Origin of the sequence: Dolichospermum sp. FACHB-1250 (genome assembly GCF_014696335.1) — a bacterium.
In the GTDB taxonomy this organism is placed as follows: Bacteria; Cyanobacteriota; Cyanobacteriia; order Cyanobacteriales; family Nostocaceae; genus Dolichospermum; species Dolichospermum planctonicum.
Window position 1 is genome coordinate 57,672 of the sequence record NZ_JACJPZ010000009.1, and the last position, 42,182, is coordinate 99,853.

The 42,182-nt window shown below is 37.5% G+C and carries 37 protein-coding genes (1 of these 37 only partly in view); 17 read left to right on the forward strand and 20 right to left on the reverse strand.

The annotated features are described in order from the left end of the window. A protein-coding gene (locus H6F39_RS04955; protein WP_190372509.1) for a histidine kinase crosses the window boundary here: on the reverse strand, positions 1–160 show its 5' portion. The gene continues 1,046 nt to the left of window position 1, outside the view; the window shows 160 of its 1,206 coding nt (coding positions 1–160); its start codon is at positions 158–160; the stop codon falls past the left edge of the window. 285 nt (positions 161–445) lie between these two features. On the opposite strand from H6F39_RS04955, the gene H6F39_RS04960 reads away from it, so the two are divergent. Beyond that, positions 446–1,738: an S-layer homology domain-containing protein gene (locus tag H6F39_RS04960; RefSeq protein WP_137907331.1), complete on the forward strand. Its 1,293-nt coding sequence runs from the start codon at positions 446–448 to the stop codon at positions 1,736–1,738. Positions 1,739–1,800: 62 nt separating this feature from the next. Here H6F39_RS04960 and phnE read toward each other — a convergent pair whose 3' ends face one another. From phnE to H6F39_RS04975, 3 genes are all read right to left on the reverse strand, one after another. Next, a complete protein-coding gene (gene phnE / locus H6F39_RS04965; RefSeq protein ID WP_137907332.1) occupies positions 1,801–2,598 on the reverse strand; it encodes a phosphonate ABC transporter, permease protein PhnE in 798 nt (265 codons plus the stop codon). Between the two features lie 177 nt (positions 2,599–2,775). Further along, entirely contained in the window at positions 2,776–3,489 is a 714-nt protein-coding gene (locus H6F39_RS04970; protein ID WP_370539366.1) for a phosphonate ABC transporter ATP-binding protein, read from the reverse strand. Positions 3,490–3,676: 187 nt separating this feature from the next. Continuing rightward, entirely contained in the window at positions 3,677–4,651 is a 975-nt protein-coding gene (locus H6F39_RS04975) for a phosphate/phosphite/phosphonate ABC transporter substrate-binding protein (protein ID WP_137907334.1), read from the reverse strand. A 401-nt stretch (positions 4,652–5,052) separates the two neighbouring features. Between H6F39_RS04975 and H6F39_RS04980 the strand changes: the two genes are divergently transcribed. Further along, entirely contained in the window at positions 5,053–6,480 is a 1,428-nt protein-coding gene (locus tag H6F39_RS04980; protein WP_137907369.1) for a hypothetical protein, read from the forward strand. Between the two features lie 217 nt (positions 6,481–6,697). Here H6F39_RS04980 and H6F39_RS04985 read toward each other — a convergent pair whose 3' ends face one another. From H6F39_RS04985 to H6F39_RS05050, 14 genes are all read right to left on the reverse strand, one after another. Further along, positions 6,698–7,354, reverse strand: coding sequence for a heterocyst differentiation related protein (locus H6F39_RS04985; RefSeq protein ID WP_137907335.1), 657 nt, complete (start codon positions 7,352–7,354; stop codon positions 6,698–6,700). 224 nt (positions 7,355–7,578) lie between these two features. Beyond that, positions 7,579–8,382: a tryptophan synthase subunit alpha gene (gene trpA, locus H6F39_RS04990; protein ID WP_137907336.1), complete on the reverse strand. Its 804-nt coding sequence runs from the start codon at positions 8,380–8,382 to the stop codon at positions 7,579–7,581. 95 nt (positions 8,383–8,477) lie between these two features. Then, positions 8,478–8,789 carry a DUF3007 family protein gene (locus H6F39_RS04995; protein WP_137907337.1) on the reverse strand — a complete coding sequence of 104 codons (312 nt, stop codon included), beginning with the start codon at positions 8,787–8,789 and terminating at the stop codon, positions 8,478–8,480. Between the two features lie 27 nt (positions 8,790–8,816). Then, positions 8,817–9,026, reverse strand: a complete 210-nt coding sequence (gene ndhL, locus H6F39_RS05000; protein WP_137907338.1) for an NAD(P)H-quinone oxidoreductase subunit L — start codon at positions 9,024–9,026, stop codon at positions 8,817–8,819. A 794-nt stretch (positions 9,027–9,820) separates the two neighbouring features. Further along, positions 9,821–10,813, reverse strand: coding sequence for a tRNA lysidine(34) synthetase TilS (gene tilS / locus H6F39_RS05005; protein WP_190396321.1), 993 nt, complete (start codon positions 10,811–10,813; stop codon positions 9,821–9,823). A 72-nt stretch (positions 10,814–10,885) separates the two neighbouring features. Then, positions 10,886–11,941: a serine/threonine-protein kinase gene (locus H6F39_RS05010; protein ID WP_137907340.1), complete on the reverse strand. Its 1,056-nt coding sequence runs from the start codon at positions 11,939–11,941 to the stop codon at positions 10,886–10,888. A gap of 1 nt (position 11,942) precedes the next feature. After that, positions 11,943–13,415 carry an ABC transporter substrate-binding protein gene (locus H6F39_RS05015; protein WP_190396322.1) on the reverse strand — a complete coding sequence of 491 codons (1,473 nt, stop codon included), beginning with the start codon at positions 13,413–13,415 and terminating at the stop codon, positions 11,943–11,945. A 13-nt stretch (positions 13,416–13,428) separates the two neighbouring features. Then, positions 13,429–14,745, reverse strand: coding sequence for an NB-ARC domain-containing protein (locus H6F39_RS05020; protein ID WP_137907342.1), 1,317 nt, complete (start codon positions 14,743–14,745; stop codon positions 13,429–13,431). Between the two features lie 386 nt (positions 14,746–15,131). After that, positions 15,132–15,770 (reverse strand): dihydroxyacetone kinase subunit DhaL, encoded by a 639-nt coding sequence (gene dhaL, locus H6F39_RS05025; protein ID WP_137907344.1) that lies wholly within the window; start codon positions 15,768–15,770, stop codon positions 15,132–15,134. A 1-nt stretch (position 15,771) separates the two neighbouring features. Then, positions 15,772–16,842, reverse strand: coding sequence for a dihydroxyacetone kinase subunit DhaK (dhaK, locus tag H6F39_RS05030; RefSeq protein ID WP_137907345.1), 1,071 nt, complete (start codon positions 16,840–16,842; stop codon positions 15,772–15,774). A gap of 71 nt (positions 16,843–16,913) precedes the next feature. Beyond that, complete coding sequence (gene lpxD, locus H6F39_RS05035) at positions 16,914–17,960, reverse strand: UDP-3-O-(3-hydroxymyristoyl)glucosamine N-acyltransferase (RefSeq protein ID WP_190372505.1); 1,047 nt, start codon at positions 17,958–17,960, stop codon at positions 16,914–16,916. 63 nt (positions 17,961–18,023) lie between these two features. Next, positions 18,024–19,265 (reverse strand): NAD(P)/FAD-dependent oxidoreductase, encoded by a 1,242-nt coding sequence (locus tag H6F39_RS05040; RefSeq protein WP_137907370.1) that lies wholly within the window; start codon positions 19,263–19,265, stop codon positions 18,024–18,026. 72 nt (positions 19,266–19,337) lie between these two features. After that, complete coding sequence (gene rd / locus H6F39_RS05045; protein WP_137907347.1) at positions 19,338–19,502, reverse strand: rubredoxin; 165 nt, start codon at positions 19,500–19,502, stop codon at positions 19,338–19,340. A gap of 9 nt (positions 19,503–19,511) precedes the next feature. Beyond that, positions 19,512–19,706 carry a hypothetical protein gene (locus H6F39_RS05050; RefSeq protein ID WP_028090074.1) on the reverse strand — a complete coding sequence of 65 codons (195 nt, stop codon included), beginning with the start codon at positions 19,704–19,706 and terminating at the stop codon, positions 19,512–19,514. 201 nt (positions 19,707–19,907) lie between these two features. Here H6F39_RS05050 and H6F39_RS05055 point away from each other — a divergent pair, with 201 nt between their 5' ends. Both H6F39_RS05055 and H6F39_RS05060 read left to right on the forward strand, forming a co-directional pair. Further along, positions 19,908–20,474 (forward strand): SRPBCC family protein, encoded by a 567-nt coding sequence (locus H6F39_RS05055; protein WP_190372504.1) that lies wholly within the window; start codon positions 19,908–19,910, stop codon positions 20,472–20,474. A 5-nt stretch (positions 20,475–20,479) separates the two neighbouring features. After that, entirely contained in the window at positions 20,480–21,055 is a 576-nt protein-coding gene (locus H6F39_RS05060; RefSeq protein ID WP_190396323.1) for a DUF924 family protein, read from the forward strand. Between the two features lie 95 nt (positions 21,056–21,150). Here H6F39_RS05060 and clpB read toward each other — a convergent pair whose 3' ends face one another. Further along, positions 21,151–23,769: an ATP-dependent chaperone ClpB gene (gene clpB, locus H6F39_RS05065; protein WP_190396324.1), complete on the reverse strand. Its 2,619-nt coding sequence runs from the start codon at positions 23,767–23,769 to the stop codon at positions 21,151–21,153. Positions 23,770–24,034: 265 nt separating this feature from the next. Beyond that, positions 24,035–25,672: a serine/threonine-protein kinase gene (locus H6F39_RS05070; RefSeq protein WP_242028611.1), complete on the reverse strand. Its 1,638-nt coding sequence runs from the start codon at positions 25,670–25,672 to the stop codon at positions 24,035–24,037. Between the two features lie 281 nt (positions 25,673–25,953). Here H6F39_RS05070 and H6F39_RS05075 point away from each other — a divergent pair, with 281 nt between their 5' ends. From H6F39_RS05075 to H6F39_RS05135, 13 genes are all read left to right on the forward strand, one after another. Further along, a complete protein-coding gene (locus H6F39_RS05075) occupies positions 25,954–26,496 on the forward strand; it encodes a COP23 domain-containing protein (RefSeq protein WP_137907352.1) in 543 nt (180 codons plus the stop codon). Between the two features lie 153 nt (positions 26,497–26,649). After that, positions 26,650–29,454, forward strand: a complete 2,805-nt coding sequence (locus tag H6F39_RS05080) for a tetratricopeptide repeat protein (RefSeq protein ID WP_190396325.1) — start codon at positions 26,650–26,652, stop codon at positions 29,452–29,454. 1,024 nt (positions 29,455–30,478) lie between these two features. Next, positions 30,479–31,018 (forward strand): hypothetical protein, encoded by a 540-nt coding sequence (locus H6F39_RS05085; RefSeq protein WP_190372500.1) that lies wholly within the window; start codon positions 30,479–30,481, stop codon positions 31,016–31,018. Positions 31,019–31,468: 450 nt separating this feature from the next. Next, entirely contained in the window at positions 31,469–32,122 is a 654-nt protein-coding gene (locus H6F39_RS05090; protein ID WP_190396326.1) for a DUF3386 domain-containing protein, read from the forward strand. Positions 32,123–32,208: 86 nt separating this feature from the next. Further along, positions 32,209–32,439, forward strand: a complete 231-nt coding sequence (locus tag H6F39_RS05095) for a NifU family protein (RefSeq protein ID WP_028084912.1) — start codon at positions 32,209–32,211, stop codon at positions 32,437–32,439. 130 nt (positions 32,440–32,569) lie between these two features. Continuing rightward, the gene (locus H6F39_RS05100) at positions 32,570–34,804 is read left to right on the forward strand and encodes a glycoside hydrolase (protein WP_137907356.1); all 2,235 of its coding nucleotides are present in this window, start codon (positions 32,570–32,572) and stop codon (positions 34,802–34,804) included. 252 nt (positions 34,805–35,056) lie between these two features. Continuing rightward, a complete protein-coding gene (gene hemB / locus H6F39_RS05105) occupies positions 35,057–36,043 on the forward strand; it encodes a porphobilinogen synthase (RefSeq protein WP_137907357.1) in 987 nt (328 codons plus the stop codon). A 199-nt stretch (positions 36,044–36,242) separates the two neighbouring features. Beyond that, the gene (locus H6F39_RS05110) at positions 36,243–37,289 is read left to right on the forward strand and encodes a GTP-binding protein (protein WP_190396327.1); all 1,047 of its coding nucleotides are present in this window, start codon (positions 36,243–36,245) and stop codon (positions 37,287–37,289) included. Positions 37,290–37,416: 127 nt separating this feature from the next. Then, a complete protein-coding gene (gene folE / locus H6F39_RS05115) occupies positions 37,417–38,064 on the forward strand; it encodes a GTP cyclohydrolase I FolE (protein ID WP_137907359.1) in 648 nt (215 codons plus the stop codon). Between the two features lie 149 nt (positions 38,065–38,213). Then, positions 38,214–38,588 carry a phosphoribosyl-AMP cyclohydrolase gene (hisI, locus tag H6F39_RS05120; protein WP_242028612.1) on the forward strand — a complete coding sequence of 125 codons (375 nt, stop codon included), beginning with the start codon at positions 38,214–38,216 and terminating at the stop codon, positions 38,586–38,588. Positions 38,589–38,608: 20 nt separating this feature from the next. Next, positions 38,609–39,382, forward strand: a complete 774-nt coding sequence (locus tag H6F39_RS05125) for a GTP-binding protein (RefSeq protein WP_190396328.1) — start codon at positions 38,609–38,611, stop codon at positions 39,380–39,382. Further along, positions 39,379–40,188 (forward strand): metallophosphoesterase, encoded by an 810-nt coding sequence (locus H6F39_RS05130; RefSeq protein WP_137907361.1) that lies wholly within the window; start codon positions 39,379–39,381, stop codon positions 40,186–40,188. Before H6F39_RS05125 ends, H6F39_RS05130 begins: the two co-directional genes overlap by 4 nt. Positions 40,189–40,232: 44 nt before the next feature. Continuing rightward, on the forward strand, positions 40,233–40,961 hold the full coding sequence (locus H6F39_RS05135) for a metallophosphatase (RefSeq protein ID WP_190396329.1): 729 nt from the start codon (positions 40,233–40,235) through the stop codon (positions 40,959–40,961). Positions 40,962–42,182 lie beyond the last annotated feature (1,221 nt).

Below are 42,182 nucleotides of genomic sequence, written 5' to 3' on the forward strand. Positions count from 1 at the left end.
CAAAACTATACACAGCCTCTAATTCTTTTAAGTAAGCGCGAATTCGCTGTACTTGTTGTCGAGACTTAGGTCGTCCATCAACAAACAGCAACAATTGGAGTGGAGCCTCAGAATAGTTAGGCTGATCCTGGGAAACTTGCATGACATCTTGTTTCAGCACTGGTAACAACCTGGCGACGCTTTACAGAAAATAAAATGGACTAACTAACGTTGGTCGATGGCCGTTGTTTTTTCCAATTTAATATCTATTTTAGATTTTTCCTACTGTAGTCCGATTTAGGTTTTTGACATCAGACGAATTTTTGCGGAATTTTGCCGACTTTTACCTGGATTTTTACACCTATTAGCCCGAATTTGCCACTAGATGCCCATCAAATCGAATTTGTCTTTTACCTGTTGTTAAAAATGCTAGGGTAGAAGGTGAAAATCAATTTGTGATTTCTTTGTGTTTTTCCGTAACTACCCTGCTGCTTTCTTGAGTTTAGCTGTTTTACTATCTTCCTTAACAGCTTGTACCAACAGTCCATCTGCCAAAAACCTGGAACAATCATTGGCTGCTGATCCTCGGCTGCAAAATACTCCTGTTCCCTTTGCTAAACCGACTAGTCAGCAAGTAACACCAGACCCAAACACATCAACAATTAAGTTACCGGCTGATTTTCCCCCAGATCTTCCGATTTATCCCAATGCTGAATTAAAAGAAGTTACACCAGCTAATTCTGAAAATAAAATCTCAATTCGTTGGCAAAGTGCTGATCCTAGTAATTTAATTACCAGTTTTTATCGTCAACAATTTCAGGCTCAAAATTGGCTTGTCCAACAGCCGGAAGACGATGTGCAGGGTACTTTTACAGCCCGACGTAATGATTTACTCATTACTGTGACAATTCAGCCACAAACCCAAACAGCGACGAAATTATTAATTGAATATTCGTCTCATTCCCAAACTACAGCTACTAATCCAGTCACCTCCCCAGATCATCCCCAATTTATTGGTCCGCTATTGCCTAAAACCAATAATACCAAAATAGTCACCCAACCAACTAACAAATCGGAAACTTTAGCCACCCCAGAATTTATTGATCTACAGAAAGCACCCCCGGAATGGCGATCGCATATACAAGATTTAGCATTATTAGGCGTATTTTCTATCGAACCCAAAACCACTCAAGAATTTCTACCTAATAAAATTATCACCCGTCGAGAATATGCTCGCTGGTTGGTTAATGCCAATAATACCATGTATTCTAATAATCCAGCCAAACAAATTCGGTTAGCATCCCCTAGCACTCAACCAGCTTTTAGGGATATACTGCCTCAAGATGCTGATTTTCCCTTGATTCAGGGATTAGCAGAAACGGGTTTAATTAATAGTACTTTATCAGGAGATGCAACAGCGGTTTTATTTCGCCCTGACGCGCCTTTAACGCGAGAACAATTACTATTATGGAAAGTTCCTTTAGATACCCGTCAAGCCTTACCTGGTGCTAATTTAGAAGCTGTTAAACAAACTTGGGGATTTCAAGATGCAGGTAATATAGAACCAAAAGCATTGAAAGCCATTTTAGCTGATTTCCAAAATGCTGAACAATCAAATATTCGCCGCGTTTTTGGCTATACAACTTTATTTCAACCGAAAAAACCCGTAACTCGTGCAGAAGCAGGTGCAGCTTTATGGTATTTCGGTACTCAAGGTGAGGGAATTTCAGCGACAGAGGCCTTGAAGTTGAAAAACTAAACCAGTCAGGACTTTCCAGAAATCAGATTTTGTGTGTTTTTTCCTGGGTTTGACAATTCTCGTTACTGCATTGATTCTAAATAACGCCTTAATTTACTACTAAACCAATCAATAACTGTCACTACTAGCAATAGCACTAACATCATAGTTGTCGCTTTAGTATATTCAAATCCATCTATATAGCTTTTCAATTGAAAGCCTATCCCCCCAGCGCCAACCACTCCTAAAACCGAAGCCGCACGGATATTATATTCAAACATCCATAAAGTATAACCTAGTCCTAGCGGTAATATTTGCGGTAATATACCATATTGAGCAATTTGCATTCTTGATGCACCAATAACTTGTAAAGACTCTAAAGAACGATGATCTACTGATTCTATAGCTTGTTGATAAAATTTGGCCAGATATCCAATAGTATATATTGATAATGCTAATGTTCCCGCAGGTGCGCCTAAACCAGTAGCAGCGACAAAGATTAAACCTAAGATAATTGAGGGTACAGAACGAACAGCATTTTGGAGTAAATTTGCTATCCATCTTAACCATAAAGGAGCGATATTATTAGCACTAGCCATAGCAATTGGTAATGATAAAATTGCGCCTATAGTTGTTCCCCATACAGACATTTGTACAGTTTCAATTAATCCTTGAACAGCGATATCTAAAACTTGCCAATTTGGAGGAAATAGCCGAGAAATAAAATCCGTAATAAAAGGCCAACTATCTTTTAATAAGTGAAAATCAACCTTTAATCCTTGTAAAGACCAGATATAAACTTCAATCATCAACAAGAAAATAACTAAAGGAACAAACCAAGGATAACGATGAAGAATTTGTAACTTAGCAAAGGGTTTCATTTTTTTAAACAAAGTAAAATTTTCTATTTTGAATTTTTCGTAAGCATTCAGCCGCAAATATTAAGTAGATACATAAGGTGCGTTACGCTGGTGCTAACACACCCTACTGCTGACAATTTATCAAACTCTTTCTCTTTGGATATTTGCGTCTTAGCGTGAGATCAGGTTATACTTTTTTCAAGAAAATTGAGCTTGTAAATTTTCACATTTACCATCATAAACTACTTCACCTTTATCTAAAATAATAGCTCTTTGAGCGTATTCTGTAGCTAAAGTTAAATCATGTAAAACGGTAATAATAGTTAAACCTTGTTGATGTAATTCGGATAAAGTTGTCATTACTTGTTGTGAAGCTATTATATCTAAACCTGTAGTAGGTTCATCAGCTAAAAGTATTTGGGGAGACTGCATTAATGCGCGAGCAATTGCTACTTTTTGTTGTTGTCCACCACTCAATTTACTGGTTTTTTGATATATGTGTTCTTTTAAGCCTAATTGTGTTAATAATTCTAAGGCTAATTTACGATCGCTTTGAGGAAATCCCAATAAAGTTTGTCGGTTTTTTCTAACTCCTAATCTTCCACATAAGACATTATCAATAGCTGGTAATTGTCGAATTAATCCCCCTCCTTGAAATAACATTCCCACATCTCGACGAATTTGTGGTAATTTTTGTTGAGAGCAAGAAACACCATTGATTTTAATTTCTCCTTTGATTAAAGGTACTAAACCCACGAAAGATTTTAACAATGTTGATTTACCCGCACCATTCAATCCTAATAAAGCCACAAATTCACCTTGATTAATTTTGCAGTTAATTTTATTTAAAATTGGACGTTTTAGAGATGAAATATAATCTGTCTCTAAATTGGAACATTCAATGCAATTCACGTTACTTCTGGATAAATTTAATGAGTGGGAATTGGTCTTTTTTACTTGATAAATAGTCATAAATAACCTAATTACAAAATTTCGTAATCAAAGGACTAATGGAAAACCAAAGATTTTTAACCTGCGTAAGCAGGTTTTGTCTGTGTAACGGCGTTTTCTAATCGCTTGTGTATTTATTCTCTCCTATTTATGGTTCTATTCCTGTATTTTTTAATGCTTCTCGCACTGGTAGCAGATGACGATTATGATCAATTCTTACCAATTCTGTGGAATTATATAAACCAGTTAATAATTGATTATTTTCTGATTTATTTAACTTTACAAAAGCATTAATCAAATTTTCTCTGACTACAACTGGTACATCATCATCAATCGCAATTCCATGAGCAGGAACACCAGATATTTTGTGTAATACTCTAATTTTATCTCTATTTTCCGCTGCTAAATAAGGAGGAAAAAGAGCATATTCTGATACTACAGCCACATCAGCTTGACCTCTAACTACAGCATCTAAAGCTTTACTATAATTCCCACCATAACTAACTTTACCAAAAAAACTATCTAAACGGTCACGATTAGGAACAAAACCCTGTTTTACTAGTTCACTAACTGGAAAAATAAATCCAGAACCAGAGGTAGGAGAAGTGAAAGCCATGGTTTTTCCTCTTAGTTGTTCTAGGGTTGCTTTCCCGGAATTTTTACTTTTTAATTCACTATTTTTAGGAACAACAAAAATAGAATTATAAGTGTATCTTCCAGAGTAATTTTTGCGAACTTCAGCCAAATATAACCGAGAATTTGCTAATTGTTCTGCTTTTAACGCGGAACGACTGCTTAAAAATGCTACATCAGCCCTATTTGCTCTTAAAGCCTCTACTGCGGCTGTTTCATCACCTACTTGCGCTTTGACAGATATTCCTAATTCTTTTGATAAAAATTTGGCCACACTATTAGCTTTATTTTGCAAGTCAGTAGAATCAGAACGGCTAGGAAAAATTATAGTTATATCTTGCATTTTTTGAGCAATTAAGCCTGTTTTTGCTTGTTTTGTGGGATATTGAGCGATCGCAATTGGCAAAAACCCTGAACTAGTCCAAGCCATTCCCATTAACGCTAATAACCCTCCAGAAAGGCTATACAGACTTTTTTTACACACTTTCATCTTTCTACTCCATTAAGAATTATTTTCAATATTTTTGCAAATTTATTGCAACTAATTTCCTAAAGAGACTTTATCTTTTTTAGAAATAAAAGTCAATAAGGTGAAGATTTTTTTCACATTTAGGATGCTTTGTCAATAATTAATATCTATTGTAGATAGATTATATTTAATTAAATATATCTTAATCAAGATGATCTAAAACTCATAAAAATTTAAGCGTGAAGTATATATATTAAAAGTTAGGTAAATTACCAGTGAGGATAGTCAAAATTATCTGCATTGAGGAAGAATTATGGTATTATTATAAATAGACAACAGCTAGAAAATTAGTTTTCAAACTGATGTTATTGTATGCCATAAACTCAGAATTTACTATATATAAAAACTATATATAAAAAATGATGAACAAATTAAGAATTTACCAGCCAAGAAACCTCTGGTTTGAAAGATTAATGGCCATTACCGCCAGTTTGAACTTAATATTAGTTTTATTGGATTTAAGTTACGTACCCTGGCGAGATTTTTACTTCCGCAGACTTCCTGGAATTACTCGATTTTATGACCCCATTAAAGGTATTGAATCTCATCGTGATACCAAACAATATTTACAAGCAGTAGAGGAATTAGAAGCACAGATAACTCAAACAGGGTTAAACTCATTGCCAGTCAAAACTAAGTTAGAAAACCTCCGTTTTCTTAGTCAAGAGATGATTGAAACTAATCCTTTTGCTGGAGCAGGAAAAAGTGGAACTCTGGAAAAAATTAAAAACCGAATGCGGGAACATATCGGAGAAAAATCTGCAAAAGCTGCATTTAATACTTTTTGGAGTCAGGAATATTTATCTAAACATGATTGGAATCAAGAAATAGATTTTTTCCGCGAGAGAATTAGCCCGGGAATTGCGATCAACTATTATCGTAAAATTGATGAAAATGGGGAATTTCTGAATAATTTTTGGAAAATTGATTTACCTTTTGTGGTTCTATTTACTATAGAATTATGCGGACGGACTTTTTTTATAAAACGTAGATATAGTCATTTAAGTTGGTTAGAAGCAATTCTCTGGCGTTGGTATGATTTATTATTAATAATACCAATTTGGCGCTGGTTACGAGTTATTCCAGTGACAGTGCGACTTGATCAAACAAAGCTGGTTGATTTTCACTTAGTCAGAAGACAAATTCATCAAGGTATTCTGGCTAATTTTGCGGAAGAAATTACAGAAATTGTCGTAGTTCAAGTAATTAATCAAGTTCAAGGTTCAATTCAACGAGGTGAGATTACACGCTGGATATTAGAATCAGAAAATGTGCGTTCTTACATAGATATCAATAATATCAATGAAGTAGAAGCAATGACAGGATTATTAATTAAAACACTGGTTAATCAAGTATTACCAAAAATCCAACCGGAAGTAAATGCTATTTTAGTCTATAGTATTCAAATTGCTTGTCAGCAATTACCTGGCTATAATAACATTCTCATGTTACCAGGATTAGGTAAAGCTCAAACACAAATTAGTGAACAAATAGCTACCCAAATTACTAATAATATCTATGGTGCTTTATCTAATACTATTAAAGATCCTATGGCGGCACAACTTTCTACTCAGCTAATAGAAAAATTTACAACTTCATTCACTTCAGAAATTCAGCAAAAGCAAGTTTTAGTAGAAATTCAAAGTTTGCTAAATGACTTTTTAGAAGAAGTTAAAATTAACTACATTCAACGTTTATCCCAAGAAGATATAGACAAAATACTCGAACAAACCAGAAAAGTGCGAGCAGAATCATCTAGTCGTTATGACAAGGGTACAGGTGACAGGTGACAGGTGACAGTTGACAGGTGACAGGGTACAGGGTAAAGGGTACAGGTTTTGGGCAACTTTACTTTTCGTTACTTATGTCGGTTTTTTTCCGTTCACCTACTTAACTAAAAAATTAGGAATACAGCAGTTGCCAATATTGGTACAGACATTAATGATATTGTAGAGACTTTCCTGGGAACGCCTCTACATTCTTATAATTTCTGCTGTTTGCCCTCTATTACTGCATTTCGTCGTATTCTGCGGTTTCTACCCTTCTTGCTTCCATACGCGAAGAAGGCAAAAACTCAGCGCGACGAACAGGTGCTAAAGGCGGTGTAGATCCATTGTAAGGATGAATTACTTGGACAGTACGCACAGGACGCTGTTTTGGCGCAAATAAGGACAATACCCCAGCCACCACAATACCCCCACCAATGGTTAATGTTGCACCGCCCACAGCCCAAAGCATGGGGGAATTTCGCCAATCATTTTGCTCCGGTTGTGGTAGCGCGGCTATTTTTTGTTGTTGACTAGCTAATTGGGCTTGCCATTGTTGTTGAGTAGCACTTTGCAGTTGTTGTTGGAGTTGTTGGTTTTGTAACTTTAGTTGTTCATAGTCACTTTTAAACTTCTCAATCTGCATCTTCTGCTTTTCCATTTCTAGACGCTGATCAGAAGTGGGGGCAGTTGGCGGTTGATTAGGATATACTGGTTGTCCGTAATTAGGCGGATACTGCACAGAAGGCTGCATTACCTGGGGTGCCATTACCGTTCCTGGCATTTGTGGACTGACAGCAAAATTTGATGATATGGGGGTATTTGTCCCTTTAAGCAAGACTAGAGCCGCTAACCCAGCTACAGCAACTCCGCCAATAAATGCCATACTTTCACTCATTGCTGTTATCCTCCGAATGCTACTAAACAGTAACTCTTATGTAACCGATGTACTCTCACACCCATAATTTTTACCTACTTCGTATTATATGTAAAACTCAAGTTTTAAAACAGTGTATCAGTTAGTTTTTGGTCTATTCTAATATATGCTGTTATTATTTAACGCTATTACAGTCAAATTGTCCAGTAGAAAATCACAAAAAAATACACTGTTTTTATTTTTGTTTAAATGGGATTGTTGAGGGCTGTCTTGAGACTTTGGCAAAACTGACCAATGGCCTCTAGTCCCTGTTCTGGTGTTCCTTCTGCTAGTCGCTTGACCACAGCACTACCCACAATTGCTGCATCTGCGCCCCATTCCTTTACTTGCCGCGCTTGTTCAGGTTCGGAAATACCAAAACCCACACCAATGGGTTTATCTGTAACATGACGAATTTCTTGGAGTAAATCAAAAACCCGTCCTTGCATCTGGGTTCGCATACCGGTGACACCAGTAACACTTACCAAATAGATGAAGCCCCCGGAAGCACGAGCGATCGCTTTTATCCGCTCATGATCACTGGTAGGAGCTACCAATAGGATTAAATCTATCCCCCTCTGGGCGGCAGGTTTTATTAGCCCTGCTGACTCTTCTAGAGGCAAATCAGGAACTACTAACCCCGCTACTCCCGCCTCCTGAACTTGCTGGAGAAATTTATCAATACCTCGATGTAAAATCGGATTGTAATAGGTAAATAAGATAATCGGCGATCGCAAGCTTGGGCTAATATATTTAAGCATTTCTAATACCCGCTCTAGGGTTGTTCCCCGTTGCAAGGCACGAGTAGCAGCGGCTTGAATCACTGGACCATCGGCCAAAGGATCAGAATAGGGTACACCTAACTCAATCATATCAGCACCAGAACGATCTAGAACCTGCAAAGCTTTAGCTGTAGTTTCTAAATCTGGATCACCAGCGGTAATAAAGGGAATCAAAGCGCACTCCTGATTCCGTCTCAAACTTTCAAAGCAACGAGAAATAGCAGTCATTTCACCTAGTCAGTAGTCAGTAGTCAGTGGTCAGTGGTCAGTGGTTATTTATAAAGAAACATAAAGAAACAACTGACAACTGAACAATGATAACCTTAAACCTGAGATTCTTTTTCTTGTTCAATTTTCGCCTGTAGTTTGGCTAATTCTTCAGGAGAAAGTTCATCAAGACGCTTTTGCAAAAAAGCTGTTTCATAAGCCTCTCGTTGTTGATGGTAGGTCATTTTATTCCCCATCGCTCGGAAAATATAGGTGCATAACCAGCCAATTAGACCCGCTATCAAGAATACCTGGCTCCAGATCCCAGCATTTTGACTATCTAAACCTACTAGCTGCAAACCCACATAAGCCAAACCACCGGCTACGAAAACGCCGAAACCAATACCAATCGCGTCAATACGTCGCATGAGTTTTATGACCTACCAAATCTTTATTTAAGCAATTTTGCGCGGACGGGGGTTCAAATTTACAAATGGTGAGAGAACGAGTAAACCCGGAAAGAAGAAAAACACCAAAAAGTACATAAACACCCGTTCCACAGAACCAGCCGTATACCATCTTAAACTCAAGTAGAAAAAGACAGCAATTGGTATCACTAGCAGATAAGCGCCAGCCAAACTCAGATACAGTAGTGCTACAACCATATTCCTTACCGCAATTTGAGAAAACTATATTTGGTGTATTCACTTCATAATACGCTGAATGCCGGGATTAAGGGAATCAGTAATTAGCAATTTAGTGTATTAATTTTTACTTATTGATGCGGGAAAATTTAATTTGCTCAAAATTTTAAATTTATGATATAATGGGATGTAGCCATTAAACTGGAAACTTGAGCAAGTAAAAGCCTAACTTTCTGTTTTGTTTGGGGCCAAGTCCCAAATATTCAAGTTAGAAAAATAAAAACTAAATTTTTTAGAAATTTTTTTCAAAATCTACTTGCCAAAAAAAAGTAATTAGTGGTATAACAGACAAGCAGGCGAAAAACTGCACAAAAAACTAAAAACCCTTCGGGAGTGTGGCGGAATGGTAGACGCTACGGACTTAAGGAATTGAGCCTTGAGAGGGAAACCTTTCAAGTGGAAGCTCTCAAACTCAGGGAAACCTAAATCTCGTAACCTAAATTTGGTTTATAGATATGGCAATCCTGAGCCAAGCCCGGAAAATCTAAAATTTGAGATGAAAAGTTCTCAAGTTAAAGACTATGGGAAGGTGCAGAGACTCGACGGGAGCTACCCTAACGTCAAGACGAGGGTAAAGAGAGAGTCCAATTCTCAAAACTTAGAATTGCTTGAGCAACTGAGTAGTAGTGAAAACTGCAAGAGAATGAAAATCCGTTGACCTTAAACGGTCGTGGGGGTTCAAGTCCCCCCACTCCCATCTAAAAACTAATTACAGGCACAATAATACGGAAATACAGGAATATATTATTTATTATTTATATTTTCCTAGTTTCGTCAATAATGCAAATCCAGTTTCCTTGTACGATGGCTGTCACACCACCGGGAAAAGGGTCTGTTTGGGAACGATTGGGGGCTGTGATTAAAGCTACTAACTTCTCAATGTGTTCAAAGTTGGGGGACTCAGTTAATATATTTTGAAGTACCTGACGCATTACCCGACGTTGCAGCGCTAAAGGTAATGTTTTTAAAATCTGACGATTTAGCTGTAAATCCTGTTTCTCACCCTTTACTGAGGCTTCTAGCCGCCAATGATGGGCTGTCTGTTCTAGATATTCTACCTCAGCTTGAAGCAGTTCCGCTGTTTGGGCTAAATTTGTCTCTACTTGGGGGTGGAAATTTACCTTTAAGTATGGTATCAATTCTTGGCGAATGCGGTTGCGCGGATATTGTAAATTTTGATTGGTGCTATCTTCCCAAATGGGTAAATTAAAATCTTGACAAAACTGCTCGGTTTGGGAGCGGGTAATTTCTAACAATGGACGGACTAAGATAATATGATCAGTTAGTGGCCGTTGCCAAGTTAAAGCTTGTAAACCATCGGCACCAGTACCACGAATTAAATTATATAATAGGGTTTCTGCGCGATCGCTGGCGGTATGTCCGGTGATTATATATTGATAATGATGAGTTTGGGCAATTTTAGTTAAAGCTTGATATCGCCAATTTCTGGCTGTAGCTTCACTATTAACAGGTTCATGGGCTGTTTCTAGATAAAAGGGTATATGCCAACTTTGTGCTAAATTTTCCACATGATCAGCATTGTCCTGGGAATCTTCGCGCCAACAATGATCACAATGGGCTATAGCTAAATTCCATGCCCATTTAGGTTGTATATCTAATAATAATTTAATTAAACATAAAGAATCTTGTCCACCAGAAACTGCGACTAATAGCCGTTGGTCGCGCTCAAATAGATGACGGCGGTGGATGGTACGCTGTATTTTAGCGTGAAGGGGAGTCCATGTCATGAGAGTTTTCAATATTTGATCATACTTTAATCGGACTTACGGATTTTGAGAGATATTTTGGGCAAATTATCTTTAAAAAAGATATTTAATCAAAGGTGTAACCAAAAAACCACCAATCCCACAGATAATCACGAGGAATAAAACTTTCCACCCTACAGTTAATGTAACTCCCATAGCTAGTAAAGTCAAAAAAACGAAATTGAGAGTAAAGCTTAAAAACACAATTGGTGGGGGAAATGGCTTTTTATCTTCAAGTTTTTTGATTAACCACAAAATTTCTTGGGTATTTTTAGGTCTTTCTTTGGGGTTATACTCCATTAAATTATCAATGAGATTTTTGAATTGTTCGGAAAATCCTATGGCTTGATCTCGCCATAATAACTCTTCATTCTCAAATAGTAAATTTGGTTTTAAATTTTGATCGCCGGGAAAAATTGCTGTTAGCAAGTGAACAAAAGTACGACCCAAAGAAAAAAAATCGGATTTATAGTTTAATTCCCATGTTCCTTGTCGTTGTTCTGGTGAAGAATAGCCTAGTGTTCCAATTATTGTATTGGCTATAGTTTGTCTTTGAGTTTTTTGGATAGATTCTTTAACAATGCCAAAGTCAATCAAGACTAATTGACCATTAGGTTTTAACATGATGTTATCTGGTTTAATATCTCGATGCACATAATTCTGACTATGAACATGATCTAAGATATCAGTCAATTGTTTTAACCAATCAATAGCTTGTGCTTCATTGGCAATTTTTTGATTTAATCTCAGCCATTTGCCCAAATCCTGCCCCTCGATTTTCTCCATGACTAAACCATGTAAAATTTCTTGAGTGTGAGGACATGAAAATTTAAGATATCCATCAATTTCTACCTTGGGTATTCCGGGATGATTTAAATTACTTAATACCCTATATTCCTGTTCAAATAGTTTCAGGATTTTGGGATTACTGGAGTAATCCAAATTTAAAATCTTGATGACTTTATGATCACCATTCACGCAATCATCTGCTTCAAATGTCTTAGCAAAACCTCCGTCTCCTAGTTCTTGAATAATATAATAACGACCGCTGATAAAATCTCCTGGCTCAATCATAGTTTTTCTCTCTTGTTTATTTTCATAGTTTATCATTTTATAGACAATCTATAGCTTTATTATAGTTAATCGGCACAAAAGTAGCCCCAAAGGTTGAACATTCGGTAGAGACAACACGGATGATTTGGGAAATGTTTTCTTTCCTATCTCCATTGTCATCAAAAGAAATAGTTCCTGAAGCTCCTCCCGTCACTTTTAAGGTGGTTAATTGCTCCCGTATATCCAATCGTTGTTTTTGCAAAGGATCTTTTATAGACACCTTTTCTAGAGCCTTTGTTAAAACCAAGGTAGCATCATAGGACATTGCGGTTTTATCATTTATAGAACTTGTTCCCCAAACTTCTTTAGCTGTGCGAAGCATCTCCTGATTAGGACTGGTTAAACGATGCCAATGAGTGATGAGCAAAAGCTTTTTAACAATATTTTTTCGATTGAGTATTTGAGTATCATAGAGAACCGATTGACCTGCCATTGGTAGTTGATCTTGATTAACATCAATTAAGCTTAAAGTGTTTTTAATACTGTTAGAATTTACCCGACCATCAGGAATGAGAATAAGTGCCTTAGCTCCTTGTTTCTTAACGTCATTTAAGGTATTATTAGCAATAAAAGTAGAGATAGATATATCTCTTTCAATGATCTTATTTGCACCCAATTGATTACGAAATTCTTCAAAGGCAGATTTACTATAAGTGCTAGTTGGTGTGTAAAAAATAGCTACTTTTTCTCCAGTATTTAATTGGGATAATTGCAATTTCTCAATTAACATGGGAGTCTGAACCTTAACACTAGAAACAGTCCGAAAGAAGAAATTTTTGGGATATTTCTTACCGTCTAAAATAGTTTCGCGTAAAGCTGTAGCAGATGCAGAAATAACAACAACTTCCTGGTGTTGATAAACAGGTAAAGCTTCTTTAGTGAGTTCGGATGTATAATGTCCCATAACTGCCACTATGTCATCTTTAGATAGCAGACGTTGAGCTAAGTCATTAACTGTTTTAGGATCATTTGCATCATTAACAATAACGATTTTTAGACCGGGATAATTAGTATTTTGGTTAAAATCTTCTTGAACTTGTGCAACACCTCTTAAAATAGATTCTGCGAAATCTCGAGCATCCTGATTAATAGGAATAACGACAGCAATGGTGTAACTTTTTCTGCCTTTCTGCATCAATTTGGCATTATTCAGGTAGATCAAAGTTTCCGGGTTATTTTGATCTTTTTTTCTCTCATTAGTAAAAAAATCAACAGCTTGTTGAAATTTACCTTCTAAAAAAAATGGGAATTTTTCTTGAGTGAAAAGACTTTCTTCTCCACAGGAGAAATTATCATTTAATTCAAAATTTTTGCACCAAGTGGGAGTAATATCTAATATCTCTACTATCTGTTGAATAAATCTTGGGTTAATAATCCAATATCCCCAAGCAACAAAACCGATCAGCAAAATTAATGATAATCCTTTGATCAAGATTGAGCCTTTACGAATTTTTATGCGGAAATTTCTCATTGAACTTAGCCTTTTAGTGATAACGTCTTTTTATATATTTTTTAATTAAAGGATTTAGAATCCAAAGGGCTTCAGATTCTTGTATTTCTCCCTTTTCGATTAAACGAATTTGCCATAACTTATTGACAGCTTGAGTAATTTCTGCTTGAGGGATAGAGGGAAAATATTTAAATATTTGATGCGTTAATTTTGGTTCTGGTTCAGCAGCTAATTTTTTGATAATATTTCTTTCTAAATTTAACAAATAAGAAAATTGTTTATCTAATATACCAAGCATGACATCGTGCATAAAAATTGTTCCTTCTAGGAATTTAGGAATTTGACCATTATGGATATTTTTAATCATTTCAGCGGCCAAATTCAAAGCTAACGGATGTCCTTGGCAGCATTTAATCAGTGCTTGAATTCCGGGTTCAAAAAGTCCCAAGTTTGTCAATAGAGCTTTGGCTTCTTGATTTTTTAATCCAGATAATGACAACTCATTAATATTTTTTCTGTTCAGAAGTAAATCCATGATACTAGGTTTGTGTATACTCATAAAAATCAAGCAGCTTTTATGTTTTGATTCCCCAACTTTTGACAAAAATTTTTCATAATTAGAGTAATTTTCTTGTTGTTGTGCCGATGCTTCACCATTTCCTGTTACTGCTTCCCATTTATCAAAAATTAGCAAACAACGATGCTGATTTAAGTGATTAATTAGATGACTAATTCTATTATTTATATTTGTTTCTGGATTGTGGGCTGGGAAATAACGTTCTATCTCAGTCAAAATCTCTTCCAACCCGGGGGAATACTCAAGACTCTTCCAAATGACATAATCAAAATGCCTGTAAATATTTTCAACTAACTCTCTTACCAGTGCGGTTTTACCAATCTTGCTCATCCCCAAAACCCCCACCACACGACTGTTTTCTGTGACTATCAATCTTTGTAAATCACTCAGTTCTTGAGAACGTCCATAGAAATCACCGAAATCTGGTGCTTCATGTAAATTTAGATGTGATCTATGTAATATCTTTGAAAGATGGTTATTTTTTCCTGCTATAACTTCTTGATTATTTTGTTCTAAAAGTTGTGTTAAAACTAACTTGCAATTCTTTTTGTTAATATCTGTGTCTGTGACTTCCCGCAAGCGTTTGAATAATTTGGGGGCTTTTATATTCGCTATAGTGCTTAATTCGTAATTCGGAATATCATCACTCATCTTGCTGTAAGATTTTCCTGCCAAAGAATATTTTAAAATTGCTTCTTCACAAGGATCTAAATTTAGATCTATTCCTTTTAAGCGCTGCACCCAATCTTTTAATAGTATGACCAGTTCATCCATAGTCCAGTTCTCCCTCCACAGAATATTCTGGATTGTATCTTAATTTGCATTAACTTTATTAACTTTATTAACTTTATCACTGAAGTAACTTAGTGATGACAATCAAATGGCCGTCATAGATACTTTTTTATGTAAGGACAAAAAAAGAGGTTACTATGGTTTGCCAACAGTTAATGACTAATCTTGATGATCGCGGAATCTTGGCTTCCCAGGTTGCGAAAGTCAACAGAGAAGATGATACCTTCAGAACTATACAAGTGCAATCACGATTATTATACAGAATTTCGTCATCCCTTACTAATTACGCAGGGGATGATGATGATCCTATTGTCCCACCTAGTTAAATTAGACCTTCGCTATGAGACTGGGAATTAATTCCCAGTCTATTAATCCTCAGAACCTTCTACCACTTCCAATAAACTCCGCAACATCCAGTAAGCGGAAGTACCACCGGGATCTTGATGTCCGATACTGCGATCGCCTAAATAACTCGCTCTACCCTTTTTTGCTAACATCGGTATAGTCTGTTTTAATCCCTGTTCTGCCGCTGTGACAGATGCCTCTAAAGCGACAACAGTATTTGAGTTATCTCTGATTGCCTGTTCAAAAGCTGTAACAGCAGGAGATAATACATCCACCATTGTTTTATCTCCCAACTGTGCCTTACCACGCTCAATTACACCATCTAAACCAGATTTTAGTAATTCCAGCAGATCCGCTGCTGTTAATTCTTTTTTCCCATTTGTGACTTTACTGGCTCTTAAAAACCAAGTTCCATACAATGGACCACTGGCACCACCAATACTAGAAATTAAGGTCATACCCACAGTTTTCAAAATACTGCTAATATCTTGATCGGCAAAACTGGGTAAAATATTGGTAATTTTTTTAAACCCACGATCCATATTAATACCGTGATCAGCATCACCTATGGCTGCATCTAATTCTGTCAACTGCTCCTTATGATGCTCAATTACATGAGCAAACACTTGTAACCAGGCGATGATTTGCACCTGAGTAACCATTTTAAACCCCCCAGCGTAAACTTGGCGTTTTGACTGGTCTATCCCAAAGACGGATCATCTCATCATCCAATTTTAGCAGTGTGATGGAGCAACCTTGCATATCTAATGATGTCATGTAGGGTCCAATTAGATTTCGCACGATTTGCAGTCCTTCCAATTCACAGATTTCTGCGAGTTGACGATAGACGAGATAGAGTTCCGCAATGGAAGTCCCACCCATACTATTAACATAAGCCAAGAGGCGATCGCCTTTTTGCAATGGTTTATTTAATAGTTCCAAATCTACCCAGCCAATTTTATCATCCCACTCCCGGACTATCCGACTATAATTTGTATCTCTAATAAGAGAATTTACTAAAATCTCCGTAATTTCATCACCTGATTTCCGGGGAACTCGTTCTCTTCCTGGTTCTCCATGAATACCAATTCCTAATTCTATTTCATCGTCACCTAAAATAAAAGTAGGTGTTCCTCTTTCAGGAACTGTACAGGAACTCAAAGCTATACCCATACTTCTACCATTGACATTCACTTTTCTACACAAATCTGCCAATTGATGTAAATTATATCCTTCTGCTGCTGCTGCTCCACAAATTTTTTCTGCTAATACTGTTGTGCCTACACCCCGTCGGCCTTGAGTATAAAGACTATCTTTAACAGCTATATCATCATCAATTAAAATATTGGCAGTGCGGATACCTTGACTATGAGCTAATTCTATAGCCATTTCAAAGTTCATCACATCACCGCTATAATTTTTAACAATATAAAGAATACCAGCGCCACCATCTACCTGTGTTGAGGCTGCTAACATTTGGTCAGGGGTGGGTGAGGTAAAAATCTCTCCAGGACAAGCAGCATCTAGCATTCCTTGACCAACAAAGCCGCTGTGCATGGGTTCGTGACCACTACCACCTCCAGAGATAATAGCTACCTTTCCCTGTATGGGAGCGTCGGCTCTATAAACAAATGTCGGCTCATAGTTGATTTTAATTAAATCCCTATGTGCTAACATCATGCCCTGGAGACTTTCCCGGACGAAGTTTTCTGGCCGATTAATCAGCTTTTTCATAGTTTGAGTCTACTGAAAAAATTCTTAAAATAACTATACCTCACGGCGGAATTTAAAATTCTCGAAAATTCTTACCCATTACCTAATTTTCGTTGTAATCGTTGACAAAATTGATATATTTCCGGTAATCGGCTATAAATTGCCGATGCTTTCAGGTATATTTTGTGGGATACCGCTGGAGTACCAGAAACAATTTCCCCCGGTGCTACGTCTTTGTGGACACCACTTTGAGCCGAAGCTATGGCTCTGTCTCCAATTTTTACCTGATTGGCAATTCCCACTTGTCCAGCTAAAATTACCCCATTTCCAACTTTTACACCTCCAGCCATACCTGCTTGACCTGCTATGGCGCAACCAGCCCCGATTTTACTACCATGTCCTATCTGGACTAAATTATCAATTTTGGTATTTTTACCAATTCTCGTTTCTCCCACTGCGGGACGGTCTATGGCTGTATTACAACCTACTTCGACTCCATCCTCTAAAACAGTATAACCAGATTGTTCCATTTTTAACCAACCTGTGGGGGTAGGAACAAAACCAAAGCCTTCTGCACCAATGACAGCGCCGCTATGAATGACGCAATCTGCACCAATTAAACTTCGTTCATGAATGGTACAATTAGCGTGTAGGATGGTATGATTGCCTATTTTCACTTCTGGATAAATAACGACATTGGGGTGAATTATGGCCAAATTGCCAATTTCCACACCTTGAGAAATGACGACATGAGGACCAATATAAACATTATTCCCGATGTGGGCTGTAGGGTGAATAACTGCGGTAGGATGAATTTCTGCACTAGGATGGTATGGTTGATAGAATAGAGCGATCGCTTTGGCAAATAGTAAGCGTGGTTCTGTAGTTGTTAACCATGCAATACCCCTGGCCGTTGCTTGGATTTGCAATTTTTCATCTTCTGGTAAAATCAAAGCACTTGCACCGGTAGAATCAATCAAAGACGCGAATTTTGTCCCTTCTACATAACTCAAAGTACCAGATTTAGCTTCATCTATGGCAGCAACTCCAGTAATTTCTAAATCCTGATCTGGTTGTATAGTCAGGCTTTCGGCTTTAACAGCTTGGCCAAGTTGGCTGATGATTTTACTTAATTTCATAATTATTTACTAAAAATTTCTACAGATTTTTGTCTCACGCAAAAGCCCAAAGCCAGAAATAGGTTAATTGTCTTGTGTTGTTTTGATCATGGACTGACCAGCTAAATATGCGGTTGTCCAAGCACTTTGGAAGTTAAAGCCACCAGTGATGCCATCAATATCTAATATTTCCCCCGCAAAATGCAAGCCCGGTACTAATTTACTTTCCATTGTTTTAAAGTTAACTTCTTTGAGGTTGATACCTCCACAAGTGACAAATTCTTCTTTAAATACACCTTTACCTTTAATTGCGTATTCTCCCTGAGATATTTCCTGGACTAGCTGATTTAAAGTTTTATTAGATATGGCTGCCCAACGATCTTCTGTGGTAATATTGACACGGTTAATCAGATATTGCCAAAGACGATGAGGTAATTCTACACCACGATGTAAGGCGATCGCTTTTTTTCCCCATGTCGATTTTACATTTAAAAGTTTTTCTCTCACTTCCTCCTGTGATAATTCCGGCAACCAATTGATTAATAATTGACATTGATAGCGGTGGTCATGGAGAATCCTCGCACTCCAAGCGGACAGTTTCAACACTGCTGGACCACTTACACCCCAATGGGTAATTAATAAGGGTCCTGTTTGTTGTAATTGGGTTTTACCTGGAAGGGATAACCGTAAATTTACAGAATTAACGCTAATTCCTGCTAATTCCCGTAATTGACTATCTGCAATATTCAGGGTAAAAAGAGAGGGTACAGGAGGTTCAATTTCATGACCTAATTCCCTAGCGATTTTATACCCAGCTAAACTACTACCTGTAGCCAAAAGTAAGCGATCGCATTTTTTACTTTCTCCCGATTTGAGGAGAATTTCAAAACTGTCATTTTTGCGAGTGACAACAGTTACAGGTGTACCAATGCAGATTTCTATTTTAGCCGCAAAAGCAGCTTTAATCAAACATTCCGCAATAGTTTCCGCTCGATCTGTAATGGGGAACATTCGGCCATCGGCTTCAGTTTTTAAGTTTACCCCATGAGCCGCAAACCAGGCAATAGTATCTAAAGGTTGAAAGCGGGTAAATGCACCTAATAAGGCTTTACCACCTCTAGGGTAATTCTGGACTAAACGCTGTGGTTCAAAACAAGCATGAGTAACATTACAACGACCTCCACCGGAAATTAGCACTTTCGCCAAGGGTTGACGACTGGCTTCAATTAAAGTAACATGAGCTTGGGGATTAGCTTCAGCACAAGCGATCGCACCGAAAAATCCCGCAGCCCCACCACCAATAACGACAATTTGCAAGGGTAACAAAATCAAAAATCACAAGTTTCCGTAATATCCAGATCCCCAACTTCTGCAAGAGGATGAGGATCTGTCTCCATATTACTCTTCATATAACTCAAAGTCATCTTTTTGGGCGGCACAAACCGGACAAACCCAATCATCTGGAATATCTTTAAAAGCTGTTCCTGGTGCTATACCGCTATCTTCATCACCTATTTCTGGGTCATAGATATAACCGCATAAGCTGCATATATATTTTTGCATCTTCTTTGCCTATAAACGCCACCATCTTTTTGAACAATAACTTAAAATTGCCAATGCGATCGCCCCAAAAAACAGTAAAGTAATTAAACCACCAGGAAAATTAGTAATAATACCAAAACCTCTGAGTAGAAATAGGGCTACACTTATACCCAAGAGAATACCAAAACCCTGGATTAATTTGCCACTTAAGGAAGATTGACTCACGGTGTTTTCCTCTTAACTCCAATTTACGCGCTGATGCAGAAATTATGATCTGATCATTTAAAATCAACTTTAGACTAATTGTCTGCGAAAAATCCATGAATTTGACTGTAATTAAAATCAAGCGACGTAAATTCAATTAAGCCCAAATAAAAAATCGGTGAAAAAGTCGCCAAAATTACTATATCTGCGAGAATATCATATATGTCAAACTCCAATCTTAAAAGTATAGCTGATGCCAACTTACCATTATCAGATATACTCTGGAATCAAGATCAGCAGAGATTATTGATTCAGGGTGAAGTATTACTACAAACGAAATCCCATACTAACTGGGGTGGTGCTGTTACCGCTTGTATGTATATTCCCTTAACTAGATCTCATGTTTGGCAACAAATTACAGATTACCCCCGTTGGGTACAATATTTTCCTGACATTACTAAAAGCGAAGTTATCTCTAAAGGAGATATTAAACGTCTGTATCAATCTGCACAAAAAGCTTTTTTATTTTTCACGGCTCAAGTAGAAATTTATCTGCGTGTGGTGGAAGTAGTAGGACAACAGGTTCAGTTTCGCATGGAAAGAGGCACATTTACAGATTTTCATGCTAATTTAGAACTTAAAGACATGGGTAATGGTACTCTATTAGCTTACACTGTACAAGCCACCCCCAATATTCCCATTCCGTCAATTTTTATTCAACAAGCCATGAATTTGGAATTGCCAGCAAATCTCTGTAAAATGCGACAAGTGCTTTGTAATCATAAATAATAGCAATGTCCCAGGCAACTACCATTTTGGATTTTTGGTTTGGTCATGCAAATGACCCCAACTATGGGAAAATTCAACCATTCTGGTTTGATAAACAACCAGATTTCGATAGTAAAGTCCGCAACCTGTTTCTAGAAGCTTACCAAAAAGCGGTAGCAGGATATTTGCATGATTGGATGAACACACCCCAAACCTGTCTGGCTTTAATTCTATTGCTGGATCAATTTCCCCGGAATATGTTTCGTGATACTCTTCAAGCCTTTGCAACGGATTGGGAAGCACTGTCATTAGCAAAACAGGCTATAGACAAGGGCTATGATAGACAACTATTGGCTGTACAACGCTGGTTTATTTATCTACCCTTTGAACACAGTGAAAACCCAGATGATCAACGGAAGTGTATTAAGCTGTTTCAACAACTTAGTCATGATCCTGATAGTGATGAAGCGATCGCTTCAGCTTTTCGACATCAAGAAATAATTGCCCGATTTGGTCGTTTTCCCCATCGTAACGCCATTTTAGGACGTATTTCCACCCCAGAGGAGGAGGAATTTTTAGAAGAACCAGGTTCTTCATTTTAAGTTGCTTAGTAGTCAGTAGTCAGTAGTCAGTAGTCAGTGGTCAGTGGTCAGTAGCAAGAAAAATACTTCTCCCCTGCACCCCTGAACCCCTGGCTCTAACCCGTAAACACTTCTGCGGGTAAGCGATTAAAGGAAAGACGCTCATTTTGCACATCTACAAAAATAGTGTCACCGTCACTAAAATCACCCCGTAAGATGGCCTTGGCTATTTGGGTTTCTAATTCCCGCTGAATAGCCCTTTTTAACGGTCTTGCACCAAATACCGGATCATATCCTACTTCTGCTAAAAAGTCCAGGGCAGAACTCGATAATTTCAAAGATATTTTTCTGTCAGTTAATCTTTGTTTTAACCTATCTACCTGTAATTGGACAATATGCCGTAATTCCGATTTTTGTAAACTGTGGAAAATAATTAATTCATCCAGACGATTTAAAAATTCTGGACGGAAACTATTTCTCATCGCTTCCATAACCCGATTCCGCATTTCATCGTAACGGGTGTCATCCCCAGCTACATCAAGGATATATTGAGAACCGATATTACTGGTCATAATGATGATACTATTTTTAAAGTCCACTGTGCGACCTTGGGCATCTGTCACCCGACCATCATCAAGAATTTGTAGGAAAATGTTAAAAACGTCAGGGTGCGCTTTCTCGATTTCGTCGAATAAAATCACCGCATAAGGACGACGACGAATGGCCTCGGTTAATTGTCCTCCCTCTTCATAGCCCACATATCCAGGAGGCGCACCGATTAAACGGGAAACATTATGTTTATCCATGTATTCGGACATATCAATCCGTACCATGGCTTCCTCAGTGTCGAACATATAAGCCGCTAAAGCTTTAGCGAGTTCAGTTTTACCAACACCTGTGGGACCTAAAAATACAAAACTAGCAATGGGACGGTTGGGGTCAGAAAGTCCAGCGCGAGAACGTTGGATAGCGTCAGCTACAGCGGTAACAGCTTCCTGTTGACCGACAACACGATGATGTAATTCATCTTCTAAATGTAACAGTTTTTCTTTTTCTGATTCTACTAATTTATGCAGGGGAATACCTGTCCATTTAGAAATAATTTCCGCAATATCGGCTTCCGTGACTTCTTCCCGTAATAGTGATTTTCCGGTTTTTTGGGTTTGGGAAAGTTCGGTTTCTACCGCTTGTAATTGGCGGTGTAGGTCTGTTAATTTACCATATTTTAATTCCGCAGCCCGGTTAAGATCATAGTTTCTTTCGGTTTGTTGAATTTCTAAATTCACGCGGTCAATTTCTTCTTTGATGGACTGAATTTTAGTGATAATATCTTTTTCAGATTGCCATTGACTGCTGAGAGTTCTTTGATCTTCCTTTAAGTCAGCTAGTTCTTTTTCTAATCTTTCCAAACGTTCACGGGAAGCAGGATCACTTTCTTTTTGTAAAGAGAGTTTTTCCATTTCCAATTGCAGAATTTTCCGGTCTATTTCATCCAGTTCTTCGGGTTTAGAAGTAATCTCCATTTTCAGTCTAGCAGCGGCTTCGTCTACTAAATCAATGGCCTTGTCAGGGAGAAAGCGATCGCTAATATAACGATTAGACAAAGTAGCCGCAGCCACAAGAGAACTATCAGAAATTCTCACCCCATGATGGACTTCATAACGTTCTTTCAAACCGCGTAAAATGGAAATTGTATCAACCACATTAGGCTGATCTACATAAACTTGTTGAAAGCGTCTTTCTAAAGCCGCGTCCTTCTCTAAATATTTGCGGTATTCATCCAAAGTTGTCGCCCCAATACAGCGTAACTCACCTCGCGCTAACATGGGTTTTAATAAGTTCCCCGCATCCATCGCCCCTTGGGTAGCACCTGCACCAACAACGGTATGAATTTCATCAATAAATAAGACAATATTGCCACCTGATTCTGTGACTTCCTTTAATACAGCCTTGAGACGTTCCTCAAATTCACCTCGGAATTTAGCCCCCGCAATTAAAGCCCCCATATCCAAACTAATCAGTTTACGATCTTTGAGAGATTGAGGAACATCACCCGCAACTATGCGCTGTGCCAAACCTTCCGCAATTGCAGTTTTCCCCACCCCAGGTTCACCAATTAAAACCGGGTTATTTTTGGTTCTGCGGGAGAGAATTTGTACTGTACGTCTAATTTCATCATCACGACCGATTACCGGGTCTAGTTGACCTTTGCGGGCGGCTTCCGTGAGATCCCGTCCGTACTTCTCTAGTGATTGATATTTACCTTCTGGATTTTGGTCAGTCACCTTTTGTTTCCCCCGAATTTCTTTAATAATATTTTTGAGTTTGTTTTCGTCTAAACCAAATTCTTGACACAGACCCTTGCCAAAACGGTCATCTTTGGCGTAACCTAGTAATAAATGTTCAATAGAAATAAATTCGTCTTTAAATTCTTGACGATATTTTTCTGCCCGGTCTAACAATGTATCTAAACTGCGTCCTAAATATACCGAAGTGCTAGAACCGGATACCTTGGGTTGACGTTGAATAAACTGCTCAGTCCGATCACGGACTTTTTGCAGGTTTGCGCCGGCTTTGGTGAAAATCGCACTGGCCAGTCCTTCCTGTTCCAGTAACCCTTTCATCAGATGTTCACTTTCTAACTGCTGTTGCTGATACTGTTTCGCTACATCGGGGGTGTGAGCGATCGCTTCCCAGGCTTTTTCTGTAAATTGATTGGGGTTAGTCGGCTGCATAAGCTTTTAGAATAACAAACTACCGTTTAATAGGATCATTGTAAAAATATTTGGCGGAATAGCTAGATCGGTCTTCACATCTTTAAAATGTAGTATTATTGCCCAATGTGGAGTAATAAGTCGTCAGTTGTCGGTGTTTTTTATCTGTAACCTGTAACCTGTAACCTGTAACCTGTAACCTGTAACCTGTAACCTGTAACCTGTAACCTGTAACCTGTTCCCTGTTCCCTGTTCCCTATTCCCTTTTTTTGTAATTAAGACTTAATTACCAGATTGGACTTATGGGTTTGTCAGAAGTGGGTTTTTCCAGTCTAAAGGATTTAATTATAGTGTCTTCCACAGTTTTCGCAAACTCTGGATAGGATTTGTCTTCAGCGCGATAGGTAAGAATATAGGCTTTTTTACCATTAACAATCCATACTTGCATTTCTTGGAAACTTACCTTGTGGATATTATCTCTGAACTCATAAACTACTTGATAACCTTGTGTTTCACCAAGTTGTATTTGTCCAGATTTGATAATTTTCGCATTTTGTCCTAATGCTTCAATTTGTCTGATAGAAAACTTAGTATAATCTGCCAAAGTCTCCGACTGGAATAACTCATCTATAGTGATAAAAAACTCTGGAGTTAGAGAAGATGAGATCATATTTTTGGGAATAATTCGCGTTAATTTATCTATGGCTGGCGTTTCTTGCCAATTTTTAGGATATTTAAACTTAATCCCAGATTTTGCATATTCTACTACCTCTACTACTTCTACTACTTTAGTTGATGATTGCAAATAACTATTAACACCTATCACACCCGCAATTATTGGAATTATTAAAAACACCGATTTGATCAGTAAAGGTTGTAATGTTTTAAGTTGTTTAGGAATAATTGTCGTTGGTTCAGTCCGTGGTGTAGTTATTCGATATTCATTTACAGCCGTCATAACTTCTGCTGCTGACTGAAAACGGTGTCTAGGGTTAACCTTGAGCATTTTATCTAAAATATTATCTAGAGAAGGGCTAATAATTTTACTAGCTTGTTGTCGCCAATTTCGGTAATTATTGTTAAGGTAATCAACGGGAGTTGTACCTGTGAGTAACTCCAGACAAGTAACAGCCAAACTATATAAATCACTAGACGGATAAACTTCTCCTATTCTTCCTTCTTCCCTTTGTTCAGGAGAAGCGTACACCTTTGTAAAAATAGGTAGAGATTTTTTTATATTTGTTTCACCAGAAACAACTTGTTTCACCGCCCCAAAATCAATTAAAAATAGTTCTTGTGTTGCTGTTTCCCTAACAATATTACTAGGTTTAATATCTCGATGGATAGAATTTTGCTCATGAATAAATTGTAAAACCGGTAAAATTTGCTTTAAAAAATTTAAAATCTCTGTTTCGGAAAAACGACCTTTTCTTCTGAGTTCCTGAGATAGATTTTCACCCTCAATATACTGTTGTACTAAATATTTAAACTCAAGTTCTTCTTGTTGACCAAAAGCAGGAGCGGTAAAGGAAAAATAATCATATAAACTGGGAATATTCCCGCTCTTATCACCTAAAACTTCTAAAACCTGAGCTTCTCGTTCAAAAGCTGCTTTGATTCCTTCAACAATTTTGTCAACAATTTCCGGGTTCTTATATTCTTCTCGAATTTCATCAATTTTAATATTCAGTCGTTTGATTACACATTGACGCTGATTCACAGAATCTAAATCAATAGCTTGAAAAGTAGCACCAAATCCTCCTTTTCCCACAGGTTTAATAGTTTGATAATGTCCTCTTTTCCCCCTTAATATTAGAGGCATTCCACAAGCTTGACAGAATATTCCCGACGTAGTGTGAGGGTCTGGAGAGTCGGGAAAACGGTTTTCGGGACTAGGGCAGTGCGGTCGGGTACAATAGTACATGATAGAGGTACAGGATTAATCCATCAAGTTGGATTGTATCATAAAATTAACTTCCGAGTAAATATCTGAATATTTTCAAAAGATTAGTATATAATCAATTATGTGTGTATCAAGTAGCCTTGCTGAATTGAGACATGAAAATCAAAAATTCCATGTCTCAAACTCCCCGTCTCCGCGCCTCTGGGTGAGGAAAATTCATATTTTCACTCACCAACACCTATAAAGTTTAAATAAAAGTAGCACCATAATCACCAAAATTCAGTAATCAAAGGTCAAACATTATGCAACTACCAGCATTAACTAATACCTTAGCATTCACCGCATTAACAGTTACCCTGAGTGTTAACCCCGGTTTGAGTCAAGAGATTCCCAAGCAAGAAGTTAGTTTTGCTTGTCGTTCAATTTCTTACCAAGGTAATACGGAAAGAGTTCCCACTACCATGGCCTTCGTTCCCGACAAAAAACCTAACCCTTATGTACCCATAATTGCTTGGAAATCTGACTCCTTTCCCAGTAGCGAATGGACTCCTAAAAGACGCTGTGAACAAGTAAGTAAAAAATTCCAGCAATTTTACGAACAAGGCCGATTAGATTATTTAACTACCGGTAGGTTGAATGGTTTGGGAGTTATCTGTGCGGCTAAACCTGGTGAATGCAATAAAAACAATATTTTATTTAGCGTCAGACCAGGTGTAAATCCCACTACAGTTCTAGCTGAACTTGAGGATATCAGAGAAGGTAGAACTTCAGACCTAACTTGGCAAAATTCAGGTGAAAATACTTACTTAAATCTGGGTGAATATCTCAAAAATATCTCTAAATAACAAAATACCCCACCCTAACCCTCCCCTTGCGAAGGAGAGGGGACAGGATTCCGGTTTCCCCCCTTTACGGGGAGTAAACTCCGGTTTCCCCCTTTTACAAGGGAGGATTAAGGGGGGTAAATCACTACTGATAAAAACACTATTTAACTAATCATGAAACGTCAAATCGCTATTATCTCCTGCTTACTGCTGCTACCTTATCCAGTGTCAGCAATAGAAACCCAAACCAAGACAACAAAACTACTTACACAGACCTCACAAAGGTGCAAATTACGACCAGCAGACCCAGAAAACGGTATTTATTCAGAACCACAATTACAAACCATTGCTAAACAAATTACAGTTAGAGTCAGAGACAAAGAAAGAGGCGCTTCCGGGACAATTTTCGCTAGAAAAGGTAATTCTTATTTAGTAGTGACTAATTCCCACGTTGTCAGAAGAATTAATAACATCAATATTATCACAGCCGATGGTCAAAAATATGCAGCTAAGATTTTACCTAATACTAACTTTGATAAATTCGATTTAGCCATAGTAGAATTTACATCTAATCAAACATATTGTTTACCATCAGAAATTGCTGACAGAATCGCCTCCTTTGATATTAACTTAGAAACACCAGTTATGGCCGCAGGTTATGCTGTATCTGAGGATAAATTAGTATTGACAACAGGAAAAATACAACAAATAATTTCTCAACCCAGTTTAAAAGATGGTTATGAAATTGGCTATACCAGCGATATTCAACAAGGAATGAGTGGCGGTGCAATTATTAGTAATACAGGAAATTTAATAGGAATTAATGGGATTAGTTCCTATCCTTTGTCCAATACTGCTTATATTTATACCAACGGAAAACGCCCCACAAATACAGAAATTCAAGAATTTAGAAAACTCAGTTGGGGAATACCCATTAAAACCGTTTTAGCTCAGGTCAAACCAGAAACTCTCACCGCTTATAATTTACCTATACCAGATATTAAACAGCAAATAGCAGAAGTACCATTAACAGGGTGGTTAGGAGAATTAGAAGCAAAAGCCAAACAAATTACCGTCAGAATTGATAGCAGTAGTGGTAATAATGGTTCAGGAATTATTATCGCTAAAGAAGGAGATATTTACACCGTTTTAACTGCTGCTCATGTAGTTTGTAAACCACCAGATAAAGTAGGACTATGTGAGCCAAATACCTATAAAATCCTCACAGTAGATAATAAACAATATCCCGTAGAACCAAGCACGATTAAATTAGAAGCAGGGGTAGATTTAGCAGTAGTTAAATTCACCAGTCGGGAAAATTATCAAGTTGCAACTTTAGCAAATTATCCCACTAAAGATGATGAATATATGTTCACTGCGGGTTATCCCAGGTTAGGAGAAAAATCACCTTGGCGGTTCACATTGGGACAAATTTATAGTAAGGAAACAGGATTATTAGCTACTACCCAATCAGATTTTAATACTAATAGTTCTGGTACAGCCCAAGCAGCAGCTTCTTTAACAGGAGGATATGAATTAGTTTATAGTAGTATCACCTTTGGCGGTATGAGTGGGGGACCAGTTTTAGATTCCCAAGGACGAGTCATTGGTATTCATGGCAGAACTGAGGGAGAAACTGCTATTGATAATAATAGTAGTAGTCAAGAAACTATCCAATTAGGTAATAGTTTGGGTATTCCGGTGAGTACATTTTTGGCATTAGCTACCCGACTGAATACCCAAGCCCAAAAGATAGAAACCACCCCAACACCAGAACTAAATCAACAAAAAGTTAAGTCTATTCAAACAGCGATTTTATCAGTAGATGTTTCCCAAGGCAATACTACCGCCAGTCAATGGTTAGCAAGAGGAAATCAACTGTGGCGGTTACGTCGTTATCCAGAAGCAATACAGGCTTTTGACGCAGCAATTAAGCAAAAACCAAAGTTTATTCACCTGGCTTATTATGGCAAAGGTTTGGCGTTATATTGGAGTGGAAAAGGTTCAGAAGCTATAACTGCATTAGAACTAGCAGTGAAATTTAAACCTGATTTTGTGCCGGCTTGGAATAATTTAAGTTTAGTTTATCAAGAATCAAACCAACTGGATAAAGCCTTAGCAGCCATAAATCAAGCCATTCAACTCCAGCCTAGTAATCCTAATTTGTATAATCAGAAGTATCTAGTTTTAAGTGATTTAAAAAAATATAAAGAAGCAGCAGCAGCGATAAATAAAGCCATTGAACTCAGTCCCCGTGCAGCATTTTACAACAACCGGGGAGTTGTCCGTAATGAATTAGGAGATAAGCAAGGAGCAAGAGAAGATTACAACCAAGCTATCAAGTTTAATCCTAACTATTTCTATGCCTACTACAACCGGGGAATTGTCCGTAATGAATTAGGAGATAAGCCAGGAGCAAGAGAAGATTACAACCAAGCTATCAAGTTTAATCCTAACTATTTCTATGCCTACTACGGCCGGGGAATTGTCCGTAATGAATTAGGAGATAAGCAGGGTGCAATAGATGATTACACCCAAGCTATCAAGTTTAATCCTAACTATGCCAATGCCTACTACGGCCGGGGATTTGTTTATCATCAACAAGGAAACTACATAGCTGCAATATCTGAATATAATCAGGCAGTTGCTAAAGATGCCAATAGTTTAGCTGCTGTTAATAATATAGGCTTGATAAAATATGAACAGGGAGACAAAGAAACAGCGATTAAACAATGGCAAAAAGCCATGAAAATTGATAATAAATCAGCCGAACCCATATTAGCTTTAGCTGTTGCTTTGTATGGAAAAGGAGAAGAACAACAGGCTTATCAATTAGCACTGACTGCGTTAAAGTTAGATAAAAACTTTGCTGATGTCAACTTTCTAAAAAAGAATCTTTGGGGTGATAAAATAATTGCTGATACTCAGAAATTGCTATCTACTCCTAAAATGAAAACCTTGTTATCCCAGTTGCGTTAATATCAATCTTCCCTCGTTCCCTGGCTCTGCTGGGGAATGCTCACGGGAGGCTCTGGATGACAACAATAATATTTTGTCAGAATCAGGTGGTTATCGAGCGAAGTCGAGATAATGTCCAGGATTTAAGGATTAACAGGATGTGATTGTGAGATTTTCCCTCGTTCCTTGGCTCTGCTGGGGAATGCTCACGGGAGGCTCTGCCTCCACTATATTTCCCTCGTTCCCTGGCTCTGCCGGGGAATGCCCACGGGAGGCTCTGGATGATAACAATAATATTTTGTCAGAATCAGGATGTCCAGGATTTAAGGATTAACAGGATGTTTGATAATGGTTGGGTTGATGAGTTTTTGGGAATGTTTGATATCTGTTTTTCTATGATCTTGTTAATAAATTGACTATATATGGCGACACAGATTCCCACTATAATTCAATGATAGGCTAAATTCAGAACTTTGTCAAGAGGTAGTTAAGGATAATTTTGACAGACAATATTGAGATAATGAAAATCCTGTACATCCTTAAATCCTGAACATCCTGATTCTGACAATTAATATGTTAAAATAACAGTAAATACCCATCCTGTACATCCTTAAATCCTGGACATCCTGATTCTGACAATTAATATGTTAAAATAACAGTAAATACCCATCCTGTACATCCTTAAATCCTGGACATCCTGATTCTGACAATTAATATGTTAAAATAACAGTAAATACCCATCCTGTACATCCTTAAATCCTGGACATCCTGATTCTGACAATTAATATGTTAAAATAACAGTAAATACCCATCCTGTACATCCTTAAATCCTGGATATCCTGATTCTGACAATTAATATGTTAAAATAACAGTAAATACCCATCCTGTACATCCTTAAATCCTGGATATCCTGATTCTGACAAAAGAATTTTTGGGGTATTGTTAGGAGTGTTTTAATTTGATTTTAGATTTCTAATTTAATGGATATTAATCAACAAAAGGAACAATTTAGCATCACATACATTAGGGCGATCAAAGATTTGCCATGAAAGTTACTATCAAAGATAGTCAAATACTCACAACAGTTCAACCTGATATTATCCAGACACACCTGCAAGCTACAGGATGGCAAGAAACAGGAAGAATTTATAATGATGCTGGGGCAATTTGGCGATTAAAAAAAGACACCGCAGATGGATATGAAATTTTGCTACCTCTCCAACATAATTTAGGAGATTATGCTGAAAGAATTAGCGATATTTTGAAAACATTAGAGATAGTAGAAAATAGAGATCAATTTGATATTTTAAGCGAATTTATCACCAATTATCCTAACTTTACTGTTCAAGGTGTTGTCATGCAAATCGCCACTCCAGAAATTGATAAACTGAGAGGAGAAATTACATTATTAGGTGCAGTGTTTGAGAAATTAAAAGAAATTAAAACAGTTTTAAATAATCAGGATTATATCTTAGCTATTAAAGCTTATCAAGAAAGGTTGCCAATTCACTGTATAGGTGATTTAGTCAAAGAAGATAATCATTTTATTCTCAACAATCCGCAAAATTTACAAATTAATGGATGACTGTTAATGATGTAATTAATTAAAATTTTGTCTGATAGCGAAGCGTGGCGTAGCCATATCAGGATGTCCAGGATTTAAGGATTAACAGGATCTGATTGTGAGATTTTTGGTTTGTCTTTGCGTCTTTAGGTGAGATAAAAAGGCCAGCAGAATTGATTGTATAAAAGATTTACATTTTTGCGTCTTTGCCCCTTTGCGACTTTGCGCGAAACATAACACACAGGAACACACGAAGAGAATATTATTTTTATCCTGAAAATCCTCAAATCCTGGACATCCTGATTCTGACATTTTAATTTATGCTATTTTAGAAGTAGACTAGGTAAATATAATCCTCTGGAAAGCTGCCAATTACCACATCCCACGTAAAAACACAAATATATTTCTGTATAATTTAAAAAACAACAACTTTGCATTAAACTATTAGAAAAGTGCAGTCAAAGTGGTGATATGGCAATTCAGTCAACAGCAGAAACTTTATTTCAAACTGCTTATGAAAGTCGTTACACTTGGGATGAGAATTTTCCTGGCTATGCTGCCAATGTGCAACTGCTACAGGAAGGTGAGGTTTATAGTGGTAAGATTCAGATTGACCCCAGCCTGAATATACAAGTTACAGAAGTCGCAGATCAACAAATAGCAGCAGGAATTGATATTCAGTTACAGGAAGTAGTTACCCGCTGTCAAAAAACCAGTTTTTTAGATTCCTATGGTCAACATCAGTTTATTTTAGGTGAGTCTGTAGAAAATGATGGTGTAATGGTTTTTGTCAAGGGTGGGAATACTGATTCTCACTATCAAATCCGTAACCAAAAAATATATCAAGAGGTTCGGGTTATGGGTCGTATGGCCTTGGAGATGAATTATGATGATTTTCTAGCTACAGACTGCGGTTATATCCCTTCTGCTTATCATGTGGTTTTTCGTAATTCGCAAACAGGTGATGTTAATAGCATTCTCAAATTTACGGATACATATCAAAAGTTTGGTGATTATTACATTTTGACAAACCAGGTAGTAGCAGAGTATGAAGACGGAAAAACTGAAACTCCGCAATCAATTACTGAGTTTGTTTATTCTCAGATTCAGTTAAGTAACAACTGAAAACGGACAACGGACAATTATCAGCCTAAACTAGATCATTAGCAACTCGGATAATTACCAATTTATCAAGAAGTAGGACAGGAACAATGCAATTAACGCTAGAAAATGTAGAAACCGTACTAGATGAAATGCGCCCTTATCTCATTTCTGATGGTGGTAACGTAGAAATTGTCGAATTAGATGGACCAATTGTTAAACTCCGGTTACAGGGTGCTTGTGGTTCTTGTCCCAGTTCGACTATGACTTTGAGAATGGGTATTGAACGTCGTCTCAAGGAAATGATTCCTGAAATCTCTGAAGTAGAGCAAGTTATCTAAATTACTGGTAATGGGTAATGGGTAATGGGTAATGGGTAATGGGTAAGATATCCCTGTTCTCTATTCCCTGTTCCCTGTTCCCTGTTCCCTGTTCCCTGTTCCCTATTCCCTATTCCCTATTTTCAACACTATGTCTCATCCTCTCCACGTTGCATTTATCTGGCATCAACATCAACCTTTGTACAAGTCTCCTGAAAATGGCAGTTCTCTGGTGACTAGTCAACAGTATCGCTTGCCTTGGGTCCGTTTACATGGAACTAAGGATTATTTGGATTTAGTATTATTGTTAGAAAAGTATCCTAAGTTGCACCAAACGGTAAATTTAGTACCTTCGTTAATATTACAACTGGAGGATTATGTTGCGGGTACGGCTTTTGACCCCTATTTAACTGCTAGTTTGACTGCTGTGGAACAGTTGACCCGGGAACAAAAAGAGTTTATTATTCAACATTTCTTTGATGCTAATCATCATACTTTGATTGATCCCCATCCTCGTTATGCCCAGTTATATTATCAAAGACAGGAACAGGGACAGCAATGGTGTTTAGCAAACTGGCAATTGTCAGATTATGGTGATTTATTAGCTTGGCATAATTTGGCTTGGATTGATCCTTTGTTTTGGCATGACCCGGAAATTGCTGCTTGGTTAGAACAAGGACGTGATTTTAGTTTAGGCGATCGCCAGCGCATTTATTCCAAACAGCGGCAAATTCTCAGTCAAATTATTCCCCAACATCGGAAAATGCAGAAAAGTGGTCAACTAGAAGTTACCACGACTCCCTATACTCACCCAATTCTGCCTCTATTAGCTGATACCAACGCTGGACGAGTAGCAGTGCCGCAGATGACATTACCTAAACAGCGGTTTGGGTGGGTAGAAGATATACCTCGACATCTACAAAAATCCTGGGATTTATATATAGATAGATTTGGACAAGAGCCTAGAGGTTTGTGGCCTTCGGAACAGTCCGTTAGTCCAGAAATTTTACCGTATATTATTAAACAAGGTTTTAAATGGATTTGTTCAGATGAAGCGGTTTTAGGTTGGTCATTAAAACACTTTTTTCATCGCAATGCTGCGGGAAATGTACAGCAACCACAATTGCTTTATCGTCCCTATCGTCTGCAAACTGCTGCTGGTGATGTATCTATAGTTTTTCGGGATCATAGGTTATCGGATTTAATTGGTTTTACCTATGGATCTATGCCGGCAAAGAAAGCAGCAGCGGATTTAATTGGACATTTGCAAGCGATCGCTAAACAACAAAAAGAAAGTGACGATGATCAACCTTGGTTAGTGACAATTGCTCTAGACGGGGAAAATTGTTGGGAATTTTATCCCCATGACGGTAAAGACTTCCTAGAAACACTATACGAAAGTTTGAGTCATGAACCCCACATCAAACTTGTCACCGTTTCGGAATTTATTGACCAATTCCCTCCCACCGCAACCATAAAAAGTGAACAACTCCATAGCGGTTCTTGGGTAGATGGCAATTTTACCACATGGATAGGAGACCCGGTTAAAAACCGCGCTTGGGACTATCTCACCGCAGCTAGACAAGTATTAGCAAATCACCCGGAAGCTACAGAAGAAAACAACCCCGCAGCCTGGGAAGCCTTATATGCTGCTGAAGGTTCAGATTGGTTTTGGTGGTTTGGAGAAGGCCATTCTTCTAACCAAGATGCCATTTTTGACCAATTATTTCGGGAACATCTGCACGGTATTTACAAAGCCTTAAATGAACCTGTGCCACCCTATCTCCACAGTCCCCTAGAAATCCATGCAGCCCGTTTAGACCACAGACCAGAGGGATTTATCCATCCTAACATAGATGGTAAAGGTGATGAGCAAGATTGGGATAGAGCCGGACGGATAGAAGTGGGTGGTGCGAGGGGAACAATGCACAGTAGTAGCACTGTTCAGCGTCTTTGGTATGGTGTAGACCATTTAAACTTTTACGTGCGGGTAGATTTTAAAATCGGTGCTGTTCCCGGTCGGGACATACCACCAGATTTACACCTATTCTGGTATTATCCTGAGCGGACAATGGTGAATAGTTCCATACCTCTAGCTGAAGTACCAGATACAGCACCCTTAAATTATCTATTTCACCATCATTTAGAAGTGAATTTACTGAGTCAGTCGGTGCAATTTCGAGCAGCAGGAGACAATCATTTATGGTATCCTCGTGCTACTCGCGCTCAAGTTGCTTTAGATTCTTGTCTAGAAATAGCAATACCTTGGGCTGATTTGCAAGTTCCTCCCGATTATCCTCTACGGTTAATTTTGGTGTTATCTGATGATGGTTGTTTTTCTAGTTATGTGCCGGAAAATGGTTTGATTCCTATTGATGTTCCTTAGTGGTAATTCCCGATTTTGATCGGGAATTCTGGTTTTTGTTTCGCGCAGATTCCCTCCAAACAGGGAGGAAAATTACAGCAGTTATCCGTTTATGAAGTACAGATATTAATGATAAAACTCTTGTGGTGCGGGCATCTTGCCCGCACAAAGTGTACCTCACTCAAAGCTACTTGCTGTAAAATCAAATTAATTGGTGGTGGGGATTTGAACGGGATGATTTATAATAATGATTATCATTTTGGTTAATCTTATATGTCGTCTCAAAGCTTGCTTAAACGTCCCCGCCGTCTGCGTCGTACTGAAACTCTACGGAGGATGGTACGGGAAACAATTTTAACTGTGGATGATCTGATCTATCCCGTGTTTGTCATGGAGGGGGAAGGGGAAAAAGTAGAGATATCTTCTATGCCCGGTTGTTATCGTTTTTCTCTGGATTTACTCCTGAAAGAAATGGCCGAAGTGTCACAATTGGGAATTAATGCTGTAGCAATTTTCCCAGTAATTCCAGAGGAAGACAAAGATGAAACAGGTTCGGAAAGTTACAACCAGCAGGGATTAGTACAGGAAACGGTTAAAGCCATTAAAAAGCTAGTCCCGGAAATAATTGTCATTACTGATGTCGCTCTTGACCCTTTTACTACCCATGGTCATGATGGTTTAGTGGATGAAAATGGAATTATTCTTAATGACCCCACTATAGAAGTTTTGGTGAAAATGGCACTTTCTCAAGCAGAAGCAGGAACTGATTTTGTTGCCCCTTCTGATATGATGGATGGTAGAATTGGGGCAATTCGTCAAGCTTTAGACGCTGAAGGTTATATAAATGTGGGGATTTTAGCATACTCGGCTAAATATGCTTCTGCCTATTATGGACCATTTCGAGATGCTTTAGATTCCGCGCCCAAATTTGGTGACAAAAAAACCTATCAAATGGACCTGGCTAACGCTAAAGAGGCTTTAAAAGAAGTTAAACTTGATATTGCTGAAGGTGCGGATATTATCATGGTAAAACCAGCTTTGGCGTATTTAGACATTATATGCCAAGTAAAATCAGCCACAAATTTACCAGTTGCAGCTTATAATGTTAGTGGTGAATATGCAATGATTAAAGCGGCCGCTCAAAAGGGTTGGGTTGATGAGAAAAAGGTGATTTTAGAGACTTTAACCAGTATGAAACGGGCTGGTGCTGATTTAATTTTAACTTATTTTGCCAAAGAAGTGGCTTTGATGTTGAGTTAAGGTTCTATTCAGGAAGTGGCAAAGATTTTTTGGCAAATAAATGACAAAATCATTCACATTCACACTTTTTTGTGTTAACTTGATAACGGTTATCATTTTGGTGAGCTATGGTCAGTTTATTCAGTATGACAAGGAAAAACTTGTCTTAAAAATTCACTTTTACCGTACTTTTTTTGTCAAGTAAAACCCAGATTTTCAGATGAATACAATCAGTTTAAACGCAAAAAATGCAATTCCTGAAATACCCAAAAGAGGAATGCCAGTAACTATAATTACAGGGTTTCTAGGAAGTGGTAAAACTACGCTTTTAAATCAGATTCTTCAAAACAAACAAGATTTAAAAGTCGCTGTCCTCGTCAATGAGTTTGGTGATATTAACATTGATAGTCAATTACTAATTTCTGTAGATGAAGCTATGATGGAACTTAGTAATGGCTGTATATGTTGTACAATTAATGATGGTTTAGTTGATGCGGTTTATCGAGTTCTAGAAAGGGAAGATCCCATTGATTATCTAGTTATTGAAACTACAGGTGTTGCTGATCCTTTACCAATCATTTTAACTTTTCTGGGAACAGAATTGAGGGATTTAACTAACCTAGATTCAATTATTACAGTGGTAGATGCTGAAGCCTTTGATGAAAAACATTTCGATAGTGAAGCAGCTTTAAGACAGATTACCTATGGAGATATTATTCTCCTCAATAAAATAGACCTTGTGAAGCCAGAAAAAATACAAGAATTAGAAGATTTTATCCATGATGTCAAAAGGGGAGCGAAAATTTTACATACTCAATATGGTGAAGTTGCTTTACCATTGATTTTAGATGTGAGTTTAACACCAATACATAAGTATATTGTCACTGATGATGAAGATCGTCATAAACATGACCATAAACATGAACATGAACATGAACATGACCATAAACATGAACATCATCATCATCACTCCGATCATTTAGATAATGATGGGTTTGTTTCAATTTCTTTCCAAAGTAATAAACCATTTGATGTCCATAAATTTGAGCATTTTTTGACTGAAGAAATACCGCAGAATGTATTTCGTGCTAAAGGAATTTTATGGTTTAGTGATAGTGGCTTGCGTCATATCTTTCAACTCAGTGGACCTCGTTACACTTTGCACGCTGACGAATGGCCTAATCAACCTAAAAATCAGGTAGTTTTTATTGGTAGAAAATTGGAGGCTAATGAGATTCATGCAAAACTTAGCGAATGTTTGTTATAGTTAGTTTAAAAGTCTTCATTAATTCTCAAATTCATCAAATCAAATTTAGTTAATAGCTATTTATAGATATAGTTTATAAATGAAACTATTAACTTTGCTCATAAATCATCCCCATTAACCTAAAAAAATGACTTTATCTATTCGTCCAGAGCTAAATTCTACTGCTGACATTTCATCCTTGTATCGGCAAGAATTACCAACTGTAACAGAAGCTGATATGAGACAAGCTGTACGCACTTTGTTGATTGGATTGGGAGAAAATCCTGACAGAGAAGGGTTAAAAGATACTCCCAAAAGAGTTGTTAAAGCTTTAAAGTTTCTGACGAATGGATATCATGAATCTTTGGATGAACTATTAAATGGAGCAGTTTTCACAGAAGATGCTAATGAAATGGTTTTAGTCCGGGATATTGATCTTTTTAGCTCCTGTGAACACCACATATTACCGATTATTGGTCGCGCTCATGTCGCTTATATTCCTAATGGTAAAGTCATTGGTTTATCAAAAATTGCTCGCATTTGTGAAATGTATGCTCGACGTTTACAAGTACAAGAACGGTTGACTTTACAAATTGCTGATGCAGTGCAAGGTTTACTCAAACCTAAAGGGGTTGCAGTGGTCATTGAAGCAACTCATATGTGTATGGTGATGAGAGGAGTGCAAAAACCAGGTTCTTGGACTGTTACCAGCGCCATGCGTGGTGTGTTTTCTGAAGACGCATCTACTCGTGAAGAATTTATGAATTTGATTCGACACAATCCTAACTTTTACTAAAGGCCTTTTTTGAGATAAATTTGGTATTATGTAGAGATAAGATATATCTGTCTCTACATGATGAATTATCAATCCTGAATTTATTAGAGGTAAAAAGAAAAATATTTGACCGCAGATAAACGCAGATAAACGCAAATGATGAGAAATAAATGATTAAGATAAAATTCGATTTAGCCAATACTACTGAAATGATTGAAAATTTGAAATTTAATGAGCAGGGCTTAATTCCAGCCATAGCTCAAGATTACTACGATGGTACTGTTTTAATGATGGCTTGGATGAATGCAGAATCAATTGTCAAAACCCTAGCTACAGGTGAAGTTCATTATTGGAGTCGTTCTCGTTCCCAATTATGGCATAAAGGAGCAACATCTGGGCATATTCAAAAGCTAAAGGAGCTTTTTTATGACTGTGATGGTGATACAATTCTTGTTAAGATTGACCAAGTTGGTGATCAAGCCTGTCATACTGGAGCAAGAAGTTGTTTTTTTAATTCTGTGGAAATTTTGTCAAACTATGCATAATTTTTATTATTAGTTTACTCATGAATACGCCCATGATTACTGTTGTGGCTGGATTATTTGGATCTGGCAAAACTACCTGGATTTGTCAAGAGATTCGAGAGATTATATCTTCTGAAAAAGTAATTTATTTTAGTCTGGGAACGGGTAATATTCCCATTGATCAAACTAAAATAGCTACTGATTTTCCTGATTTAAAAATATTTAGTGATGGTCAAGAAATTGAATTTATTGATCATATCCCTACCGCAGATAGTGTTTATATCGAATTAGGTTCTTATCTAGAGTTAAAGGCTATATCAAAAATATTAGGTAATTTAAATTACCGCGCGGTGGCAATTATCCCTCCCGATTTGAAAAACTCTGAATATGATCATTGGACAAAGGAAATTATATATGGTGCGCCAGTCCCAAGTATAATTATAGAAAATCTATGGCGAGTAGAAACTACAGGTCAAGTTATAGATGAAAATAGTTTAGAGGAATTTTGGTATGAAATAACTCATGGTGCTTATGGTATTGTTACTCGCGCTAAGGCAATTTTTGATGTTAATGACGGACGTTCCCTTTACTGTGATTTTGTTTCTGGTGTTCCCCAAATAGACTTTTTAGAATTAGATTTACCACGACATTTACAAGGAAGACCTCAACGATTTAGTGGGATAGAAATAGTAGGAAAAAATCTAGCTGAAACAGCCTTAAAAGAAACATTATTAGATTGCTTTTTGTCTGAATCATTAATTTTTCAATATCAACAACAGGTACAACAAATTTTACTAGAAGGTCAAGAAGTATGAAAATAGCTGTTATGTCATGTATTCATGGTAATTATGAAGCTTTAGATGCTGTACTATTAGATATTGACCAGCAAAAAGCCGAAAAAATCTTTTGTGTTGGTGATTTAGTGGGATATGGACCGCACCCAAATGCTGTAATTGATAAAATTCGCTCTTTAGATATTCCTACTTGCGCTGGTTGTTGGGATGAAGATATTGTAGAGGGATTAAACGCTTGTGATTGTAGTTATCCTTCAGTATTGGCAGAAAAAAGAGGAATTAAAGCTCACCAATGGACAAATCAGGAAATTAACCCAGAAAATCGGGAATTTTTAGCTAATTTACCCGATAGTCTACAATGGCAAAATTTGGCCTTTGTTCACGGTAGTCCCCATAGTAACCATGAATATTTATTACCAGAACTTGATGCTTTTGTGGCTTTAGAACGGGTACTTTCTACAGGTTCAGATGTGCTATTTTGTGGACATACTCACGTTCCTTATGCTCGTGATCTGAATTCTGGTGAGTTACAAATTGAAGTTGATACTCAAGGAAAATCACGTAAAATAAATTTTTTATCTCCTCTGAAAAAGATTGTTAATGTAGGTTCTGTGGGAGAACCACGTCATGGACGACCAAATGCAACTTATGTAATTTACGAAACCGATAATCAAGCGGTGACTTTACGAGAAGTTACTTATGATTATCAAAAAACCTGTGCAGCAATTATCCAAAAAGGATTACCAGAAATTTTTGCTTGGCGCTTGGCTCATGGCTTAGAATACGCAGAACGCGCAGATGATCCAACTCATGTTTGTACCAGATAAAATCTAAAATCTAAAATCTAAAATCTAAAATCTAAAATCTAAAATTGATTATGTGGGCGATTTTGAGTGGAATTGAAGGAAATTTGTCAGCCTATGAGGCTGTAATGGCTGATATTAAACGTCAAAGCCGTTATATAGAGGCATTATACATTATCGGTGATTTAGTCGGTCCAACACAGGAATCTGAAGGGTTGGTACAAAGAGTCAAATCACTGCGACGGGGTGAATTAGCACCGATGATTTGTAAAGGATGGTGGGAAGAACAATGTTTAATTTTACATGGTTGGGGACCAACCGCAGACGCACCAGAATTGATAGCAAAATATGGAGGTGACACTGTACAAAGATTGTGGGATTGTGTTTCTCGTCAAACAGTACAATGGTTGCGATCGCTCGATTTTGGTTTTTTTGAGTTAGATTGTTTATTAATACATGGTTCAACCGTGGGTGTGAGTGAAGAACTTAATCCCCAAACTCCTCCCATACAAATGTTAGATAGATTATCACGGATGCAAGCGAATAACCTCTTTTGCGGTCGTTCTGGTTTAACCTTCCAATACAAATTACAAGGGGGTTCTATCAACAGTAAAATTACCACTCTAGATAGTCAATTTTCCCCAGAAATAGTCACCACCGGTTCCCGTCAAGTAGTTGGGGTAGGAAATGTGGGACGAACCCCAGGAGAAGCTACTTACACTATTTATCATCCGGGAACAAATCAGGTCAAATTTAAAACAGTATATTATGGACAACGTAGAGGGTTTCAAAAGTAGGGGTGTCCCCATTTGGTCAGAGATTATCGTTAAGCTGTTACGCAGCTAAATTGTATAATCCTAAATCTGTACTTCATAATACTGGGAACTGCTGTATTACCTATTTTCTTGGGGGATAATTTTTGTTATTACTTTCTGTCCAGAATTACCTCCTTTAACCACAATATTTTCTGTTTCTAAATTACCAATGGCTGTTTCTCCTTGAAAAGTTAAAGTTCTCCGGTACTTATTATGCTAAACCGAGAAGTTGAGAGAAGGGAACTCTTAACTCTTAATTGGGAACAGTTTTAACTGTCTGGATATCCTCCTGCCTGTCGGCAGACACGGCAGACACGGCAATTTTCCAAATCCGACAAAGAAAAATGCAATTCATTTTGAAACACCATTAGCCAAAACCTGGCACTTTTTTGTGGTAAAAATCCGCGAAACCCTTTGTTAATAAATGGTTTTAGGTTTATATGGCTAACGCCACGCTACGCTATCAGCAAGCCTCAATTATTTAATGATAGTTCTTCCTCGTCCCTTCTATGATAACATTTTTTTAATTAATTGTCAAGCCCTAATTCTGCTTTTTTCGCGGGATTTGATGAGGAGATAAATTACAGCAAGTAGCTTTGAGTGAAGTACATTTTGTGCGGGCAAGATGCCCGCACCACAAGAGTTTTATTATTAATATCTGTATTTTGTGAATATCGGGAACTGCTGTCACTATGAAGTGATGAAGGAGATGATGGTTAGGTGCGTTACGCAATGCTAACACACCCTAGGATGTTTTCTGATTATTTGATGATAGTTCTTCCTCGTCGTTTTTATGATAACATTTTTAAAATCAATTGTCAAGCCTTAATTCTACTTTTTTCGCGGGATTTGATGAGGAGATAAATTACAGCAAGTAGCTTTGAGTGAAGTACATTTTGTGCGGGCAAGATGCCCGCACCACAAGAGTTTTATTATTAATATCTGTATTTCATAATATCGGGAACTGCTGTCACTATGAAGTGATGAAGGAGATGATAGTTCTTCCTCGTCGTTTTTATGATAACATTTTTAAAATCAATTGTCAAGCCTTAATTCTGCTTTTTTCGCGCGACTTCCTGGGGAAATTAAATGTTATTTTTGTAATTATTGACAAGTCGAGTATCTTGTTGTTCAGAAAAAACCTATGACATCATCAACACCAGAGAGTTTATCTAAATTCGTCCAATTTTGCAACCAATATAT

Excerpts from the sequence above, each read along its gene's own strand:
- clpB (WP_190396324.1), bottom strand. The coding sequence starts at position 23,769 with ATGCAGCCGACTAACCCCAATCAATTTACAGAAAAAGCCTGGGAAGCG.
- H6F39_RS05055 (WP_190372504.1), top strand. The coding sequence starts at position 19,908 with ATGTCAAACTCCAATCTTAAAAGTATAGCTGATGCCAACTTACCATTA.
- H6F39_RS05100 (WP_137907356.1), top strand. The coding sequence starts at position 32,570 with ATGTCTCATCCTCTCCACGTTGCATTTATCTGGCATCAACATCAACCT.
- rd (WP_137907347.1), bottom strand. The coding sequence starts at position 19,502 with ATGCAAAAATATATATGCAGCTTATGCGGTTATATCTATGACCCAGAA.
- H6F39_RS04985 (WP_137907335.1), bottom strand. The coding sequence starts at position 7,354 with ATGAGTGAAAGTATGGCATTTATTGGCGGAGTTGCTGTAGCTGGGTTA.
- folE (WP_137907359.1), top strand. The coding sequence starts at position 37,417 with ATGACTTTATCTATTCGTCCAGAGCTAAATTCTACTGCTGACATTTCA.
- trpA (WP_137907336.1), bottom strand. The coding sequence starts at position 8,382 with ATGACTGCTATTTCTCGTTGCTTTGAAAGTTTGAGACGGAATCAGGAG.
- hemB (WP_137907357.1), top strand. The coding sequence starts at position 35,057 with ATGTCGTCTCAAAGCTTGCTTAAACGTCCCCGCCGTCTGCGTCGTACT.
- dhaL (WP_137907344.1), bottom strand. The coding sequence starts at position 15,770 with ATGGTTACTCAGGTGCAAATCATCGCCTGGTTACAAGTGTTTGCTCAT.
- dhaK (WP_137907345.1), bottom strand. The coding sequence starts at position 16,842 with ATGAAAAAGCTGATTAATCGGCCAGAAAACTTCGTCCGGGAAAGTCTC.
- H6F39_RS04980 (WP_137907369.1), top strand. The coding sequence starts at position 5,053 with ATGAACAAATTAAGAATTTACCAGCCAAGAAACCTCTGGTTTGAAAGA.
- H6F39_RS04995 (WP_137907337.1), bottom strand. The coding sequence starts at position 8,789 with ATGCGACGTATTGACGCGATTGGTATTGGTTTCGGCGTTTTCGTAGCC.
- H6F39_RS05015 (WP_190396322.1), bottom strand. The coding sequence starts at position 13,415 with ATGAGAAATTTCCGCATAAAAATTCGTAAAGGCTCAATCTTGATCAAA.
- lpxD (WP_190372505.1), bottom strand. The coding sequence starts at position 17,960 with ATGAAATTAAGTAAAATCATCAGCCAACTTGGCCAAGCTGTTAAAGCC.
- hisI (WP_242028612.1), top strand. The coding sequence starts at position 38,214 with ATGATTAAGATAAAATTCGATTTAGCCAATACTACTGAAATGATTGAA.
- H6F39_RS05080 (WP_190396325.1), top strand. The coding sequence starts at position 26,650 with ATGAAACGTCAAATCGCTATTATCTCCTGCTTACTGCTGCTACCTTAT.
- H6F39_RS05095 (WP_028084912.1), top strand. The coding sequence starts at position 32,209 with ATGCAATTAACGCTAGAAAATGTAGAAACCGTACTAGATGAAATGCGC.
- H6F39_RS05085 (WP_190372500.1), top strand. The coding sequence starts at position 30,479 with ATGAAAGTTACTATCAAAGATAGTCAAATACTCACAACAGTTCAACCT.
- H6F39_RS05090 (WP_190396326.1), top strand. The coding sequence starts at position 31,469 with ATGGCAATTCAGTCAACAGCAGAAACTTTATTTCAAACTGCTTATGAA.
- H6F39_RS05070 (WP_242028611.1), bottom strand. The coding sequence starts at position 25,672 with ATGTACTATTGTACCCGACCGCACTGCCCTAGTCCCGAAAACCGTTTT.
- tilS (WP_190396321.1), bottom strand. The coding sequence starts at position 10,813 with ATGACATGGACTCCCCTTCACGCTAAAATACAGCGTACCATCCACCGC.
- H6F39_RS05060 (WP_190396323.1), top strand. The coding sequence starts at position 20,480 with ATGTCCCAGGCAACTACCATTTTGGATTTTTGGTTTGGTCATGCAAAT.
- ndhL (WP_137907338.1), bottom strand. The coding sequence starts at position 9,026 with ATGGTTGTAGCACTACTGTATCTGAGTTTGGCTGGCGCTTATCTGCTA.
- H6F39_RS05010 (WP_137907340.1), bottom strand. The coding sequence starts at position 11,941 with ATGATAAACTATGAAAATAAACAAGAGAGAAAAACTATGATTGAGCCA.
- phnE (WP_137907332.1), bottom strand. The coding sequence starts at position 2,598 with ATGAAACCCTTTGCTAAGTTACAAATTCTTCATCGTTATCCTTGGTTT.
- H6F39_RS05125 (WP_190396328.1), top strand. The coding sequence starts at position 38,609 with ATGAATACGCCCATGATTACTGTTGTGGCTGGATTATTTGGATCTGGC.
- H6F39_RS05020 (WP_137907342.1), bottom strand. The coding sequence starts at position 14,745 with ATGGATGAACTGGTCATACTATTAAAAGATTGGGTGCAGCGCTTAAAA.
- H6F39_RS04975 (WP_137907334.1), bottom strand. The coding sequence starts at position 4,651 with ATGAAAGTGTGTAAAAAAAGTCTGTATAGCCTTTCTGGAGGGTTATTA.
- H6F39_RS05130 (WP_137907361.1), top strand. The coding sequence starts at position 39,379 with ATGAAAATAGCTGTTATGTCATGTATTCATGGTAATTATGAAGCTTTA.
- H6F39_RS05110 (WP_190396327.1), top strand. The coding sequence starts at position 36,243 with ATGAATACAATCAGTTTAAACGCAAAAAATGCAATTCCTGAAATACCC.
- H6F39_RS05075 (WP_137907352.1), top strand. The coding sequence starts at position 25,954 with ATGCAACTACCAGCATTAACTAATACCTTAGCATTCACCGCATTAACA.